The 55,755-nt window shown below is 70.3% G+C and carries 55 protein-coding genes and 1 pseudogene (1 of these 56 only partly in view); 30 read left to right on the plus strand and 26 right to left on the minus strand.

From position 1 onward, the window contains the following. A pseudogene (locus tag ACIP6N_RS25735) lies at window positions 1-258 on the plus strand (xylosidase); the annotation flags it as partial. A 99-nt stretch (window positions 259-357) separates the two neighbouring features. Here the strand turns inward: ACIP6N_RS25735 and ACIP6N_RS25740 are convergent. The 6 genes from ACIP6N_RS25740 to ACIP6N_RS25765 all read right to left on the minus strand — a co-directional run bounded on the left by ACIP6N_RS25740 (window position 358) and on the right by ACIP6N_RS25765 (window position 10,190). Further along, a complete protein-coding gene (locus ACIP6N_RS25740) occupies window positions 358-2,685 on the minus strand; it encodes an ROK family protein (RefSeq protein ID WP_401819284.1) in 2,328 nt (775 codons plus the stop codon). Beyond that, window positions 2,678-6,019, minus strand: a complete 3,342-nt coding sequence (locus ACIP6N_RS25745) for an alpha-mannosidase (protein ID WP_401819286.1) — start codon at window positions 6,017-6,019, stop codon at window positions 2,678-2,680. The genes ACIP6N_RS25740 and ACIP6N_RS25745 overlap by 8 nt, the downstream gene beginning before the upstream one ends. A gap of 266 nt (window positions 6,020-6,285) precedes the next feature. After that, on the minus strand, window positions 6,286-7,365 hold the full coding sequence (locus ACIP6N_RS25750) for a Gfo/Idh/MocA family protein (RefSeq protein ID WP_401819288.1): 1,080 nt from the start codon (window positions 7,363-7,365) through the stop codon (window positions 6,286-6,288). Beyond that, window positions 7,350-7,949 carry a ThuA domain-containing protein gene (locus tag ACIP6N_RS25755; protein WP_401819290.1) on the minus strand — a complete coding sequence of 200 codons (600 nt, stop codon included), beginning with the start codon at window positions 7,947-7,949 and terminating at the stop codon, window positions 7,350-7,352. The genes ACIP6N_RS25750 and ACIP6N_RS25755 overlap by 16 nt, the downstream gene beginning before the upstream one ends. A gap of 56 nt (window positions 7,950-8,005) precedes the next feature. After that, complete coding sequence (locus ACIP6N_RS25760; RefSeq protein WP_401819292.1) at window positions 8,006-9,292, minus strand: enolase C-terminal domain-like protein; 1,287 nt, start codon at window positions 9,290-9,292, stop codon at window positions 8,006-8,008. A gap of 112 nt (window positions 9,293-9,404) precedes the next feature. After that, window positions 9,405-10,190, minus strand: coding sequence for an IclR family transcriptional regulator (locus ACIP6N_RS25765; protein ID WP_401819294.1), 786 nt, complete (start codon window positions 10,188-10,190; stop codon window positions 9,405-9,407). Between the two features lie 157 nt (window positions 10,191-10,347). Between ACIP6N_RS25765 and ACIP6N_RS25770 the strand changes: the two genes are divergently transcribed. From ACIP6N_RS25770 to ACIP6N_RS25790, 5 genes are all read left to right on the plus strand, one after another. Continuing rightward, window positions 10,348-11,739 carry an ABC transporter substrate-binding protein gene (locus ACIP6N_RS25770; protein WP_401819296.1) on the plus strand — a complete coding sequence of 464 codons (1,392 nt, stop codon included), beginning with the start codon at window positions 10,348-10,350 and terminating at the stop codon, window positions 11,737-11,739. Then, window positions 11,736-12,731: a carbohydrate ABC transporter permease gene (locus ACIP6N_RS25775; protein ID WP_401819299.1), complete on the plus strand. Its 996-nt coding sequence runs from the start codon at window positions 11,736-11,738 to the stop codon at window positions 12,729-12,731. The genes ACIP6N_RS25770 and ACIP6N_RS25775 overlap by 4 nt, the downstream gene beginning before the upstream one ends. Beyond that, a complete protein-coding gene (locus tag ACIP6N_RS25780; RefSeq protein ID WP_401819301.1) occupies window positions 12,728-13,606 on the plus strand; it encodes a carbohydrate ABC transporter permease in 879 nt (292 codons plus the stop codon). Before ACIP6N_RS25775 ends, ACIP6N_RS25780 begins: the two co-directional genes overlap by 4 nt. Continuing rightward, window positions 13,606-14,484, plus strand: coding sequence for an NAD-dependent epimerase/dehydratase family protein (locus tag ACIP6N_RS25785; RefSeq protein WP_401819303.1), 879 nt, complete (start codon window positions 13,606-13,608; stop codon window positions 14,482-14,484). Before ACIP6N_RS25780 ends, ACIP6N_RS25785 begins: the two co-directional genes overlap by 1 nt. A gap of 61 nt (window positions 14,485-14,545) precedes the next feature. Then, a complete protein-coding gene (locus tag ACIP6N_RS25790) occupies window positions 14,546-15,100 on the plus strand; it encodes a GNAT family N-acetyltransferase (RefSeq protein ID WP_401819304.1) in 555 nt (184 codons plus the stop codon). A 229-nt stretch (window positions 15,101-15,329) separates the two neighbouring features. On the opposite strand, the gene ACIP6N_RS25795 is transcribed toward ACIP6N_RS25790, so the two are convergent. Beyond that, window positions 15,330-15,980: a glycerophosphodiester phosphodiesterase gene (locus tag ACIP6N_RS25795; RefSeq protein WP_401819306.1), complete on the minus strand. Its 651-nt coding sequence runs from the start codon at window positions 15,978-15,980 to the stop codon at window positions 15,330-15,332. 285 nt (window positions 15,981-16,265) lie between these two features. Here ACIP6N_RS25795 and ACIP6N_RS25800 point away from each other — a divergent pair, with 285 nt between their 5' ends. From ACIP6N_RS25800 to ACIP6N_RS25815, 4 genes are all read left to right on the plus strand, one after another. Next, window positions 16,266-17,681: a DUF6421 family protein gene (locus tag ACIP6N_RS25800; RefSeq protein WP_401819308.1), complete on the plus strand. Its 1,416-nt coding sequence runs from the start codon at window positions 16,266-16,268 to the stop codon at window positions 17,679-17,681. 26 nt (window positions 17,682-17,707) lie between these two features. Continuing rightward, window positions 17,708-18,466: an SDR family oxidoreductase gene (locus ACIP6N_RS25805; RefSeq protein ID WP_401819309.1), complete on the plus strand. Its 759-nt coding sequence runs from the start codon at window positions 17,708-17,710 to the stop codon at window positions 18,464-18,466. Further along, a complete protein-coding gene (locus ACIP6N_RS25810; RefSeq protein ID WP_401819310.1) occupies window positions 18,445-19,533 on the plus strand; it encodes a threonine aldolase family protein in 1,089 nt (362 codons plus the stop codon). Before ACIP6N_RS25805 ends, ACIP6N_RS25810 begins: the two co-directional genes overlap by 22 nt. Window positions 19,534-19,594: 61 nt before the next feature. Next, window positions 19,595-20,188, plus strand: coding sequence for a transglutaminase family protein (locus tag ACIP6N_RS25815; RefSeq protein ID WP_401819313.1), 594 nt, complete (start codon window positions 19,595-19,597; stop codon window positions 20,186-20,188). Between the two features lie 49 nt (window positions 20,189-20,237). Here the strand turns inward: ACIP6N_RS25815 and ACIP6N_RS25820 are convergent, their stop codons facing one another. Both ACIP6N_RS25820 and ACIP6N_RS25825 read right to left on the minus strand, forming a co-directional pair. Continuing rightward, entirely contained in the window at window positions 20,238-20,960 is a 723-nt protein-coding gene (locus tag ACIP6N_RS25820) for a lysophospholipid acyltransferase family protein (protein WP_401819314.1), read from the minus strand. Window positions 20,961-21,102: 142 nt separating this feature from the next. After that, complete coding sequence (locus tag ACIP6N_RS25825; protein WP_401819316.1) at window positions 21,103-21,519, minus strand: DUF4395 domain-containing protein; 417 nt, start codon at window positions 21,517-21,519, stop codon at window positions 21,103-21,105. Window positions 21,520-21,612: 93 nt separating this feature from the next. Here ACIP6N_RS25825 and ACIP6N_RS25830 point away from each other — a divergent pair, with 93 nt between their 5' ends. The 5 genes from ACIP6N_RS25830 to ACIP6N_RS25850 all read left to right on the plus strand — a co-directional run bounded on the left by ACIP6N_RS25830 (window position 21,613) and on the right by ACIP6N_RS25850 (window position 26,253). Beyond that, window positions 21,613-22,014: a thioredoxin family protein gene (locus tag ACIP6N_RS25830; protein WP_401819579.1), complete on the plus strand. Its 402-nt coding sequence runs from the start codon at window positions 21,613-21,615 to the stop codon at window positions 22,012-22,014. Window positions 22,015-22,286: 272 nt separating this feature from the next. Then, window positions 22,287-22,829, plus strand: coding sequence for a flavin reductase family protein (locus ACIP6N_RS25835; protein ID WP_401819317.1), 543 nt, complete (start codon window positions 22,287-22,289; stop codon window positions 22,827-22,829). 199 nt (window positions 22,830-23,028) lie between these two features. After that, window positions 23,029-23,814 carry an electron transfer flavoprotein subunit beta/FixA family protein gene (locus tag ACIP6N_RS25840; RefSeq protein WP_401819319.1) on the plus strand — a complete coding sequence of 262 codons (786 nt, stop codon included), beginning with the start codon at window positions 23,029-23,031 and terminating at the stop codon, window positions 23,812-23,814. A gap of 55 nt (window positions 23,815-23,869) precedes the next feature. Then, entirely contained in the window at window positions 23,870-24,832 is a 963-nt protein-coding gene (locus ACIP6N_RS25845; protein ID WP_401819321.1) for an electron transfer flavoprotein subunit alpha/FixB family protein, read from the plus strand. Window positions 24,833-24,954: 122 nt separating this feature from the next. Continuing rightward, window positions 24,955-26,253: a DUF6986 family protein gene (locus ACIP6N_RS25850; RefSeq protein ID WP_401819323.1), complete on the plus strand. Its 1,299-nt coding sequence runs from the start codon at window positions 24,955-24,957 to the stop codon at window positions 26,251-26,253. 73 nt (window positions 26,254-26,326) lie between these two features. Here the strand turns inward: ACIP6N_RS25850 and ACIP6N_RS25855 are convergent, their stop codons facing one another. Next, window positions 26,327-27,370, minus strand: a complete 1,044-nt coding sequence (locus ACIP6N_RS25855) for a LacI family DNA-binding transcriptional regulator (RefSeq protein ID WP_401819324.1) — start codon at window positions 27,368-27,370, stop codon at window positions 26,327-26,329. Window positions 27,371-27,548: 178 nt separating this feature from the next. On the opposite strand from ACIP6N_RS25855, the gene ACIP6N_RS25860 reads away from it, so the two are divergent. After that, the gene (locus ACIP6N_RS25860) at window positions 27,549-28,502 is read left to right on the plus strand and encodes an ROK family protein (protein ID WP_401819326.1); all 954 of its coding nucleotides are present in this window, start codon (window positions 27,549-27,551) and stop codon (window positions 28,500-28,502) included. A gap of 290 nt (window positions 28,503-28,792) precedes the next feature. Further along, a complete protein-coding gene (locus ACIP6N_RS25865; RefSeq protein WP_401819328.1) occupies window positions 28,793-28,939 on the plus strand; it encodes a hypothetical protein in 147 nt (48 codons plus the stop codon). A gap of 64 nt (window positions 28,940-29,003) precedes the next feature. On the opposite strand, the gene ACIP6N_RS25870 is transcribed toward ACIP6N_RS25865, so the two are convergent. Beyond that, the gene (locus tag ACIP6N_RS25870) at window positions 29,004-29,375 is read right to left on the minus strand and encodes a hypothetical protein (protein ID WP_401819331.1); all 372 of its coding nucleotides are present in this window, start codon (window positions 29,373-29,375) and stop codon (window positions 29,004-29,006) included. Continuing rightward, on the minus strand, window positions 29,372-29,536 hold the full coding sequence (locus ACIP6N_RS25875) for a hypothetical protein (protein ID WP_401819586.1): 165 nt from the start codon (window positions 29,534-29,536) through the stop codon (window positions 29,372-29,374). Before ACIP6N_RS25875 ends, ACIP6N_RS25870 begins: the two co-directional genes overlap by 4 nt. 184 nt (window positions 29,537-29,720) lie before the next feature. Here ACIP6N_RS25875 and ACIP6N_RS25880 point away from each other — a divergent pair, with 184 nt between their 5' ends. Continuing rightward, on the plus strand, window positions 29,721-30,758 hold the full coding sequence (locus tag ACIP6N_RS25880) for an NUDIX domain-containing protein (RefSeq protein WP_401819334.1): 1,038 nt from the start codon (window positions 29,721-29,723) through the stop codon (window positions 30,756-30,758). Between the two features lie 161 nt (window positions 30,759-30,919). Here the strand turns inward: ACIP6N_RS25880 and ACIP6N_RS25885 are convergent, their stop codons facing one another. Next, window positions 30,920-32,284 (minus strand): dipeptidase, encoded by a 1,365-nt coding sequence (locus tag ACIP6N_RS25885; protein WP_401819335.1) that lies wholly within the window; start codon window positions 32,282-32,284, stop codon window positions 30,920-30,922. Between the two features lie 160 nt (window positions 32,285-32,444). On the opposite strand from ACIP6N_RS25885, the gene ACIP6N_RS25890 reads away from it, so the two are divergent. Next, window positions 32,445-33,767: a geranylgeranyl reductase family protein gene (locus ACIP6N_RS25890; protein WP_401819338.1), complete on the plus strand. Its 1,323-nt coding sequence runs from the start codon at window positions 32,445-32,447 to the stop codon at window positions 33,765-33,767. A 150-nt stretch (window positions 33,768-33,917) separates the two neighbouring features. Here ACIP6N_RS25890 and ACIP6N_RS25895 read toward each other — a convergent pair whose 3' ends face one another. After that, window positions 33,918-34,367, minus strand: coding sequence for a nitroreductase/quinone reductase family protein (locus ACIP6N_RS25895; RefSeq protein ID WP_401819340.1), 450 nt, complete (start codon window positions 34,365-34,367; stop codon window positions 33,918-33,920). A gap of 136 nt (window positions 34,368-34,503) precedes the next feature. On the opposite strand from ACIP6N_RS25895, the gene ACIP6N_RS25900 reads away from it, so the two are divergent. Continuing rightward, window positions 34,504-35,199 carry a TetR/AcrR family transcriptional regulator gene (locus ACIP6N_RS25900; protein WP_401819342.1) on the plus strand — a complete coding sequence of 232 codons (696 nt, stop codon included), beginning with the start codon at window positions 34,504-34,506 and terminating at the stop codon, window positions 35,197-35,199. 148 nt (window positions 35,200-35,347) lie between these two features. Here ACIP6N_RS25900 and ACIP6N_RS25905 read toward each other — a convergent pair whose 3' ends face one another. Both ACIP6N_RS25905 and ACIP6N_RS25910 read right to left on the minus strand, forming a co-directional pair. After that, the gene (locus ACIP6N_RS25905; RefSeq protein ID WP_401819343.1) at window positions 35,348-35,635 is read right to left on the minus strand and encodes a DUF6332 family protein; all 288 of its coding nucleotides are present in this window, start codon (window positions 35,633-35,635) and stop codon (window positions 35,348-35,350) included. Window positions 35,636-35,698: 63 nt separating this feature from the next. Continuing rightward, complete coding sequence (locus tag ACIP6N_RS25910) at window positions 35,699-36,046, minus strand: SCO4225 family membrane protein (RefSeq protein WP_401819346.1); 348 nt, start codon at window positions 36,044-36,046, stop codon at window positions 35,699-35,701. Window positions 36,047-36,332: 286 nt separating this feature from the next. Between ACIP6N_RS25910 and ACIP6N_RS25915 the strand changes: the two genes are divergently transcribed. Then, window positions 36,333-37,550, plus strand: a complete 1,218-nt coding sequence (locus ACIP6N_RS25915) for an ROK family protein (protein WP_401819347.1) — start codon at window positions 36,333-36,335, stop codon at window positions 37,548-37,550. A 104-nt stretch (window positions 37,551-37,654) separates the two neighbouring features. Here the strand turns inward: ACIP6N_RS25915 and ACIP6N_RS25920 are convergent, their stop codons facing one another. Next, window positions 37,655-38,182: an ATP-binding protein gene (locus tag ACIP6N_RS25920; RefSeq protein ID WP_401819349.1), complete on the minus strand. Its 528-nt coding sequence runs from the start codon at window positions 38,180-38,182 to the stop codon at window positions 37,655-37,657. Window positions 38,183-38,360: 178 nt separating this feature from the next. Beyond that, window positions 38,361-38,708, minus strand: coding sequence for a hypothetical protein (locus ACIP6N_RS25925; RefSeq protein ID WP_401819350.1), 348 nt, complete (start codon window positions 38,706-38,708; stop codon window positions 38,361-38,363). 186 nt (window positions 38,709-38,894) lie between these two features. On the opposite strand from ACIP6N_RS25925, the gene ACIP6N_RS25930 reads away from it, so the two are divergent. Beyond that, window positions 38,895-40,049, plus strand: a complete 1,155-nt coding sequence (locus tag ACIP6N_RS25930; protein ID WP_401819352.1) for a PLP-dependent cysteine synthase family protein — start codon at window positions 38,895-38,897, stop codon at window positions 40,047-40,049. A 44-nt stretch (window positions 40,050-40,093) separates the two neighbouring features. Here the strand turns inward: ACIP6N_RS25930 and ACIP6N_RS25935 are convergent, their stop codons facing one another. Both ACIP6N_RS25935 and ACIP6N_RS25940 read right to left on the minus strand, forming a co-directional pair. Next, the gene (locus tag ACIP6N_RS25935) at window positions 40,094-40,558 is read right to left on the minus strand and encodes an SRPBCC family protein (RefSeq protein ID WP_401819355.1); all 465 of its coding nucleotides are present in this window, start codon (window positions 40,556-40,558) and stop codon (window positions 40,094-40,096) included. 116 nt (window positions 40,559-40,674) lie between these two features. After that, the gene (locus tag ACIP6N_RS25940) at window positions 40,675-41,124 is read right to left on the minus strand and encodes an SRPBCC family protein (protein WP_401819357.1); all 450 of its coding nucleotides are present in this window, start codon (window positions 41,122-41,124) and stop codon (window positions 40,675-40,677) included. Window positions 41,125-41,445: 321 nt separating this feature from the next. Here ACIP6N_RS25940 and ACIP6N_RS25945 point away from each other — a divergent pair, with 321 nt between their 5' ends. From ACIP6N_RS25945 to ACIP6N_RS25955, 3 genes are all read left to right on the plus strand, one after another. Next, the gene (locus tag ACIP6N_RS25945) at window positions 41,446-41,799 is read left to right on the plus strand and encodes a beta/gamma crystallin domain-containing protein (RefSeq protein ID WP_401819358.1); all 354 of its coding nucleotides are present in this window, start codon (window positions 41,446-41,448) and stop codon (window positions 41,797-41,799) included. Window positions 41,800-42,432: 633 nt separating this feature from the next. Further along, window positions 42,433-42,840, plus strand: coding sequence for a YciI family protein (locus ACIP6N_RS25950; RefSeq protein ID WP_401819359.1), 408 nt, complete (start codon window positions 42,433-42,435; stop codon window positions 42,838-42,840). A gap of 7 nt (window positions 42,841-42,847) precedes the next feature. Continuing rightward, window positions 42,848-44,035 carry an RNA polymerase sigma factor gene (locus ACIP6N_RS25955; protein WP_401819361.1) on the plus strand — a complete coding sequence of 396 codons (1,188 nt, stop codon included), beginning with the start codon at window positions 42,848-42,850 and terminating at the stop codon, window positions 44,033-44,035. Between the two features lie 4 nt (window positions 44,036-44,039). On the opposite strand, the gene ACIP6N_RS25960 is transcribed toward ACIP6N_RS25955, so the two are convergent. After that, window positions 44,040-44,465 carry a hypothetical protein gene (locus ACIP6N_RS25960; protein ID WP_401819362.1) on the minus strand — a complete coding sequence of 142 codons (426 nt, stop codon included), beginning with the start codon at window positions 44,463-44,465 and terminating at the stop codon, window positions 44,040-44,042. 412 nt (window positions 44,466-44,877) lie between these two features. On the opposite strand from ACIP6N_RS25960, the gene ACIP6N_RS25965 reads away from it, so the two are divergent. From ACIP6N_RS25965 to ACIP6N_RS25975, 3 genes are all read left to right on the plus strand, one after another. Further along, on the plus strand, window positions 44,878-46,749 hold the full coding sequence (locus tag ACIP6N_RS25965) for an ABC transporter ATP-binding protein (protein ID WP_401819580.1): 1,872 nt from the start codon (window positions 44,878-44,880) through the stop codon (window positions 46,747-46,749). A gap of 123 nt (window positions 46,750-46,872) precedes the next feature. Beyond that, window positions 46,873-47,970 carry an NUDIX hydrolase gene (locus ACIP6N_RS25970; protein WP_401819364.1) on the plus strand — a complete coding sequence of 366 codons (1,098 nt, stop codon included), beginning with the start codon at window positions 46,873-46,875 and terminating at the stop codon, window positions 47,968-47,970. Next, the gene (locus ACIP6N_RS25975) at window positions 47,916-48,287 is read left to right on the plus strand and encodes an NUDIX domain-containing protein (RefSeq protein WP_401819365.1); all 372 of its coding nucleotides are present in this window, start codon (window positions 47,916-47,918) and stop codon (window positions 48,285-48,287) included. Before ACIP6N_RS25970 ends, ACIP6N_RS25975 begins: the two co-directional genes overlap by 55 nt. Before the next feature lie 57 nt (window positions 48,288-48,344). Here ACIP6N_RS25975 and ACIP6N_RS25980 read toward each other — a convergent pair whose 3' ends face one another. From ACIP6N_RS25980 to ACIP6N_RS26000, 5 genes are all read right to left on the minus strand, one after another. After that, a complete protein-coding gene (locus tag ACIP6N_RS25980; RefSeq protein ID WP_401819367.1) occupies window positions 48,345-49,136 on the minus strand; it encodes a MerR family transcriptional regulator in 792 nt (263 codons plus the stop codon). Window positions 49,137-49,151: 15 nt separating this feature from the next. Beyond that, entirely contained in the window at window positions 49,152-49,913 is a 762-nt protein-coding gene (locus ACIP6N_RS25985; protein ID WP_401819369.1) for an ABC transporter permease, read from the minus strand. Window positions 49,914-49,923: 10 nt separating this feature from the next. After that, window positions 49,924-50,715 carry an ABC transporter ATP-binding protein gene (locus ACIP6N_RS25990; protein WP_401819370.1) on the minus strand — a complete coding sequence of 264 codons (792 nt, stop codon included), beginning with the start codon at window positions 50,713-50,715 and terminating at the stop codon, window positions 49,924-49,926. Window positions 50,716-50,986: 271 nt separating this feature from the next. Continuing rightward, window positions 50,987-51,364 (minus strand): VOC family protein, encoded by a 378-nt coding sequence (locus ACIP6N_RS25995; RefSeq protein WP_401819372.1) that lies wholly within the window; start codon window positions 51,362-51,364, stop codon window positions 50,987-50,989. A gap of 79 nt (window positions 51,365-51,443) precedes the next feature. Then, complete coding sequence (locus tag ACIP6N_RS26000) at window positions 51,444-52,115, minus strand: helix-turn-helix transcriptional regulator (RefSeq protein ID WP_401819373.1); 672 nt, start codon at window positions 52,113-52,115, stop codon at window positions 51,444-51,446. 166 nt (window positions 52,116-52,281) lie between these two features. On the opposite strand from ACIP6N_RS26000, the gene ACIP6N_RS26005 reads away from it, so the two are divergent. Together ACIP6N_RS26005 and ACIP6N_RS26010 are read left to right on the plus strand one after the other, a co-directional pair. Beyond that, entirely contained in the window at window positions 52,282-55,518 is a 3,237-nt protein-coding gene (locus tag ACIP6N_RS26005) for a bifunctional cytochrome P450/NADPH--P450 reductase (protein ID WP_401819375.1), read from the plus strand. 217 nt (window positions 55,519-55,735) lie between these two features. Beyond that, window positions 55,736-55,755, plus strand: the 5' portion of a protein-coding gene (locus ACIP6N_RS26010) for a luciferase family protein (RefSeq protein WP_401819377.1). The gene runs 364 nt beyond the window's last position; only the first 20 of its 384 coding nucleotides appear in the window; the start codon lies at window positions 55,736-55,738; the stop codon falls past the right edge of the window.

Raw genomic sequence — 55,755 nt, forward strand, 5'->3', positions numbered from 1 at the left:
CAGTTCTACAACCTGGTCGGGATCAACGTCCAGGGCTTCTACATCTCCATGTTCGACGAGTTCAACGAAGGCAACCAGATCGCCAAAACCGCCGAGACGGGCGCCGATGTGCCGTCGGGATCCGGGATCTGGGCGCTGGACGAGGACGGCACCTCCTGCTCGTCCGACTACTACCTGCGGCTGACCGCGGACGGCGGACGCATGCTCAAGGGCCAACTCCCCCTGACGCCGAACAGGCCGACCCAGCCGAGGGTCTGACCCAGCCAAGGACCTGACCCGGCCGAGAGTCTGACGCGGCCGGGAGCCTGACCACGAAGGACCGGCAGCGGCACACGGATCGGGCGCGGGCCGCCGGGCTCAGTCCCGGCGGCCCGCGCCGCCGCGTCCCCGCAACCGCGGGGTGAACGTCGCGTGGAAGATCGTGGACGCGGCTCCCACCGCCGCCGCCTGCGCGCTCAGCACGGACGGCTCGACCTCGACCCGCCGCAGCCGTCTCGCCGTCGGGAACTCGTTGACGGTACGGGCGATCTCGTCCACGTAGAAGCCGGCGACGTCCTCGGTGAAGAACGGTCCGCCGAGCACGATCAGGTCGATGTCCAGCAGGTCGATGAGCCCCAGCGCCCCCCGCCCGACGGCCTGTGCGACCTCCCGTACGGCGGCGGCCGCCGCGGGATCACCCGCCGCCGCGGCCTCGCCCACCGCCAGATACGCGGCGGTGCTCCCCGACGCGGCGGCCGGCGTCAGCCGCATCCCGCCCCGTACGGCGAGGTCGGGCACGGACACCGGCGGATTGCACTCGGGCAGGATCTCGGGACGGCCGTCCTTGTCCACCCGTCCCAGCGCGATCGCGCACAACTGCCCGAACTCCCCGGCGTTGGCGCTGATCCCCCGGTAGAGGTCACCGTTGAGGTAGAGGCCCGTACCGACCCCCGTACCGAGATAGAGGTACGCGAAATCCCGGGCCCTGCGCTCCCGGCCGATCCACCGCTCCCCGGCGGCCGCGGCGGTGGAGTCCTTCTCCATGATGACGGGGCACGGGAAGTGGTCCTTGAGCAGATACAACAGTGGGAGATCGCCCCACGCCGACATCAGCGGCGGACCGAGCACGGTGCCGGAAGCGATGTCGACGGGGCCGGGGACGGCCACGCCGATGCCGAGGAAGCCGTCCTCGCGCACCGCCCCGCGTGCCTCGGCCAGCGTCTCGCGGCCCAGCGAGGCCACCCGTTCCACGAACTCCGCCGGATTGATGTCCGCCGTGACGGGCCGGGTGCGGGTGCGGACGATCGCCCCGTCGAGATCGATGACGACCGCCGTGAGCACTTCCGGGTCGATATGGATGCCGAGCGCGTGCGCGGCCGTACCCGACAGCCGTACGGGGGTGCGCGGCTTGCCCGAGGTTGCGCGGCGCTGGGCGTCCTCGATGAGGATCCCCCGGTCGAGCAGCGAGCGCGCGATGCGGGACACCGACTGCTGGGTGAGCCCGGTGCGGTGGGCGATCTCGCCGCGGGTGATGGTGCCGGACAGCCGTACCGTCTCGATGACCACGCACTCGTTGAAAGAGCCGAGATCGATCTGATTGACGCCGCTCCAGGCCTGGTGCCGCACCGCACCGGCCGCGGGACGGTCCGCGCCCAGATGACCGGCGACGTTCTCGCGCAGCCAGCGCACAGCGGTGCGGGGGCCTTCCTGCGGGCCCGCCGCGTACCGGTCGAGCTCGGCGGCCAGATCGAGATAGACGCGGCGCGAGGACTCGGGATGGCTGGTGGAATCGAGCGCGATCATCGCCCGCAGGAAACTGCGCCATGTCGACCTGACCGGGATGTGGTGGTGCGTCACCCTTCTCGCGTCGGGACGGGCGGCGCCGGGGGAGTGGGGAGAGCGGGGAACGCCGTCCGCGTCGAAGGACGCGGGTACGACGGCGGTGTCCCAGAGCGTGATCGCGTGGAGGTCCAGATCCGGATGGCCCCGGCTGGCCTCCGCCAGATACCCGGCGATGCCGGCTGTCTCGTTGCCCGTCTCCTCCTCGCCCGGCCCTTTCCCGGCCGCCCGCTCCAGGTCCCCGGTACGCCACGCGGGCGCCGCCGTCAGGGCCGCGTCCATGGCCCGGTCGAGTCCGGCGAGCAGGTCGGGCCCGATCACCGTCCCCGCCGTGGCCTGCGGTCGCGCCCGCTGCCGGGTGCCCGCCAGGAGCACGGCGCGCAGCGGGTCGACGTACAGGCCCATCACCCAGACGTCGGCGCCGGGCAGCGGCGGTCTGGTCGGTACGGAAGGCGCGGAGGCCTCGTCGGGGGTGAGCCGCCAACGCCGCCGGATCCCGGCGACCGTGGCGTGCGAGAGCCCCAACTCCCTTGCCACCGCACGGGAAGCGCCGCTGCCGCCCGGGGCGAGCAACGTACGCGTGACGACCTCCGCCTCGTCCACGGTGGCCGGCCTGCCGGTGCGCGGGCGGTGCCCGAGGCCGTCGAGGCCCCCGCTCGTCCAGCGCTGGCGCCAGCTGCCGACGGTCTGTCGGGACACCCCGAGCCGACGGGAGATCTCGGCGTCGCGCAGTCCGTCCGCCGCGAGCAGGACGACGTTCGCCCGGGTGGCGAGCTGGCCGCCCTCCTCGGCCCAGCGGCGCAGGACGGTCCGGTGCTCCGGCGGCAGCGAGCCGCTCGGGCCCACGTTCGTACGGGCGTCAGGCACGGGGGCCTCCGGTCCGCTCCGCGCGGCCGGTCCGGTCCGCGCCGCCGGTGTGATCGGCGTGGTCTGTGCCGCCGGTGTGATCGGTCCTGTCGGTGTGATCAGTGCTGTCGGTGTGATCGGTGTGGTCCGCGCGGGACATGTGCTTGCCGCCGTCCGCTCCGGGGAGCCCGCGGGCCAGCCGCAGGGTGAGGATCTGGAACGGCCGCAGCGTCAGCGCGACCGCGTCCCCTTCGTACGGACGGACGGCGAGGGTGTCCTCCAGGAGGTCCGTCTCGTACACGCCCGTGACCGGGAACCCGGCGGTGAGCCTCGTGCGCGCCCGCCCGCCGCGTGACTCGTAGAGCCGTACCACCACGTCCCCCGAGCGGTCGTCCGCGAGCTTCACGGCCTCCACGACGACATCCGGATGACCGACCGAGACCAGCGGCCGTACGTCCGGTCCGGCGGGTCCCGGTCGCAGCGGCAGGTTGAGCGCGTATCCCTCGGCGATCGCGTCGCCGATCTCCGCCCCGGGCCGCAGGGTGTGCCGGAACCGCTGCGGGCCGCGGTCGGCATGCGGGTCGGGGCTGTGGGCGGCGCGCAGCAGGGAGAGCCGTACGGTCGTGGTGGTCCCGGCGTCCTCGCGGGTGTGCCGCGCCACGTCGTAGCCGTACGTGGAGTCCCCTGCCAGCGCGACCCCCCAGCCGTGCTCGCCGACATGGATCCAGCGGTGCGCCCAGACCTCGCAACCGGCCCCGTCCCGGTCGGTGTTCTCGTGCGTGGAACGTTGGACATGGCCGAACTGGATCTCGCCACTGCTGTGTTCGGCGTGCACGTCCAGCGGCCAGGCGGCCTTGAGCAGGGTGTCCTGCTCGCGCCAGTCGACATCGGTGTCCACAGTCAGGACCTGGCTTCCCGAAGTCAGCGAGAGCCGCTGGGCGATCGTGGACCTGCCGGTGGAGCGCTCCACCAGGACGGAGGCCAACAGTGGGCCCCGCTCGGTGACTTCGACGCGGGAGGCCCGGCCGAGGTCCCGGTGGACGGCGCGGTGACGGACGTCCAGATCGCGGGCGCTTCGGCTCGGCGGGTCGTCGCGGTGCAACTGGAGCAGATTGCCCGCCGCGCCCGGCGCGATGGCGTCGCGGCCGGTGGCCAAGTCCACTGCGGAGCACACGAGTCCGGCCGCGTCGATACGGATCCGCAGGAGCCCGTTGTCCAGGGTGTGGCCGCCGTCGGCCGCCGCGCTCACCGTCACCGGGGCGTCGTCGCCGAGTGGCAGCCGGGCGGGCCCCGCGCCCAGTGCGGGCGCCTGCGCGAGGACGGCGGTCCTGCCGTCGGCCAGCGACTGACCCTCGGCCGCGGTGGAACCGTCGCCGTCGAGTACCACCACCTCACGGCGCCGACGCGGCCCTGCGTTGAAGACGGACACACGGGAGCGGGAGACACCGTTGGACGAGCCGGATCCGGATCCGGAGGCGCTTGTGGCGCGGTGGATCAGCTTCTCCAGCCGCCGGTGGATCTCGCGGTACGACTGCTCGGCCTCCTCGTGCACCCAGGAGATCGAGGCACCCGCCAGTACGGTGTGGCACTGATGGAGCAGGACCTTCTTCCACAGCGTGTCGAGTTCGTCGTACGGATACGGGACGTTGTCGCGTACGGCGGCTGTGGCCGACCACAACTCGGCCTCGCGGAGCAGCGATTCACTCCGCCGGTTGCCCCGCTTGGTGCGCGCCTGGCTGGTGTACGTGCCCCTGTCGTTCTCCGGACACAGCTCGCCGCGCCACACGGGAGCGCCCTGGCATTCGGCGCGGGCGTCTCGGAAGAAGTGGGAGGGCTGCTGGATTTCGACCCGGGGAGAGCCTTCGAGGTCGGCGAGCCTCCGGGCCCGTTCCAGCATCTCGCGCGTGGGGCCGCCGCCTTCGGCGTGACCGAAGGGCGTCAGCGAACGTGCGGCGCCGTCCGGGTCGCCGAACTCCCTCACAGAGTAGGGCACTTCACGGCCGATCAACGCCGATCCCTGGTCGGGGCCGGGCGGGACATGGCTGAAGAGGCGGCTGCCGTCGATGCCCTCCCACCAGAAGGTGTCGTGAGGCGGTGAGTCGGTGTCACCGCGCGTGAACGAGGAGGCGAGGAACCAGTTGGCTCCGGCGAGCGCGGCCAACTGGGGGAAAGCGGCGCTCATTCCGGAGCCGGCCGGCAGCCAGACACCGTCGGTGTCGGCTCCCAGCTCCTCACGGTGGAAACGGCGCCCGTACACGAGCTGTCTGGCCAGCGCCTCGCCACCGGGCAGATTGCCGTCGGGCTCCCCCCACGTCCCGCCGCCCGGAACCCAGTTGCCGTCGGTGACCGCCTTTCGCACCCGCTCGAAGACATGCGGGTACTGCTCCTTCATCCAGGCGTACTTCTGCGCGGACGACGCGGCGAAGGCCAGTTCCGGATACTCCTCGGCGAGCGCGGTCACGCTGCTGAAGGAGCGCGCTTCCTTGCGTACCGTCTCGCGCATCGGCCACAGCCATGCCGAGCCGGGCGGAGTGTGTCCGACAGCGGTGACGGTGTGCGCCGGCTCGTGCGCGCGACGGGCCAGCACCGGGGCGAGGATGTCGCGGGCGTACGCGGCCGTCCCGGCGATATCCCGGGGGTCGACGGCGTCGACGGCGCGCTCCAGGGACCGCAGTATCTCGTGTGTGCGCGGCTGTCCGGCGGGCAGCGCGCGTGCCAGAGCGTCGAGGACATCGATGTCATGGATGAGCTGCCAGACGTTCTCGTCGCGCACCACGAGGTCGGCGCGGAGCAGCCGGTAGAGCGGGGCGTCACCGGAGGTCACCGGGTCGCCGTAGTGTGCGCCGGAGCCCGCTGCGGCATCGACGGGCGGGTTGGCCGCGGCCTCGACGAGAAGCCGGACGGCCTCGCCGCCGTGTGCCGAAGTCGCCACGGGAAAAGTCCTGTTGGCCGGATGCAGACCGTGCAGCGGAGTGCCGTGCACATCGTGGACAAGCCCTTCGGGGCCGCCGCGGTAGCCGGCGCCGCCGTGCCGGGACCCTCCGTACCCCGCCCCGGCAGCGGGACCGGGCCCGAACCCGAGGTCGAACAGCGCCTGGACCCGCCTGCCCGCCCAGCGCTCCGGGATCTCGGCATGGACCTGGAACCAGGTGGTGGACCACGGGCCGCCCCAGGCGTCGCCGACCACGAAGGGCCGGTATGCGGCGCGCAGGGCCACCTCGACGGGGACCGGCTCACCGGGAATGTGCCAGGCGCCGACCTCCATGGGAAGCCGGGCCGCATACAGCGCGGGACGCAACCGGGCGGTGAGGAAATGGGCGGTCCGCGCCTCTGAGGACTTCCTGCGGTCATGCATGGGGGCGCCCTTCCTGTCCAGGCAGTAACCGCCATGTAAAACCAAGAGTGTTATCAAGTCAACGCCTTTGTGGATTCCTTCTTCTTCCTGGTGAAAGCGGCAGGTCAATGAATTGTCAGGTAAATAATTTACCGGGAAGTGAAATGTCTGGAAATTAAGTCGCCTGACGTTCCGACAGAAAAGAACGGCGGGGAGGGAGCGCCCTCTCCGCCGTTCTTCTCACCCGCGCGTTTCTTCGCGCACGTGCCTCACCGCCCGTACACGGGTCAGTGCTTCACCGGCTCCGGCCGCTCGCAGGTGGAGTGCGTATTGAGCGACCTGCCCTCCGCCGCGGAGTCCAGCAGCGTCAGCATCACGTCGAGGACATGGCGGGCGACCTCGGCCGAGGCCCGGTGCGGCCGGCCGGCCTCGATGGCGTCCGCCATGTCGGCGAGACCGGCGCCGCGCCCGGCGTCCACGTAACCGGCGGACACCGGAAGGGTCTCCCACTCGCCGCCGGCCCGGAACAGATCGACGGTTCCGTCGAAGTTGTTGGGGTCGGGGACCGAGAGGGATCCCGCGGTGCCGTACACCTCGATGCGCGGCAGCCGTGCGGCCTGGATGTCGAAACTCATGACCAGCGTGCTGAGTACACCGTTCGCGTGCTCGAGTACGCCCGTGACATGGGTCGGTACGTCGACCGTGAACCGTTCGCCGGCCCGCGGCCCGCTGCCGATCTCCCGCTCGGCCCGCGGCCGGGACGAGGCGCCGGTGACCTTGACGACCGGGCCCAGCAGATGGATGAGCGCGGAGAGGTAGTACGGGCCCATGTCGAGCAGCGGCCCGCCGCCGGGGCGGTAGTAGAACTCCGGGTCCGGGTGCCACCGTTCGTGTCCCGCCGTGGTCATGAACGCGGTCGCGGCGACCGGGGTGCCGATCAGACCGTCGTCGACCGCCTTGCGCGCGGTCTGCACGCCGGTGCCGAGGACGGTGTCGGGCGCGCAGCCGATCCGCAGCCCGTCCGCCTCCGCCGTGGACAGCAGGACGTCCGCGTCCGCGCGGTCGGCGGTCAGCGGCTTCTCCCCGTACACGTGCTTGCCCGCCGCGAGCGCGGCCCGGGCTACCTCGGCGTGCACGGCGGGGATGGTCAGGTTCAGTACGGCGTCGACATCGGGACGCGCGACCAACTCGGCCACCGAGCCGACGACTTCGGCGCCGGGCACCCGGTCGGCCGCCGCCTTGGCGCGGTCGGCGTCGAGGTCCGTGACGGCCGTGAGCCGTACGTTCTCCAGCTTCTCGAAGGTGTTCAGGTAGGCGCCGCTGATCTTGCCCGCGCCCACCATGCCGATCCTCAGCGGCTCGCCCACAGCAGTCCCCTCTCAGTGAGTGCCCGCACCTCGGGCACGTCGAAATCGTCCGGCTTGTGGCCGATGGCGGAGACGAAGACGCGTCCGGCTCCGGCGGTCCTGGTCCAGACGGCCGGGACGGTGACCGGCCGCTCCCGCTCCTCGTCCGCCTCGAACACGACGGTCGCCAGGACGTCGTTGTACGCGTCCGTGGCCATCCAGTACTTCTCCGTGTGGACACGGAAGTTGTCGAGCCCCGCGATGATCGGGTGGTCCGCGCGCTCCCCGACCAGAGTGACCTCGTGGTCGGAGAAGCCGTGCGGGTGCATCAGGAACTGTCCGCCGGTGAGCAGCGTGTAGTTCACATCGCCGCGGAAGGCGTCGACGATCCCGCCGTGCCAGCCGGCCAGACCGGTGCCGGCCCGGACGGCTGCCGCGAGTCCCGCGCTCTGCTCCTTGGTGATCTCGCCCATGGTCCAGCACTGCAGCACCAGGTCGGTGGAGGCGAGCAGTTCGGCGTCGGTGTACACGTCGAGCGTGTCGGAGATCTGGACGTCGTATCCGTGGTCGCGCAGGAAGGGCAGGAAGAGGTCCGTGGTCTTCACGGGCTCATGTCCTGCCCAGCCGCCACGGACGACAAGTGCCTTTCGGGCATCGGATGTCACGGTCGTTGCACACTCCCATCGGTGTTGCGAAGCAGGGCCCAGCGGTCGTGCTCCAGTGGCTCGGGCACGGGGTGGCGGCGGGCGGCGGCTTCGTCGAAGTCGACGCCGTGGCCGGGGGTTTCATGAGGCCGCAGGCCGCCGTCGACGGCCTCGATCGTGCCGGGGAAGACCTCGTGGACCGGCGCCTTGAAGACCGCGGCCTCCTGGACGCCGAAGGCGTGGCTGCTGATGTCCATGGCGAGGGTGGCGGCCTGGGCGACGGGACTGACGTCCGCGGGGCCGTGCGGTGCGAGCCGTACGCCGCGCAGTTCGCAGTAGACCGCCAGCTTGCGCGCCGGGGTGAGACCGCCCAGGGTGGGCACGCGGATCCTGGCGAAGTCGATGGAGGGACCGTCGAGCAGCGGCAGGAACTGGCCGACGTCGCTGAAGAGTTCACCGACGGCGAGTGGCACGGACGAGTTCGCGCGCAGCGCCGCGAAATGGGACGCGTCCTCCGGGGCGAGCAGGTCCTCCACGAAGTACAGACCCGCGTTCTCGATCCGGCGCAGGAAGTCGCGCGCCTGGCGCGGGTCCAGCCTTTCGTGCACGTCGTGCAGCAACTCCACGCCGTCGCCCACCCGTTCGCGCACCTCAGTGAGGATGCCCGGGACGGTTCTCAGATACGCGGCCGAGTCCCACGGCACCGAACGGTTCCGGAGCGCGCGGGCGTCGGCCGCGCCGTCCGCCTTCGTGCCGTACGTGTCGGAGCCCGGCACCGCGACCTGCACGCGGACATGCCGGTAGCCGTGTTCCCTGGCCTCCGTCACCTTGTCCGCGATCTCCGCGGCGTCGGTCCCGTCGACATGGGTGTAGGCGTCGGCGTGGGTACGGACCCGACCGCCGAACAGCGAGTACAGCGGGGCCCCGAGCCGTTTGGCCTTGAGGTCCCACAGAGCCACGTCGATCCCGCCCAGCGCGTTGCCGGTGAGGGAACCGCCCCGCCAGTAGGCGCTGTTGAGCATCAGACGGTGGATGTCGTCGATGTCGTCGGGGTCGCGCCCGACCAGCATCGGCGCGAGATAGTCGTCGACGACCGAGCGTACGGCCAGGGTGCGCTGCGGATCGCTCGCGCAGCCGAGGCCGTACAGTCCCGGTTCATTGGTCTCGACACGGACGACGAGATGAGGGCAACCGTGCGGTGCCGTCAGGAACGTACGTACGGCGGTAATGCGGATCTTGGCGCCGCGCTCCTCGACCCAGGGTGCTGGGGCGAGAACATCGGAGCGGGCAGCAGGCTGAGCCATGCGAACTCCAGCATACAGATAGCAGAATGATGTACTGCTATCTGAACGTATGGAGTGAAGATCAATTTGTCAATGACTCGACCAAATACCGGCCGGGCATCGGCTGTTGGCCTCAGTGCTGACCGAGGCGCTTGAGGAGAGTCCGCAGTGAGTGCGCGGCTTCGGTGACCGCCCCGGCGATTTCCTCGGCGCGCGCGTCGTCCATCCGGCTCTTGGGCGCGGAGCAACTGAGCGCGTCCCCGCCGCCGTGGCCGGAGCCGAGCGCCACGGCCACGCACCGGATGTCCACGGAATTCTCCCCGTCATCCATCGCCCACCCCCGCAGCCGGGCCCGCGCCAGCTGGCCGAGCAGCTGGTCCGGATCCGTCACGGTGTCCGGAGTCAGCCGCTCCAGGGGCCAGTTGAGCCGCATCCGCACCTCCGTCGCGTCGTACTGGGAGAGCATGGCCTTGCCCAGCGCGGTGGCGTGCGCGGGCAGCCGCCGGCCCACCGCCGAGTACATCCGCAGGGCGTGCCGCGACTCGCGTTTGGCGAGGTAGACGACGTCCGTACCGTCGAGCCTGCCCAAATGCACCGACTCGCCCGTCTCCTCCGCGAGCGCGTCGAGCACCGGCCCCGCGAGGCTCGCGACATCGTCGCCCTCCAGGTAGGCGGTGCCCGTCAACAGGGCTTTGAGACCGAGGCTGTAGCGGGTGCCTGAAGGGTCCAGGTCCACCCAGCGCCGCGCCTCCATCGTCCTGAGGATGGCGTGGAGGCTGCTCTTGGGCACGGACATGGCGGAGGCCATCTCGGCGAGCGAGAGTCTGGCGCCCTCCGTGCCGAGCAGTTCGAGTACTTCGAGCACCCGAGCGGCGGACTTCACTTCTTCGGGCTTGCGCCCGCGTGCTGTTGCAGCCACCGATTCCACGGAACCTCCGCTTCCCGCACCGGCGCCCCTCGGCAATCCGGTCAGCACGATTCTCGACGTGCGTCTTGACGCTATATCACCACGACCATAAGTTCGGTCACTCCAACGTCATTCGGCCTTCTGAACGGTTGAGACTTAGGTAGGGGCCATGCGTATACCTTTTTCGCTCCATGCTCGGCGTACGGCGGTCGCCGCGGTCACCGCGCTTTCACTCACCGGCCTGTCCGCCTGCGGCGGTTCGTCCGGCTCGGGCAGCGACTCGACGTCGCTGGAGATGTGGACCTTCAAGCAGTCCCATGTGGCGGCCCTGCGCACCGCGGCCGCCGCGTTCAAGAAGCAGACAGGTATCTCGGTCACGATCGAGGCGTACACGCCGGACGACGCCTACACCACCAAGGTGCAGAGCGCGGCCAAGACTGGTGACCTGCCGGACGTCCTCGAAGTGCACTCCGACGGCGAGGACCGGGTCTTCGGCGCCGCCGGGATCGTGAACGACCTCGCGGCCGACTTCACGGGCGACTGGGCCGAGCGCATCCAGCCCCAGGTCCACGACTCGGGCCTGGTCACCGACGCGCGGTACGAGGCCGCTCAGCCGGAGAGCGCCAGGGACCACGGCATCGAGAAGGGGGCCCGCTACAGCGTGCCGCTCACCGTGGGCACCTTCGGCATCGTCTTCGCCAACAAGAAGATGCTGGCCGACGCGGGCATCACCAAGGCTCCCGCCGACTGGGAGGAGTTCCTGGCCGACCTGAAGAAGACCCGGGCCAAGAACGCCAGGACCGGCGGTGTCTCGCTGGGCCTCAAGGTCCAGGCCACCGGACTGACCTGGGTCCTCCAGCCGCTCGCCTTCAGCCAGTTGGGCAAGGCCGGGTACGAGTCCCTGTTCAAGAAGGACCGGAGCGCGGACTTCGGCTCACCCAACGGGGTCAAGGTCCTGTCCCTGTACGACCAGATGACCCCGTACTGGATGCCGGGCACCCAGTCGCTCACCATCGACGAGGGCGACCAGGCCTTCGCCCAGGGCAAGTCGGCCTTCGACATCGGCGGCACCTTCACGCTCGCCTTCCTCAAGCAGAACGGCATGAACCCCGACGACGTGCTCGCCTTCGGACTCCCGTCCCCCAAGGACGGCGCCGTACCCGACCGCGCCCTCGGCCCCCTCGCGCTGACCAGCCTGAGCATCCCGGCCACCAGCAAGCAGCCGGACAACGCGAAGAAGTGGATGGAGTTCCTGTCGCAGGAGAAGGTCGCGGCGCAGTTCGCCAAGGACTCCTCCGACCTGCCGGCCACCGAACTCGGCGCGGGCTCCGCCGACGTACTCGGCCCGACACTCGCCGCCCTCGTCGACAGCTTCAAGGGCGAGCCCGCCCACACGTACGAGCCGAGCCCCGCGGTCGAGTTCCGCGCGCCCGGCTACGAACAGGACGACGCGGGCGCGATCCTCGCCGACCTGACCCCGCTGGGCCGGCAGTCGGTCCAGGAGACGGCCGCCAAGCTCCGCGCGCTCAACGACTCCTACTGGGCGGCGGCGAAGCAGTGACCACGGCACCTCGACAGACCGTGCCGGGAACGGCCGGGAGCACACCGCTCCCGGCCGGGCACCCCGGCGCCGCGGACCGCGCGACACGCAAGCGCGCGCGGGTGTACGAAGCGCTCACCGGATACGCGTTCGTCGGCCCGGCCGTCGTGCTCTTCTGCGTGATGGGCCTCTACACCGTCGGATACGGTTTCACGCTCAGCTTCGCCACCTGGAACGGATTCACCCCGGACTGGACCTGGGTCGGCCTCGACAACTACGCCGACCTGCTCTGGCGCAGCCCCGTCTACGCGCCCCGCGTACGGCACGCCGCGCTCAACACCCTCTGGGTCATGATCGCCGTACCGGCCCTGACCGTCGTGACGGCCTTTCCGCTGGCCGTCCTCCTCAACCAGGTCAAGCGGCTCCAGTCGGTGCTGCGCTCGGTGTACTTCCTGCCCTACGTCACCAGTGGTATCGCGGTCTTCTTCGCCTGGCAGTACATCCTCCAGCCGGACGGCGCGATCAACTTCCTGCTCGAAGGACTGGGGCTCGGCTCCCTCGCGCAGCCCCAGGGCTGGCTGGGCAACCCGACCACCGCGCTGCCCGTCCTGATCCTGGTGACGGTGTGGAGCGCCGTCCCGGTCTCCATGCTGCTCTATCTGACGGGGCTCCAGGGAATCGACGGAAGTGTCCTGGAAGCCGCGAAGCTGGACGGCGCCGGGTGGTGGCGCACCAACGCCTCCGTGGTGTGGCCGCTGGTGCGGCCCATCACCGCCATCGTCGTCCTGCTCAACCTGCGCGAGGCGCTTCAGGGCTTCCAGACCTTCCTGGTGATGACGAACGGAGGCCCCGGAGACCACACGAACGTGCTCGGCCTGGAGGCCTACCGCCTCGCCTTCCTCAAGAACCTCTCGCCCACCCTGGGCCTCGCGAGCGCGCTCGGCTGGATCCTCTTCGCCGTCGCCCTGGTCCTCGCCCTGATCAATCTGCGAGCCCTGCGGAGCAAGACATGACCTCGATTTCCCTCAAGGCGCGCCCGGCGGCGCCGGACACGGGCCGGGCCCGTACCGGCAAGATCGTCGCCCGTACCGTCGTCGGCGTACTGCTCGGTCTCTACGGCCTCGTGAGCGTCTACCCGTTCCTGTGGATGGTGTCGGCGGCCTTCAAGGACCAGATCGAAGTCGTGAGCGGCGGACATCTGATCCCCCGGCACCCCACCCTCGACACCTTCGTCGACACGTGGAACAAACTGCACTTCTTCGACTTCTTCCTGAACAGCCTGCTGGTTACGCTCTACACCGTGGTGCTGACCCTGGTCATCTACGCGGCGGCGGGATACGCCTTCGCCGTGCTGCGCTTTCCGGGGCGCGGCGCCCTGCAGAAGCTCTTCGTCTCCCTGCTGTTCGTCCCCGGCATCACGGTCATGCTCCCGATCGTGCTGCTGGAGAACAAGATGGGGATCCTCGGCTCGCACTTCGGCCTCGTGCTGCCGTTCGTCAACGGCGGCGCCCCGCTGTCGATCCTCCTGATGACCGGCGCCTTCCTGGCGGTCCCGGCCGAACTGCGCGACTCCGCCCGCGTCGACGGCGCGAGCGAGCTGCGTATCTTCACCCATGTCCATCTCCCGCTCGCCAGGCCCGCGCTGATCACGGTGGCGCTCCTGACGGCGATCCCGACCTGGAACGAGTTCCTGCTCACCCGGGTCTCGCTCAACGACCAGTCCACGTTCACCCTTCCGCTGGGTCTGCAGACCCTGTCGTCGGAGAACGTGCCGCACTACAACAATCTGATGGCAGGCGCACTGATCGTGGTCATCCCGGTGATCATCCTTTTCCTCAGTCTCCAGCGGTACTTCGTCAACGGTCTGGTCGGGGCGGTGAAGGGCTGATGCGCGTCCTGGTCACCGGCGCCGCCGGCCACATCGGCGGGTACGTGATCGATGAACTCCTCGCCCACGGGCACCGGATCATCGCCACCGACCTCGTGCCCGTCGACGACCCGCGGGTCGAACGCGTCCACACGGGCGATCTCCAGGACCGCGCGCTGGTGCGCGAGGCCATGGAAGGAGCCGAGGCCGTCGTCCACCTGGGGGCGATCCCGCACCCCAACAGCGAAGACGACAGCGCGCTGTTCGCCACCAACTGCCTCACCGCGCACCGGGTGCTCGACGAGGCGGGGCGCCACGGGGTCCGGCGGGTGGTCGCCGCGTCCAGCCTCTCGGCCATCGGCCTCGCCTGGTCGCCGGTCCCGCAGTCGCCCCGGTACGTGCCCCTGGACGAGGAGCACCCGTTCCTCGTCCAGGACCCCTACGGTCTCTCGAAGATCGTCCTGGAGGAGGCGGCCCGCGCCACCCACCGCCGCTACGGCACCGACATCGTCTGCATGCGCTTCCCCTTCACCGGGACCGGCGAGCGCCTGAAGCTCCAGCTGGAGAACGTACGGGCCGACCCGGAGTCCAACCGGGGCGACCTGTGGGGCTGGCTGGACACCCGGGACGCGGCGGAGGCCGTGCGCCGCGCACTCGTGGCGGAGCTGCGGGGATGCCACGTCCTCAACGTCGTCGCACCGGACACCGCGTCTCCCCTGCCCACGGCGTCGCTCCTGGAGCAGTACCACCCGGGGGTACCCGCTTTCGCGGAACTCCCGGGCCACACCGCGCTGTTCGACGGCGGCGCCTGCGCCAGGCTGCTGGACTTCGTACCCAGACACACCTGGCGCGAGAGCCCGCCGGTGCTCGCCGAAGCCCCCTCTCAGGAGGACGGCTGATGGCCGCGCGTTAGCCTCGGTGCAGCAGCCGCAGTCACCGACACGAGGGAGACCCCGCACCATGGACACCGCCCCGCGCACCACCGGCGAACTGACCTACCGGGACGCCACGCCGGCCGACGCGGAGGCGCTGGTCGCCCTCATAGAGTCCGCGTACCGCGGCGACAGCAGCCGTACGGGGTGGACCACGGAGGCGGACATCCTGGCCGGGCAGCGGACCGACCGGCAGGGCGTGCTGGAAGTGATCGAGTCGCCGCTCAGCCGGCTGCTGATCACCGAGCGGGACGGCGGGATCGTCGCCTGCTGTCAGCTCGAACACCGCGACGAGGCCGCCTACTTCGGCATGTTCGCCGTCAGGCCGGGCATGCAGGGCGCGGGGCTCGGGCGGCGGGTCATCGAGGAGGCGGAGCGCCTTGCCCAGCAGTCCTGGGGCGTGCGGGAGATGCACATGACCGTGATCACCGCGCGTGAGGAACTGATCGCGTGGTACGAGCGGCGCGGCTACCGCCGTACGGGAAAGCTGTTCCCCTTCCCGTACGGCGACGAGCGCTTCGGCCTCCCGCAGCGGGACGACCTGCGCTTCGAGCTGCTGGTCAAGCCCCTCCAGGGCCGCTGACCCCTCGCGCGCCTCTGAACAGGCGGTCTCCCGGATGGGTTCCTGGCGAGGAGTCTCCCGGGAGCCGCCAGTCCTGCCGCGGTCTGCGGTCCGGGAGTCTTCCCGCGGCCTCGGGTCCGGGAGTCTTGCCGCGGCGCCGGGGCCGGGAGTCTCTCCGCGGTCTCGGAGTCGTCAGTCTTCCCGCGCCCTCCGGTCCCGGAGTCTTGCCGTGCCCTCCGGTCCCGGCCCCTCAGGCCGTGGACCGGGCGAGGTTCCGTACCTCCGGGAGGTCGGTGGTCACCGCCTCCAGCTGGAACGCCCTGGCCAGCCGCAGCTGCTCCGGTGTGTTCACCACCCAGCCGATGACACCGAGCCCCGCCCCGTGAGCCTTTTCCACGACCTCCAGGCTCAGCCTGCGGATGCTCAGCGCCAGCCTGGCGGCGCCCGCCGCCTTCCCGCGTTCCACCACGTCCGCGCCCCAGCGGCTGGCGATCAGCACGGTGCGTACGCCGGGGACCAGGGCGGCGATCTCGGCGACCGCCTCGTCGTGGAACGACGACACCTCGACGCGCTCCACCAGGTCACGCTCGCGCATCACCTCGGCGAGCGCGCGCGCCGCGGCCACGTCCTTGATCTCCGCCTGGATGGGTGAACGTACGGCGTCGAGTACCTCCTCGAAGACCGGAACCCGCTCGCCCTGCCCGGCGTCCAGCTCCCGCAGCTCGGCGAGCGTCCGGTCGGCGATCGCGCCCGACCCGTCGGTCGTACGGTCCACCGAGGTGTCGTGCATCACGACGAGGGCGCCGTCCTTGCTCAGATGCAGATCGAGCTCGATGGCGTCCATCCCCTCCTGCTCGGCGCGCAGGAACGAGCGCAGGGTGTTCTCCGGCTCGACACCCATCACTCCACGGTGACCGATGGTGAGGAAAGTCAAGACAATCTCGCTTCCGTCGACGGCGGTTGTGGCGCACGGCGTCTGACCCGGCGCCAGATCGCAGCCTAGTGTCCCGGCCCACGAGGGGAGTTCGCGGCACGCAGACAGGTGAACGACAGGAAAAAACGCGGCGATCAAGCGATTCTACAGGACGATTTATCCTGCTCCCCTTGTACAGGAGAAGCGGAGGCCTATACCCTTAATTAGGTGTACCGACGTATCGGCGCCGGATACTCCCGTGGAGGAAGTGACATGACGGAAATTCTTGCGCAGGAAGCCGCCGCAGGCGACATATCTCGTGGCGCGCGCGTGGTCGACCACCCCGCCTGGCCGCAGCTCAAGAATGCCGTCGAGGAGATCCGTCCCTGGCAGTCCAAGGACGGCTCCATCGACTTCGAGGCCGAGGGCGCTCCGTCACTCCAGGTAGTCGTCCGGATGCTCGACCAGGTGATCGCGGCGCTGGAGAAGCTGTCCCCGCTGCTGCCGCACGACGCCGACTACCACACGGCGCTCGTGGCGGACCTGCGCAGATGGGCCGACGGCTCCTTCGGAGTGCCCGACTTCCTGGACTCGCTGCTCGCCTTCCAGCCGGCGGCGAACCGCGTCGACGGCCTCCAGCACCTCGCCGTCTTCCCCATGTACACGCAGAACGGCAACCCGGACCGCAACCTCGAAGCGGTCGTGCTGCGCATGGTCTGGCCCGAGTGGCTCGCCGAGCTGGAGCGCACGCGCTACGACAACCCGCTGTTCTGCGGCATCACCTTCGAGGACTTCACAGCCGGGTACGACACCAACTCCGCGGTGTTCTTCCCGGAGACGATCGCCGTGCGCGAGGCGCCCGAGCGGTTCAGCTGGGGCGGCATCTTCTGCGACCGCGAGGCCGCGCGCTTCCGCGTCGTCACCGAGGCCGCCGTGGACCTGCTCAGCGTCGGACTGCCCGACGACGTCCGCGAGATGATCGCCGACCAGAGCCGGGGCCAGCAGGCCTTCGTCCTCTGGGACATGATCCATGACCGCACGCACAGCCACGGCGACCTGCCGTTCGACCCCTTCATGATCAAGCAGCGCCAGCCGTTCTGGATGTACGGCCTCGAGGAGCTGCGCTGCGACCTCACCGCGTTCCGTGAGGCCGTGAAGCTGGAGGCGGACGGCGTCACACAGGGCCGGGACGTGCAGTACGCGATCCTCTTCGACCGGATGTTCCGCTTCCCGGTCACCGGCGAGCGGGTGCGCAACTACGACGGCCTCGGCGGCCAGCTGCTCTTCGCGTACCTCCACAAGCACGACGTGGTGCGCTGGACGGACAACACCCTGCGCATCGACTGGGAGCGGGCCCCCGAGGTCACCAACCAGCTCTGCGGCGAGATCGAGGACCTGTACCGGGCCGGCATCGACCGCCCCAAGCTCGTCCACTGGTTCGCCGCGTACGACCTGGTCTCGACGTACCTCGCGCCGCACCCGGGATCCCGCTGGGCCAAGGGCCCCGACGCGCTGGACCTCTCGCTGCCGCCGCGCAAACTCGTCGACGACGTGCTTCCCGACGAGTTTCCGCTCAGCATGTTCTATGAGGCACTGTCCAAGAAGCTGAAGAAGGTGATCGCCTCCACGAAGGGGATCACCGCCGCCGGGCCCGTCACCGGCGCCGGTCCCGAGCCCGTGGCCGCGTGAACTCTCATCAGCAGGAGGCGACGACCATGAACGGTGACGACACGGGCAGCGCGCTCGACGGCGCGGTGGTCGCCGTGGCCGGTGCGGCCGGGCCCGCGGGCCGCGCGACCCTCCTCAGGCTCGCGGAGGCGGGTGCGACCGTCGTCGCCGCCGACGCGGACGTCACGCGCCTCACCGAGGCCGTGGACGCGGCGAGATACGCGCACGGCGGAGCCACGGTCACCGGCGACACCGTCGATCTGCTCGACCGCGAAGCCACCCGCGCGTGGGCCGAGAAGGCCGAGAAGGACTTCGGCCGCATCGACGGTCTGGTGCATCTCGTGGGCGGCTGGCGCGGCAGCGCCTCGTTCCCCGAGACCGACCTGGCCGACTGGGACCTGCTGGAGAAGCTGCTGATCCGCACGGTCCAGCACACCTCCCTCGCCTTCCACGACGGCCTGCTGCGCAGTGACAGGGGCCGCTACGTGCTGATCAGCGCGGCGGGCGCGGGGCAGCCCACCGCGGGCAACGCCGCGTACGCCGCCTCCAAGGCCGCGGCGGAAGCCTGGACCCTTGCTCTGGGCGACTCCTTCCGCAAGGCGGGGGGCGACGAAGGGCCCGGTACGGCGGCTACGATCCTGGTGATCAAGGCACTGGTGCACGACGCGATGCGCGCCGAGCGCCCGAATGCGAAGTTCGCGGGCTTCACGGACGCCAAGGACCTGGCCGAGGCCATCGCCGGGGTCTGGGACCGGCCCGCCCCGGAAGTGAATGGAACCCGCCTGTGGCTCACCCCCCAGCCGTGAGGCCCGCGGCGACGGACGCCCGCCGTCACCACGACCCCGACGTACGCGGCTTCGCCAGTGACAACTACGCCGGGGCCCACCCCGAGATCCTTGCCGCGCTGGCCCTCGCCAACGGCGGCCACCAGATCGCCTACGGCGAGGACGACTACACGGACCACCTCCAGCGGGTCATGCACAGCCACTTCGGTCCGACCGCTGTGGCCTTCCCGGTCTTCAACGGCACCGGCGCGAACGTCGTCTCGCTCCAGGCGCTCACCGACCGCTGGGGCGGGGTCGTGTGCGCCGAGTCCGCGCACATCAACACCGACGAGTGCGGCGCCCCCGAGAAGGTCGCGGGCCTCAAGCTGATGACCGTACCGACGCCCGACGGGAAGCTCACGCCCGAGCTGATCGACCGGCAGGCGTACGGCTGGGACGACGAGCACCGGAGCAGGCCGCAGGTCGTCTCGATCACCCAGAACACCGAGCTTGGCACGGTCTACACCCCCGACGAGATCCGGGCCATCTGCGACCACGCCCACGAGCGCGGAATGAAGGTCCACCTGGACGGCGCCCGGATAGCCAACGCCGCCGCGTCGCTCGACGTCCCGATGCGGACGTTCACCAACGCCGCCGGTGTCGACATCCTGTCCTTCGGCGGCACGAAGAACGGCATGCTCTTCGGCGAGGCCGTCGTCGTCCTGGACCCGGACGCGGCGCACGCGATGAAGTACCTGCGCAAGCTGTCCATGCAGCTCGCGTCCAAGATGCGGTTCGTGTCCGTACAGCTGGAGGCGCTGCTGGCGGGCGATCTGTGGCTGCGCAGCGCGCGTCACAGCAACGCGATGGCGCAGCGGCTCGCGGAGGGCGTGCGCACGGTCGACGGCGTGGAGTTCCTGTACCCCGTCCAGGCCAACGCGGTCTTCGCGCGCCTGCCGTACGACGTGGTGGTACGCCTCCAGCGGCGCTTCCGCTTCTACGACTGGGGCGGGCGGCCGGGGGACGTGCGCTGGATGTGCTCCTTCGACACGACCGAGGACGACATCGACACCTTCCTGCTGGCCCTCAAGGAAGAGATGGCCGCATAGGTATACGGTCGGCCTGAAAAACAGTGGACGTGGTCGTGCCGCGAACCTAAGGTCCCGGTTCATGCTGCTGATCCAGCACGACCCGTACCTCTCGGCCTACCTGGCGTCCGACGAGGCAGTCGACCACGACCACCCACGGGTACGGGAGACGGCTGCCCGCCTGGGCGCGGCCGGTGTGGACGCCTACGTGTACGCCGAGGCGGCGTACACGTACGTCCGCGACACCATCGCGCACTCGGGCGACGCGGACGATCCACGCGTCACCTGGCGTGCCTCCGACGTCCTCGAACAGCGCACCGGCATCTGTTACGCCAAGGCCCACGCGCTGACCTCGCTGCTGCGGGCGGCGTCCATCCCGGCCGCCCTCTGCTACCAGCGCCTCACGGATGACGACGGAACGAACCCGGCCGTCCACGGCTTGGTCGCTCTCAGACTGCCGGGCCAGGAGCGCTGGGCCCGGCAGGATCCACGCGGCAACAAACCGGGTGTCGACGCGCGGTTCTCCCTGGACGACGAGCGGCCGGCCTGGGTTCCCCGCCCGGAGCGCGGCGAGGTGGACTACCCGGACCTGTACGCAGCGCCGCACCCGTCGGTCCTTAACGCCCTGCGCACGGCCCGCGACCGGGCCGGACTCCGCCTTCCGACGGCGCTGTGAGAAAGGCCCGGCGGCCGTATGAACGGCCGCCGGGCCCCAGAGGTACGTTTCAGCTCGCGCCGCGGACCTCCGCCGCCGTGGGCGCTGTCCCGCCGAGGTGGGCGGGTACCCACCAGGTGTCGTTCGCGTCCTTCGGGCGCACCGGATAGGCGCGCTGCGCCGCCTCCAGCAGTTCCTGCACCCGCTCTCGCAGCCGCCGCGTGATGGCGCCCGCGTACTGGTCGGAAGGCGCCTCGACCTGCTCGCCGACCCGGATCGTCACCGGGATGTGGCTGCGCTTGAAGTTGCGCGGCCGACCCTTCGTCCACAGTCGCTGGGTGCCCCACAGGGCCATCGGAATCAGCGGTACGCCCGCGTCCTGGGCCAGCCGGGCCGCGCCCGACTTGAAGCTCTTGAGCGTGAACGACTGCGAGATGGTCGCCTCGGGGAAGACCCCGACGATCTCGCCGGCGCGCAGCGACTCCAGCGCGTGCGCGTACGCCTTCTCGCCCTGCTCCCGGTCGACCGGGATGTGTTTCATGCCGCGCATCAGCGGACCGGAGACCTTGTGCCGGAAGACCGATTCCTTCGCCATGAAGCGCACCAGGCGCTTCTGGGGGAGCGCGGTGACTCCCGAGAAGATGAAATCGAGGTAGCTGATGTGGTTGCTGACGAGGACGGCGCCGCCGCTGCGCGGGATGTTCTCGGTTCCCTGCGTGTCGATCCTCAGGTCAAGCGCCTTGAACATCGTGCGGGCGAAGCCGATGACCGGCCGGTAGACAAGCTCTGCCATCAGGTGAGGGCCCTTCTGTTCCGGGGAGGGTTCTCCCGACGGAAGTTACGCAGCCGTAGGTTTTCGGCATTGCGCAAAGGGTGCCCCATGCGCGGCGCCGTGACCAGTCCTCAACCCTCCGCAGGGCGAGATTCTTGTCACGTCACCGCAGGCCGACCGTGGTCCGCCGGAACAGGAGGTATGCCTCGCAGCCCAGGCAGTAGCCGAAAACCGCGTTGAGGAACGCCGCTGCCAGCGCACATCCTGTCGCCGTGAGAGCCAGCCACTGCGGCCCCCAGAAGTAGCCCACCAGGCCCAGCAGCGCGAACCCGAGTCCCACGGCCTGCGCGAACCGCGGCGGCGTGGGCGACTCGAACTCCACGGGCGGTCCCAGCCGTGGACATATCACCCTGCGGAACAGCCGGCCGTACGGCGAACGGCCGGTGCCCGCGAATGCCCCCAGTGCGAAGCACAGTGCCTGCCAGGCCAGCAGGGTGCCGCTGCCCGTGAGCAGGACGGCGGCCAGTACGACGCTGGTGAGGGCCGCTCCGAAACGCGGTCCCCTGATGTCGATGTCCATGACGCCAGCATCTCTTCCCCGTGCGGCGGCGGGGAGCAGGAATATTTTGCAGTCGTGTGAACGCTGCACACGGCTGTGACGACAACCGGACTGATGGTGTGCGCGGCGGTGCTCGCGGCGGCGAGTCTCTTCGGGCTGTCGCACCGTCGCCGCGACGGGAGGCTGAAAGTGCGTGGGCAAGAGGACGAGAGGCGGCTCGGTGCCGCCGAGTTGGGGACGGAGCTGGGCGAGCGTGCCACGCTCGTGCAATTCTCCAGCGCGTTCTGCCAGCCCTGCCGGGCGACCAGGCGGACCCTCGCCGAGGTGGCGGGCATGGTCGAAGGCGTCTCGCACGTGGAGCTGGACGCCGAAGAACGTCTCGACCTCGTACGGGAGTTGAACATTCTCAAGACACCCACGGTCCTCGTGCTCGACTCCGCGGGCCGGGTCGTCCGCAGAGCGGCGGGCGCGCCCCGCAAGGTGGATGTGATCGCCGCGCTGGGCGAGGCGGTGTGAGGTGCGCCCTTGACCGCGGCCGACACGGCTCGTCACGCTGAACGGATGCTCACAGAACTCCTTCCCGACGGCCCGGACCAGGCGAATCCGGCCCGTGACGCGAGCGCGCGCTGTCCGGGTTCCTAGGACTCCCGTTCGGATCATGCGGGGCTCGCGTGCCCCGGCCCCGCATCTCGCGGCGACCCCGGCCGCTCCTCCCGGCAATGTTTCCCGCGTCACGGCACTGCCAGCCACGCGCCCGTTCGTACTTCTCGCGGAAGGATTCCCCCCACATGACGGCGACGCCCGGCCTCGGCACCCCCCGGCTTGCCTCTCCCCACCTCCTCCGTTCGGTCTTCCGGCAGCACGCCGCCGGCGTCGCGGTCATCACGGCCCAGGGTGAGAACCCGGTCGGCTTCACGGCCACTTCTCTCAACTCGGTCGCCGCGGAGCCCCCGTTGATCTCCTTCGGCGTCGGTACGTCGTCCTCCAGCTGGCCCGTGATCGCCGAGACCGGCCACGTCGGCGTGCACATACTCGGCGAGCACCAGGCGGAGCTGGCCGCCACGTTCGCGCGCAGCGGCGCCGACCGGTTCGCGCCGCCCACCGCCTGGCGCGCGGGACCCGAGGGCGTGCCCGTGCTCGACGGCGTACTCGCCTGGCTGGTCTGCCGGATCGTGGCCCGAGTGCCGGCCGCCGACCACCGCATCGTCGTGGCGCAGGTCGTCGCGGGCGACGATCTCGGTCACGAAGGCCCGGGAGGCCACGAAGGCCCCGGAGGCACCGGCCGACCCCTCCTCTACCACCAGGGACGCTTCAACGCGCTGCGCGACTGAGAGATCCCCGTCCGCCGCTTTTTTCCGGCGTTGGTAACGTCACAGTTATAAGCGCTTGCTCAGGGGTAAGCGCTTGGTTGTACTGGTGAGTAATATTTACTCCGGTGCACCGGTCTCCCGACCGGAAACCGCCCCACAAGGCGCCTATGCTGCCAGCTACAAGGCAGCCCGGAAAAGACGATGCAGTAGGAGAGCCGGCGTGAGCTTGAGGATCGTTGTCTGTGTGAAGTACGTGCCCGACGCCACTGGTGACCGGCACTTCGCCGAGGACTTGACCGTCGACAGGGACGACGTCGACGGTCTGCTCTCGGAACTCGACGAGTACGCGGTGGAGCAGGCGCTCCAGATCTCCGAAGAGGCCGACGACGCGGAGATCACCGTGCTCACCGTCGGGCCCGAGGACGCCAAGGACGCGCTGCGCAAGGCGCTGTCCATGGGCGCCGACAAGGCCGTCCACGTCGAGGACGACGCGCTGCACGGCACCGATGTCCTCGGTACGTCGCTGGTGCTCGCCAAGGCCATCGAGAAGACCGGCTACGACCTGGTCGTCTGCGGTATGGCCTCCACCGACGGCACCATGGGTGTCCTGCCCGCACTCCTGGCCGAGCGCCTGGGCGTGCCGCAGGTGACGCTGGTGTCCGAGGTCTCCGTCGAGGACGGGACCGTGAAGGGCCGCCGCGACGGCGACGCCGCGAGCGAGCAGCTGGAGGCTTCCCTGCCGGCCGTCGTCTCGGTGACGGACCAGTCCGGCGAGGCGCGTTACCCCTCCTTCAAGGGCATCATGGCCGCCAAGAAGAAGCCGGTGGAGGCCCTGGACCTGGCAGACCTGGAGATCGACGCGGACGAGGTCGGCCTCGCGGGCTCCTGGACGGCGGTGGACTCCGCGACGCAGCGCCCGGCCCGTACGGCCGGCACGATCGTCAAGGACGAGGGCGAGGGCGGCAAGCAGCTCGCGGAGTTCCTGGCGGGCCAGAAGTTCATCTGAGCTTCGGTCACCCCCTCAACCGCCCCAGACACCTCGCATTCGCAGGAGAGCACCCATGGCTGAAGTTCTCGTCTATGTCGACCACGTGGACGGCGCCGTCCGCAAGCCCACCCTGGAGCTGCTGACGCTGGCCCGCCGCGTCGGCGACCCCGTCGCCGTCGCGCTCGGCGCGGGCGCGGAGGCCACCGCCGCCACGCTCGCCGAACACGGCGCGGTGAAGGTCCTCACCGCCGACGCCCCCGAGTTCGCCGACTACCTCGTCGTGCCGAAGGTCGACGCGCTCCAGGCCGCGTACGACGCCGTCTCGCCCGCCGCCGTGCTGCTGCCCTCCTCGGCGGAGGCCAAGGAGATCGCGGCCCGGCTCGCCGTGCGCATCGGCTCCGGCATCATCACCGACGCCACCGACCTGGAGGCCGGTGACGAGGGCCCGGTCGCCACGCAGGCGGTCTTCGCCGCCGCGTTCACCACCAAGTCGCGCGTCTCCAAGGGCACTCCGGTCATCACCGTCAAGCCCAACTCCGCCCCGGTGGAGCCCGCCCCCGCCGCCGGCACCGTCGAGGCGCTGGCCGTGACCTTCGGCGCAACGGCCACCGGCACGAAGATCGTCTCGCGCACCCCGCGCGAGTCCAGCGGCCGCCCCGAGCTGACCGAGGCCGCGATCGTGGTCTCCGGCGGACGCGGCGTCAACGGCGCCGAGAACTTCGCCGTCATCGAAGCGCTGGCCGACTCGCTCGGCGCGGCCGTCGGCGCCTCGCGCGCGGCCGTCGACGCCGGCTGGTACCCGCACTCCAACCAGGTCGGCCAGACCGGCAAGTCGGTCTCCCCGCAGCTGTACATCGCCTCCGGGATCTCCGGCGCGATCCAGCACCGCGCCGGTATGCAGACCTCGAAGACCATCGTGGCCGTCAACAAGGACGCCGAGGCCCCGATCTTCGACCTGGTGGACTACGGCGTGGTCGGCGACCTCTTCGCCGTTGTCCCGCAGCTGACCGAAGAGGTCAACACCCGCAAGGGCTGAGCTGCTTGAACCACGCCCGGCGCGGGGCCGCGCGGTGATCCCACCGCGTGGCCCCGCGCCGCTGGTCTCGTTCACGCGGTCAGGTCCGCCCGGCGGACATCAGGACATGGAAGGTGGGGGACATGGGCCGGCAGGAGAAGGTCGCCACAAGCTTCGCGGACACGGTCGCGGAGTCCATCGGAGCCCGGCTCGCGCCGGTCGACGCGGAACTCGCCCGACGCTATCCGGGCGATCCCGGCACCCGGCAGCCCGTCCACACCGTCTACGTTCCCGGAGACGCCTTCGCCGCCGGCACCATCCGCTCGTGGGGCGACCAGGCGCTCGCGGCCCTCGACGAACACGCCCCGGACGCCGCCTCGCTGGGCCGGGTCCTCGGGCTCTCCGGCGCGCTCGCGGAATCCGTCCACGACCGGGTACGGGCCAAGCTGGCGCGCGAACCCGTCGAAGACCTGCGGATCGACTTCGAGGACGGCTACGGACCGCGCCCGGACGCCGAGGAGGACGAGGCCGCCGCCCGTGCTGCCCGGCTCGTCCACACCGCCTGCGGAGACGGCACGGCGGCGCCGTACATGGGCATCCGGATGAAGTGCCTGGAAGCGTCGGTGCGCGACCGCGCCATCCGCACCCTCGACGTCTTCCTCAGCGGCCTGATGGACGCGGGCGGCCTGCCGGAAGGCCTCGTCCTGACCCTGCCCAAGGTCACCTACCCCGAACAGGTCGCCGCGATGGCGCGGCTCCTGGAGGAGTTCGAAGGGGCGCGCGGCCTCCGGCCGGGACGGATCGGCTTCGAGATCCAGATCGAGACCAGCCAGGCCATCCTGGCCGCCGACGGCACCGCCACCGTCGCCCGCATGATCGACGCGGCCGGCGGACGGGCCACCGGGCTGCATTACGGCACCTTCGACTACAGCGCGTGCGTCGGTGTCAGCGCCGCACACCAGTCGAGCGACCATCCGGCCGCCGACCACGCGAAGGCGGTCATGCAGGTCGCCGCCGCGGGTACGGGCGTCCGGATCAGCGACGGCTCGACCAACGTCCTGCCCGTCGGTCCGACCGCGCGGGTCCACGAGGCGTGGAAGCTGCACTACGGCCTCACCCGGCGGGCGCTGGCCCGCGCGTACTACCAGGGCTGGGACATGCACCCGGGGCATCTCCCCACCCGGTACGCGGCCGTCTTCGCCTTCTACCGCGAGGGCATGGAGGAGGCGGCCGCCCGGCTGGCCGCGTACGTGGCGAAGGCGGGCGGCGACATCATGGACGAGCCGGCCACCGCCAGGGCGCTCAGCGGGCATCTGCTGCGCGGGCTCGACTGCGGCGCGCTCGACGACGACGAGGTCGCCGGGCTGACCGGACTGACCCGCGCCGAACTGGAGGGCCTGGCGATCCCGCGCCGCGCGGGTCTCACCGTGGCCGGCCAGTGACCGCCTCCCGCCCGTGAAGGCGCCGTTCGCGCCGGGGAAGGGGCTTCACGCCGTCAGGGCCGGGTGTCCCGCGTCATTCCCAGGCGGGCGGGCGGATCTCGCCGGAGCCGCGCGGAATGAGCCGCGTCGGCAGTACCACCCGGGACGGCGCGTCCGCGGCTCCGTCGAGCCGGCTGAACAGCCGCTCTGCGGCGGTACGGCCCAGCGTGGTGGCGTCCTGTGCGACAACCGTGAGACCGGGCTTCAGCAGGTCGGCGAGTTCGAGGTCGTCGAAGCCGATCAGGGCCACCGGGGGCTCGTGCGCCGCCAGCATCCGTACGACCGTGACCGTCACGCGGTTGTTGCCGGCGAAGATGGCGGTGACCGGATCGGGGGCGCCGAGCATGGCGACGACGGCTTCCTCCACGCGCTGCGCCTCGGTCGTCCCGAGGGAGACCCAGTCGTCGTGAATGTCCAGGCCGGCGTCCGCCATGGCGGTGCGGAAGCCGCGCAGCCGCTCGCTCGCGGTGTGGATCATGGGATGGTCGCCGATGAAGCCGATTCTGCGGTGGCCGTGCGCGATCAGATGCGCGGTGCCCGAGCGGGCGCCGCCGTAACTGTCCGACAGCACCGCGTCGGCGTTGATCCGGCCGGCCGGACGGTCCACGAAGACCGTCGCGACGCCCGCCGCGATCTCCGGCTCCAGATAGCGGTGGTCGTGCCCCGCCGGAATCACGATCAGGCCGTCCACCCGGCGCGCGCAGAGCGCGAGTACCAACTCCTGCTCGCGGCTGGGGTCTTCGGCGCTCGATCCGTTGATGAGCAGCGCTCCGTGGGCTCGCGCCACCTCTTCGACGGCGCGGGCGAGCGGACCGTAGAACGGGTCCGCGAGGTCTTCGAGGACGAGCCCGACACTGGCCGTGCTGCCCTTGCGCAGCACACGTGCGGAATCGTTGCGCCGAAAGCCGAGGGCGTCGATCGCCTCCTGCACCCGCCGCTCGGTGTCGGGAGTGACACCCGGCTCGCCGTTGACGACACGGGAGACCGTCTTGAGCCCCACACCCGCGCGCGCGGCGACGTCTTTCATCGTGGGCCGGTTGCCGTATCGGGGTTGGGAGCGGCGAGCGGTATCGGCCACAGTGCGATGTCCTGTCGTCGTGCGGATTGCTGTCTTTTCCCAGCCTGAAACTGTGGCGTTGAGCATAGGCCCTGGACAACGTTGTCAGCTAAATGGAGACTGTCCATGAACACGTATGTCCATTCCCCTTCCCGTGTACACACGGGAACGACTCGTCCTCCCGGGAGATCCGACACCGATGCATACCGACCCCGTCGCCGCACTCGATATCGGCGGCACCAAGATCGCCGGCGCGTTGGTGGACGGCGGCGGCAGGATTCTCGTCCGGGCGCAGCGTCCGACGCCCGCCCGTGAGGACGGCGAATCGGTGATGCGCGCCGTGGAGGAGGTCCTTGCCGAGGTGAGCGCCTCGCCGCTCTGGGAGCGGGTGCCGGCCATCGGCATCGGCAGCGCGGGACCCGTCGACGCCTCCGCCGGTACGGTCAGCCCGGTCAACGTGCCCGGCTGGCGCGGGTTTCCGCTGGTGGAGCGGGTAGGGCAGGTCACCGGCCTTCCGGTGACGCTCGTCGGCGACGGCGTCGCGATGACCGCGGCGGAGCACTGGCAGGGCGCGGCCCGCGGCTACGACAACGCGCTGTGCATGGTGGTCTCCACCGGCGTCGGCGGCGGGCTCGTTCTCGGCGGCAAACTTCATCCGGGGCCGTCGGGCAACGCCGGCCACATCGGCCACATCAGTGTCGATCTGGACGGGGACCTCTGCCCGTGCGGGGCCCGCGGCTGCGTGGAGCGGATCGCCAGCGGCCCGAACATCGCCCGCCGGGCGCTGGAGGACGGCTGGCAGCCGGGCCCCGACGGTGACGCCACCGCCGCGGCGGTGTCCGCCGCCGCCCGCGAGGGGCACCCCGTGGCGATCGCTTCCTTCGAGCGCGCCGCGCAGGCCCTGGCCGCCGGGATCGCCGCGACCGCCACCCTGGTGGAGATCGACATCGCGGTCATCGGCGGGGGAGTGGCCAACGCGGGCGAGGTGCTGTTCGCCCCGCTGCGCCGTGCCCTGCGGGACTACGCCACGCTCTCCTTCGTCCAGCAGCTCACCGTGGCCCCGGCGCTGACCGGCACGGACGCGGGTCTGGTGGGTGCGGCGGCTGCCGCGACGCTCGGCCGCCACGACGAGCCGGCGACCGCCGTCGGCTGAGCGGGACCACGGAGGGACGAGGCGCGGGCCTGCCGGGCCGGCGCCTTCTACGCGTCTGTCGCGCCCGCTCCTCACCAACGGGGACGACGTCAGCGACACAGCCTGGGCCGGTTTCGGGCAACCCCCGTAATCTCTTCACCAATTACCCGGAGTTCCGATCGGCGGCGCGGGACAATCCGCTGTGCCCGGAGGTTCTCTGACTGATCGCCGCGCCCTTCGGTATTTTTCGTCGTCCTCATCGACAGGGGCATGCGATTCAGCCGCTTCTACCGGTCGACGGTCTGTATAGGGTGGTTCTTTGGCCGCCCCTTGTGGGCTTCATCGACCAGTTGATCTTCTCCCGCGAGCAGGGTGCGCTCCGCGCGATCCTCGGCGGCATGGGAATTCCCACCGACCGGCTCGGCGATCCGGACCTCAATACCGAGTGGCGCTGCTGACCAGGGCGTGGAAGGCCTGGGGGCAGACCGGTCGGGCGCACGGCACCCGGACGGCACCCGGTTGTCAGTGCGTGGTCTGGCAGGCACGCCGCTCGCTTCCCTGGAACTTCACACACAGTTCGGTGTCACTGCCGGTGTCGCCGGTCGGCCATGTGTGGCTCAGCGCCTTGCCCACGCGGGTGGCCCGCGCCGTATCGACCAGGCGTCCGTCGCGGTACAGCGACACGGCGCGCGAGGTGAGGTCGCCCGGCGGATTCGTCCACAGGGCGGTGACCGCGTTCCTGTCGCCCCGGCCGTCCAGCCTGATACAGATCTGCGGTCCCGAGAAGTCGTGGGTGCACGCGCTGCTGTCCGCGGCCGCGGGCGCGGCGGACAGCGCGAGGGCGATCCCCGCGAGCGCGAGCGAGAGGGCCGGCGCGGCCCGAGGCGGCCTCACGGGGCCGGTTCCGCGGCCTGCTGTGGTACGACCACCAGGAAGAGGTCCGCGTCGAGATCCATCACGACCTCGGCGGGCGTTCCCTCCTTCCGCCGGTCCCGCGCGAACTCCTCCGCGGGCCAACTGCCCCGCGGCCCACCCGCGGGAAACTTCTCCAGCACCGTCCGGCACATTGCGTACCCCCTTGTCACATCAGTGTTCAACGATGTGTGGTGGCCATCTGTTACGGCCCGGCACGGACATTGGTTCGTACCGATCGGGCCTTGAGTTCTGGCCAAGGGTTTCCAGGGCGGGGTGTTGCGGGCAGTCCACCTGGGGGCTCGGGCCTATGGAAGAGGGGGAACCGTGATCGTCTGGATCAACGGTGCGTTCGGTGCGGGCAAAACCAGTACCGCGCGCGAACTGGTCGACCTGATCCCGGACAGCACCGTGTACGACCCCGGCCTGATCGGCGGGGAACTGGCACGGCTGCTGCCGCAGAAACGGCTCGCCGAGGTGAGCGACTACCAGGACCTGCCGATCTGGCGGCGTCTGGTGGTGGACACGGCGGCGGCGCTGCTGGCCGAGGTGGGCGGCGTGCTCGTCGTCCCGATGACGCTGCTGCGCCAGGACTACCGCGACGAGATCTTCGGCGGGCTCGCCTCCCGCCGCATCCCGGTCCGGCATGTCCTCCTGACTGCGGATGAAACGATCCTGCGTAGCCGTATCGCCGCCCGTGACGACGCCGACGACGATCCGGGCACGGGCGAGCGCAACCGGCAGTGGGCGTACGAGCACATCGAGTCCTACCGCACGGCGCTCAGCTGGCTCACCGGCGATGCCCACACCGTCGACACCAGCGCGCTGACGGCGCGCCAGACCGCCGAGTCGGTCGCCGAGGCGGTACGCACCGGCGTGGCCGACGCCTGCGACATCGTGCAGACGCCCGAGCCGACGTCCGAGACGGTCGCCGCCGGGGTGCTGCTCTTCGACGAACAGGACAGAGTGCTGCTCGTCGACCCCACGTACAAACCCGGCTGGGAGTTCCCGGGCGGCGTCGTGGAGGCCGGAGAGCCGCCCGCGCGTGCCGGGATACGTGAGGTCGCCGAGGAGATAGGCATTCAGCTCACCGGCGTGCCACGGCTTCTCGTCATCGACTGGGAACAGCCGGTGCCCCCCGGATACGGCGGCCTGCGCCTTCTCTTCGACGGCGGCCTGCTGTCCGCCGAACTGGCCGCGGAACTGCTCCTGCCGGGAACCGAACTGCGTGGCTGGCGCTTTGTCGAGGAGGCGGAGGCGGCCGAACTGCTGCCGCCGGTGCGCTACGAGCGGCTGCGCTGGGCGCTGCGTGCCAGGGAGAGCGGAACGGTACTCAACATGGAGAACGGCGTTCCGCTCGTCTGACGCGCCCGCTCAGCCGGTTCGGTGTGTCAGGAGGCCGGCTCGGTGTGCCGGGCCCGTTCGGTGTGCCGGGCCCGGCACACCGAACGGCCTCCGTAGGGAAGGTGGCTGTCCGCGATCCCGCGCTTCGCCGGCGTCGCGGACAGCTTTTGTCAGGTGAGAGATCAACTCTGCTTCGAGCGAGCGTAGTTGATCAGGAAGTGGGCTTCGGCCACGGAGAGCCGGGCCAGTTCGTCGGGCGAGACACTCTCGTTCACCGCGTGGATCTGCGCCTCGGGCTCGCTCAGCCCGATGAGCAGGATCTCCGCCTGCGGATAGAGGGCCGCCAGCGTGTTGCAGAGCGGGATCGAGCCTCCCTGTCCGGCTGTCTGCATCTCCTGGCCGGGGTACGCCACACTCATCGCCTCGGCCATCGCCGTGTACGCGGGGCTCGACGTGTCGGCGCGGAACGGCTGGCCCTGGCCGATCTGTTCGACCGCGACCCGAGCCCCCCACGGCGTGTGCTTCTCGACGTGTTCGGTCAGCAGCCGGGTCGCCTCACCGGCGTCCTGGCCCGGTGCCACCCGCAGGCTGACCAGGGCCCGCGCGCTCGCCTGGACGGACGGGGTGGCGCCCACCACCGAGGGGGCGTCGATGCCCAGCACGGTGATCGCGGGGCGGGCCCAGATCCGGTCGGCGACCGAACCCCCGCCGATCAGGCCGACGCCGTCGAGCACCTTGGCGTCCTTGCGGAAGTCGGCCTCCGTGTAATCGATGCCGTCCCACGTGGCGTCCGCGGCCAGACCGTCCACGGTGGTGGAGCCGTCCTCCGCGCGCAGTGAGTCGAGGACCCTGATGAGGGCCGCGAGCGCGTCGGGGGCCGCGCCGCCGAACTGCCCCGAGTGCAGGTTGCCTTGGAGCGTATCGATCTGGACACGGAGCAGTGTCATTCCGCGCAGTGTGGCCGTGACGGTCGGCAGGCCGAGACGGAAGTTTCCGGCGTCCCCGATGACGACGGAGTCGGCCGCCAGCAGCTCGGGACGGGCCTCGGCGTACCGCTCGAGGCCGCCCGTCCCCTGTTCTTCGGAACCCTCGGCGATCACCTTGACGGTGACCGGCACACCGCCGTTCGCCTTGAGGGCGCGCAGCGCGAGCAGGTGCATCAGGAACCCGCCCTTGCAGTCGGCGGCGCCGCGTCCGTACCAGCGTCCCTCACGGTCCGTCAGCTCGAACGGCGGCGACAGCCAGGCGGCCTCGTCCAGCGGCGGCTGCACGTCGTAGTGGGCGTACAGCAGCACCGTCGGCGCGCCCTCGGGGCCCGGCAGCAGGCCGTAGACGGACTGCGTGCCGTCGGGGGTGTCGAGGACGGCGACGTCCTGGAACCCTTCCGTGCGCAGCGCGTCGGCGACCCACGCGGCCGCGGCCTCGCACTCGCTCTTCGGGAACTGCGCTGGATCCGCAACCGAACGGAAGGCCACCAGCTCCGCCAGCTCCGCCCGGGCACGGGGCATCAGGGAAGTGACGGTCTCTGCGATCGGATTCGCGGTCATGGGCACGCTCCTTGCGGGTAGGACGTTAAGCGGGCAGGGCGGGTTGTGGACGTAACACGAAGGTGGTGTTGATCCTCCCACAACGGGTTGACGCGGCCCGCGCCGTAGGATGCCGTTCGACAGCACGGGTCACCGGTCGAATCAGGAGCAGAAGCACATCGTGAGCAGCGAGAACGCAGACGCCGGAAGCGAGCACGACGAGCCGGTGTGGGATGTCGTCGTGGTCGGAGCAGGGCCGGCGGGAGCGTCCGCGGCATATGCCGCGGCGGTCGCGGGCCGTCAGGTGCTGCTGCTGGAGAAGGCGGAGTTGCCCCGCTACAAGACCTGCGGCGGGGGCATTATCGGGCCCTCGCGGGACTCGTTGCCCCCGGGCTTCGAGCTTCCGCTCAAGGACCGGGTGCACGCGGTGACGTTCTCACTGAACGGGAAACTCGCCCGCACCCGCCGCTCGAAGCGCATGATATTCGGACTCATCAACCGCCCGGAGTTCGACGCGAGTCTGGTCGAGCACGCGGAGAAGGCCGGAGCCTCGGTCCGTACCGGAGTGACGGTCTCCCGGGTCGAGCAGCACGGTCCCGCCGTCCCCGACCGCCGCACGGTCGCCGTCGTGCTCTCGGACGGCGAGACGATCCTCGCGCGGGCCGTGGTCGGAGCCGACGGGAGCGCGAGCCGGATAGGCGCACATGTCGGTGTGAAACTCGACCAGGTGGATCTGGGCCTGGAGGCCGAGATCCCCGTACCGGCGACGGTGGCCGAGGACTGGGCGGGGCGGGTGCTCATCGACTGGGGCCCGCTGCCCGGGAGTTACGGCTGGGTCTTCCCCAAGGGCGACACCCTGACGGTCGGGGTGATCTCGGCGCGCGGCGAGGGCGCGGCGACCAAGCGCTATCTGGAGGACTTCGTCGCCAGGCTCGGCCTCGCCGGGTTCGAACCCTCCGTCTCCTCCGGGCACCTGACCCGGTGCCGCAGCGACGACTCACCGCTGTCGCGCGGCCGGGTGCTGGTGTGCGGGGACGCGGCGGGCCTGCTGGAGCCGTGGACCAGGGAAGGGATCTCCTTCGCCCTGCGGTCCGGACGGCTGGCGGGGGAGTGGGCGGTCCGGATCTCGGAGTCGCACGACGCCGTGGACGCCCGCCGTCAGGCGCTGAACTACGCGTTCGCCATCAAGGCGGGGCTCGGCGTGGAGATGGCGGTGGGCCGCAGGATGCTTGGTGTCTTCGAGCGCCGTCCCGGCCTGCTGCACGCGGCGATCACCGGTCTGCGTCCGGCGTGGAACGCGTTCGCGGACATCGCCCGCGGTTCGACCACACTGGCCGGTCTCGTACGGACACACCCGCTGGCCAGGCGGGCGCTCGATGTACTCGACCGCAAGCAGGCGGCCGCCGCGGCGGCGGGCGCGCAGGAGGACGGCGCCGCGGAGCCGGGCGAGGCGGCGGCCGGCCCGGCGGGCAGCGGGTCCCGGAAGGCCGGCGCCGCGGAATGAGCGGGAGAACGGCGAAGGAGTGACGGAGCGGGGCGTCCGGACGCGGTGAGGCGACCGGACGGGTGACGCGCGGGGCGCTGCCGTGACCGTGGATCCGTGGCCGGGATCCGGTCACGGTCGCGTCGACGTCACGGCCAGCGTCGACCACGATCACGCCGACGTCGTGATCACGAAGACGGGGTGGTCGGGGGCCGCCGCGGCGATCTCCTCGTCGGAGGACTTCGCGGTGACGCCCTGGAAGTACTGGTTGACCTCCCAGCCCCAGTTCTCCAGGTAGGTGCGCAGGACGGGGAGCTTCTCGCTGTCGGGGAGCTGCCGGGCGGTGAAGGTCTTCACCTTGCGGCCGACCCGCAGTTCACCGCCGCCCGCGCTCTCCATGTTGCGCACCCACTGCGAGTGGCCGCGGGCGGAGACCAGGTACTGGCTGCCCTGGTAGGTGTGCGGGTTGACGGGGATGCGCTGCATCCGGCCGCTCTTGCGGCCGCGTACGGAGAGTTCGGCGGTCCCCAGCATGCTGACGCCGTGCCGGGCGAGCCAGCCGATGACGTTGTTCATCCGGGCGGCGACCGGACCGGCCTTGAGGTAGTACGGCTTCGACATGGCCGAGCCTTCCTGAGTGTGTCCCGTGAGAGAGCACTGCTCTCGCTTGAGATCAGTGTGCACTGAATTAGTGATCCATGGCAAGAGCAGTGCTCTCTATTCGGATCGCCGATCCGTGCGTGGCACACTGATCCGCATGACGACCATCCGTGGAGCCAGGGACCGGGCCCGTATCGAAGTCACGGCGGCGATCAAGGACGAGGCCCGCAGACAGCTCGCCGCCGAAGGCGCGGCCAAGCTTTCGCTCCGCGCCGTCGCCCGTGAGCTGGGCATGGTCTCATCCGCCCTCTACCGCTACTTCCCCAGCCGGGATGATCTGCTGACCGAGCTGATCGTCGACGCCTACGACGCGGTCGGCGCCGCCGGGGAACGGGCCCTCGCCGCCGCCGACCCCGCCGACCACCTCGCCCGCTGGACCGCCATCTGTACCGGCGTACGGAGCTGGGCGCTCGCCCGCCCGCACGAATACGCGCTGATCTACGGCTCGCCCGTGCCCGGCTACTCGGCGCCCCGCCGGACGGTCGGCCCCGCCTCCCGCGTCGGCGTCGCGCTGATCTCCGTCGCACGCGACGCCTTCGACGCCGGGGGGATCGCCCTGCCGCCGCTCTCCGAGGACTTGCGTCCGGAGGCCGAGCGGTTGGGGGCGGAGTTCGCTCCCGGCCTTCCGCCCGAGGTGGTGGCCGCCCTGGTCGCGGCCTGGGCCCAGCTCTTCGGCCTTGTCTCCTTCGAGCTTTTCGGCCAGTTCAACTCCATGGTGGAGGAACGGGAAAAGCTGTTCGTCCACGCGGCCGGGCGTCTGGGCCGCGAAGTCGGTCTGCTGCCGGGCCGGTAGACGCGCGTGCAGCGGACCGGGCCGGCGGCCGGGGCTGGTGGGAGAGGCGATGGGCTAAGCGATGGACCGGGCCTCCGTGCGTCGGGTTCGGCCTTCCGCCCCCGCGCTTCCCCCGTACCAGTGGCGGCAGTGCGGTACCCGGCCCGGTCTACGCGCCGGGATGCGTACGGTGGCGGGACGGGCCCGGTCGTACGGGCCCTGACCGCTGCCGGGGAAAGCGCCACAGCACACGTACCACGCGCGCGACGAAGGCCAGCCCGGCGAGAATGCCGGCCGCGCGGAACACACCGTGTTCCGCCGCACGCGGCAGCTCCAGGAACAGAGCCGGAGCCGCCGACAGCAGGAACGCGGCCGCCGCGACAAAGACGGCGGTCAGAACGGCGAAGCCGATCTCGACCGTGATGGCGTCCCGCTCGGCGGTGCTCCGTATCCCCATGGGGCGATTTTCTCCGCATACGTGCCTTGCGGCAAGGGAGAGTTGGACAACCGCTGTCAGCGGTCAGGCTTCACGCGGGTGCGCGGGGCGCCCGCCGCCGCGCAGCAGCCGTACGAAGGCACCGAGCGCGGCCGACTGGATCAGCACCGAGAGCACGAGTCCGATGTAGAGGTACGCCGACGACCCGGCGATCGCGTCGCCCAGCAGCCCGCCACCGGCGAAGAAGAGGAAGACCGTCGGCGCGGCGAGGAAGAACAGCCACACCCCCGCGAACGAGGCGTCCTCGTGGTGCACGAAGAGCGTGTCCACGGCGACGAGCACCGCCGCCGCGACCACCAGACCAAGGTAGATCTGTGAGGCGCGGTTCCCGAAAGTCAGCCGTGCGAGTGCGGTCAGCCGTGCAGTGATCATGACGTTCTCTCTTCCCGTGACGTCCCTCCAGCGTGGGGCAGTCCGGACGGATGCGCCTGAGTACGCCTACTCAAACGCCTCGGCCGTCTCCGTCACCGGTCGCACCACCGTGCTCCGTGGCGCGTACCCGTCGTACGGGGCCGCAACCGCCGGTGGCGTCCGTGCGGCGCTCCCCCCGTGCTCGCCGGCGGTTCGCGTGAAGCGGCGCGAACCGGGCGCCGGGGCGGTGGGCCGCATTCCGCGCATGGCACCTGCGGCTCCCGCGGACCATGGGAGACTCGCCCCCATGAACGGCAAGGCGACCACTACCCGGACGAAGCTGGAGCGAGGCCGCAGCGCGCTCGGGCCGGCCCTGGAACTGGTGCACACCGGCCGCGCGCCCACCCGAGCCGTGCTCACAGCGGAACTGGGCGTCACCCGCGCCACGGCGGGAGCCGTCGCCGCGGAACTCGAAGCGCTGGGCCTCATCCGGGTCGACTCGCGCCCCGGCGCGGCCGCGGGCTCCCAGGGACGGCCCTCGCACCGCCTGGCCGTCGACCACAGCGGCCCCGTCGTGCTAGCCGCGCAGATCCACGTCGACGGCTACCGCGCCGCGCTCGTCGGCCTCGGCGGCCAGATCGTCGCCACCGCCCCCGGGCGCCGTACGGTCACGGCCGACCCCGCGCAGGTACTCGGCGATGTGGTCGAGGCCGGTGCGGAACTGCTGCGCGGGAGCGGGCGGCGCTGTGTGGGCGCCGGGCTCGCCGTTCCCTCGGCGGTCGCGGAACCGGAAGGCACCGCGCTCAACCCGCTGCACGTCGCCTGGCCGGCCGGCTCCAGGGTGCGGCAGATCTTCGCCGGGAAGGTACGCGCGGCGGGCATCGAAGGCCCCGTGTTCACGGCCAACGACGTCAACCTCGCCGCGCTCGCCGAACACCGGCACGGCGCGGGCCGCGGCGCCCAGCATCTGCTCTGTGTGGCCACGGGCCACCGCGGGGTGGGCGGCGCGCTCGTACTCGACGGCCGCCTGCACACCGGCAGTTCGGGCCTCGCGCTCGAAGTCGGTCACCTCACGGTCAACCCGCAGGGCCGGCCCTGCTACTGCGGCAGCAAAGGCTGCCTCGACGTCGAAGCCGACCCGCTCGCGTTCCTCACCGCCGCCGGACGTGTCCCCGGTCCCGCGGTGTCCCTGCTCCAGCAGTCCCGCGACCTGCTGCGTACGGAGTACGCCGACCGCGCGGTACGCGGGGCGGCGGAAGCACTGATCGACCGTCTGGGCCTCGGCCTCGCCGGGCTCGTCAACATCCTCAACCCCGACCGCATCATCCTCGGCGGACTCCACCGCGAACTGCTCGACGCGGACCCGGACCGCCTGCGCGCCGTCGTCGCCGACCGCAGCCTGTGGGGGCGCAGCGGCGGCGTACCCATTCTGGCCTGCACACTCGACCACAACAGCCTGGTGGGCGCGGCCGAGATGGCATGGCAGCCGGTACTCGACGACCCGCTCGGAGCGCTCACCCGCTGACGCGCCGACCCGCTGACACGGGTCAGCCCTGGGGCTCGTTCCTCACGCTCGTCCTGAACACGAGCGAGTGGAGGGGCCGGCGCCGGGGTGGTGCCCCCGTCCCGTCAGCCGACCACAGCCGACCGTGCGGGGGTCTGTCCGTCCTCGCAGGGGACGAGGCTGATCTCCGGTCCCGCGAAGGGGCCGTCGACCGTCGCGCCGTACCCCGCGTGGGCCGACAGGGTGATCGTGCCGTACGGGGCCGGCAGGGTGAACCAGATGCTCTTTCCCGCGGCGTCGTACCGGGGCCGTACGCCCCAGCTCTCGCTCACGGCCGCGATCAGGGCGAGGCCGCGGCCCCCTGTGTCGAGGGGGCCGGCCTGCGTGACCGTGGGAATCCGGGGGTCGTGGTCGCTGACCGAGACGGTGAGGCGGTCGAGCAGCAATTCGATGTCGACCGTGCACCGCTTGTCCGGTTGCGCGTGCTGGTGAACGTTGGTCAGCAGCTCGGTGACTCCGAGCGCCGCTTGGTCGATCAAAGGGTCGAGATGCCAGTAGCGCAATTGCGCGGAGATGATTCTGCGTACCTGGCCGATCCGCGACGGCAGGGCATGGAGCTCCACCGTGCAGTGCCTGCTTGGCTGACTGATCACGGCTGCGACTCCCCGAATGAGGTCCGGAAGAAGACGAGAGGATCGGATCCAGCGGTCGGCGTTGTTCCACCGGCCGCTGTTCGTGCCCGGCGGGGCTGGATCCCAGCGTCACCGCCGTTTCACCCTGAGTGATGTGATCAGAGTGAACCCGCGACTCCGGCTCCGCAACTCGCGGGACTCAGCTCTGCGGGGCGCCCGCCCTTCGTACCGCGTCCAGCAGGCGCCCGGCAAGCGCCGTGGCGTCGGGCCTGGAACCGTCGGAGGTGTGCCCGCCCGGCCGGTGACCGCGCTGACCCATGGTCAGCCGGTAGCGCGTCCCGTTCAGGGTCGCCACCATGCTGCCCCGGCCCGAGAACCAGGACCTGTCCGCCCGTACGGCTCGCACCGGCGCGCTGTCGATCACCCGGCCGTAACTGGTCAGCAGCGCCAGCCTGCCGTCCTGGATGAGGACCTGGCCCGCTTTGGTGAGCGAACGGGGCCAGCGCTCTATCCGGACCCCGCGCGCGTTGAACTCCGGCTCTGACATCCGGTCAGCCCCCTCCGTGCCGTTCTCTGATGGCAGTCTGCCCAAGTATCCGCGCATACGCCAGACCGCCTCTGCCGCGTGCCCCCAAAGGCGCCGTCATGGAGACCCAAAGGCAACGTTTGCGCAGGTGGTGGGGATACCGTTGCATGTGGGGTCCGGTGTCGACAGTGACAAGGAACGGCGCGTATGACACAGCGAGAGAGCACCGGGACGAGCGAGGCGGCGCCGCCCGGGGGCGGGGCCGCGGCCACGCTCGACGTGGACCGCAGCGATCCCGGATACCGGTCCTGGCTCAAGGAAGCCGTACGGAAAGTGCAGGCGGACGCCAACCGTTCGGCGGACACCCATCTGCTGCGCTTCCCGCTGCCCGAACAGTGGGGCATCGACCTGTACCTGAAGGACGAGTCGACCCACCCGACCGGCAGCCTCAAACACCGGCTCGCCCGTTCACTCTTCCTCTACGGCCTGTGCAACGGCTGGATCCGCCCCGGAAAGCCGGTCATCGAGGCGTCCAGCGGCTCGACCGCCGTCTCCGAGGCGTACTTCGCGAAGCTCATCGGCGTGCCCTTCATCGCCGTCATGCCTCGCACCACCAGCCCGGAGAAGTGCCGGCTGATCGAATTCCACGGCGGACAGTGCCACTTCGTGGACGACTCACGCAGGCTCTACGAGGAGTCCGCGGCCCTGGCCGCCAGGACCGGCGGCCACTACATGGACCAGTTCACCTACGCGGAGCGCGCCACCGACTGGCGCGGCAACAACAACATCGCCGAATCGATGTACCAGCAGCTGAAGCTGGAGCGCTATCCGGAGCCGGCGTGGATCGTCGCCACGGCCGGTACCGGCGGCACGTCGGCGACGATCGCGCGGTACGTCCACTACATGCAGTACGACACCCGGATCTGTGTCCCCGACCCGGAGAACTCCTGTTTCTTCGAGGGCTGGACCCGGGGCGACTCCCTGGCGAGCAGCGACCTCGGTTCGCGGATCGAGGGCATCGGCAGACCCCGGATGGAACCGAGCTTCGTGCCCGGCGTCATCGACCGCATGATGAAGGTGCCCGACGGCGCGAGCGTCGCCGCCGTGCGCGCCCTGGAGCGGGTCGTCGGACGCAAGGCCGGCGGCTCGACGGGCACCGGTCTGTGGAGCGCGCTGAAGATCGTCGGGGAGATGGTCGGGGAGGGGCGTACGGGGAGTGTGGTCACGCTGCTGTGCGATCCGGGCGACCGCTATCTCGACAAGTACTACTCGGACACCTGGCTCGCCGCGCAGGGCCTGGACATCGCGCCGTACGCGCGCACGCTGGAGCGCTTCCTGACCGACGGCGTCTGGCCCGACTGACCGGGGCCGCGGGAGATGGGCCGCAGGCTTGCGCGGCTTCGAGGCTATCGGGTGAGTCTGCGGTCCAGATCGCGCATCGCAGTACGGAAAGCCCGGTCGAGCACCGGCCGGGCCGGACGCAGAAAGGCGCGGTACGCCGCCGTGCCGTCCGTCGCGAACGTCCACCGTACGCGGGTGCCGCCTGCGGTCGGTTCGAGCCGCCACTCCTCCGCCAGGGCGCGCATGCCAGGGACGTTGGTCCGGTCGGCGCGGTACGCGTAGCGCGCGCCGGGCTCGGCGGCCAGCACCGTCTCCCAGAACAGGAACCCGCCCCTGAGGCGGATATGCCGCCCGTCGGGCGTGAGTACCGCCGTGGCCAGCGCCGTGAACCACTCCGGCCAGGCTTCCGTCTCGTCGGCGAGCGCGCGGTACACGGCCGCGGGCGGTGCGGCCATCCCCGCGGCGAACACCAGGCGCACGGCGGCGGATTCGACGAAGGCCAGTTCTACGGGACGGATTTGACGGCTCATGGAACATCACACCCCTGGGAGTCAGGCGTTTGATCCGGTCGGCACACTGTAGGGCCGCGCCGGCCGGATGTCCTTCCCGCCGACCGGTCCGGGTCCGGGTCAGGTCCGGCGACCGGTCAGCCGCGCAGCAGCCGGTCGACCGCCCGGCCGAACACCGCGTGCCCCGTGCCCGCGATCGCCGGTCCCAGCAGTGGGTCGAACCGTGCCGGCAGCCGGCCGATCCGCAAGTCCTCCGTCCAGCGCGCCCGCGACCTGCCGTCCTCCTCCTCGCGGACACCGATCTCGGCCCACCCCAGCAGCACTCGCCCGCGCTTCTCCAGCCGGCAGTGGCCAGGACGGCCCGGCGCGGGCGGATCCCAGACGACGACCTCCATGGGATCGTCGAACCCCGCGCGTCCCAGCGCGGTGCGGGCGACGAAGAGTGTGCCGACGCCGGTGGGCCCCGGTGTCAGGACCGAGATGGTCGTCAGCGGCACCTGGTCCGCGTGCGCGGGCCAGTCGGTGAGTCGCCGCCAGGTCACATCGGCGGGGAGCAGCACGGTGCGATCGATACGGAAAGCGGTCACGCGGAGATCCTCCAGGTCCTGTCCGGCCGGGTCGCATTGTCCGGAGTTATAAGCCGACGATGCGGATGATTTCATCAGTGTTCAAATTATTTTAAATCCTCTCCAGTCGGACGTGATCAAGACATTATGGAGCGAATTTCGGTCGTGGCGGCGAAGTGAATCGCCCCGTGGAGCGGTTGGTCTGGATCGTCGTGCGTGAGGCGCGAGACAAGACGGCGTGATGGCTCCTGCGGGGGTGATCGAGAGGCTTGTTCGGTGCGATGGCGCCCACGGTGGTCGTGAAATGAGCTACCCGTTCGACATTCGAATTAAGGAGAAATCGTGATTTCGAAAACGAAGAAGGCCGCGCGTTCATTCGCCGTGGCCTTCGCCGCAGCCGCCACGCTCACCATGGTCGTGCCTTCCGGCAACGCTTTCGCCATCGACCACGTCGCTTGCCGCGGCGGAGAGAACTTCCTGAAGATCTGGTCGCACAGTGGCGGGACGCAGAGCGTGGACTGCTACGCGAATGGCGGGAAGACCTCCTTCGGCGGGTGGTGGGTCGACAAGATTTCCACGGGGAACAACGACTTGATCTACTACGACGCCAACGGTGATTCGGTAAAAATCGAACGGTGGCATGAAATCTCCTTCCCGAACCGTCCGCCGAAGGTCAACGCCATCGAAATCCTGTGACGCGTTAACGGTCCGCTTGCCCGGGATGGCCATTTCCGCTGACTGATCATCCCGGGATACCGACGCTCCTCAGGGGGCGTCCGCAACCGGCTCACCGCTGCCGACCACGCCTTTCCTGGCGGGGTCGGCAGCTTGCGTCGGTGGTTCGTTCAGCGGAGTACACAGGCCTCGTCCGCGGGCAGTGGAGCTTGACGCTGCTTGTTTCGGGCCCGGTTGGGGGCGCGCGCCCCGCCTCGGTCTTCGCTGTGGTCGCGTCCTCGGCCATGCCCAGATCACCAGGTCGCGTCGCACCGCGAGGTCCGGCGAAGCCGCACCGCGCGGTCCAGCGCGTCCCGCCTGGAGTGCCTCGCGCCCGGAGCGTTCCGCGCCCGAGCACCGTCGACGCTCTCCGTCGTCACTGTGAAGCCGAGGCCCCGTCGTTCCCGCAGGGGCAAGGACTACGAGCGTGACGCGCCGCCTCAGCCCCGTCTCGCCCCGTGCCACGTCGTAGATCCGGACACCGCCGGACGGCTCGTCCGGACTGATCCACGCGACCCAAAAAAATCCGGCGGCGGTGTCGAGAACCCGTGGCCGGCTCCGTCCCCGCTATGAAAGCGACCACAATGGGTCGCATCAGCACCGAGGAGTACCACCATGGCCAAGTACTTGCTGCTCAAGCACTACCGCGGCGCCCCGGCCGCGGTCAACGACATCCCCATGGACCAGTGGACGCCCGACGAGATCTCGGCCCACATGCAGTACATGAACGACTTCGCGGCCCGGCTCCAGGAGAGCGGCGAGTTCGTCGACAGCCGGGCGCTCGCCCCCGACGGGATGTGGGTCCGGTTCGACGGTGAGGGGCGCCCGCCGGTCACCGACGGCCCGTTCGCCGAGACCAAGGACCTCATCGCCGGCTGGATGGCGATCGACGTCGACAGCGAGGAGCGCGCCATCGAGCTGGCCGGCGAGCTGTCGGCAGCCCCCGGAGCGGGTGGGAAGCCGATCCACGAGTGGCTTGAGGTGCGCCCGTTCCTGACCGCGCCGCCCACCATCACGGAGTGAACCCCGAGTGAACGAGGACCTGCTCCGGAGCCTCACACCGAGCGTGCTCGGGGTCCTCGTCCGCCGCGGAGCCGACTTCGCGGCGGCCGAGGACGCGGTGCAGGACGCGCTGGTCGAGGCGGTCCGCGTCTGGCCGACCGAGGTGCCGAGGGATCCCAAGGGCTGGCTGATCACCGTGGCCTGGCGCCGATTCCTCGACGCGACCCGGGCGGACACCGCCCGCCGCCGCCGTGAGGACCGTGTGGACGAGGAACCGGCGCCCGGGCCCGCCCCAGCGATGGACGACACACTCCAGCTCTACTTCCTGTGCGCCCACCCATCGCTGACACCGTCGTCCGCCGTCGCACTCACGCTGCGCGCCGTCGGCGGGCTGACCACCCGCCAGATCGCGCAGGCCTACCTGGTGCCCGAGGCGACCATGGCGCAGCGCATCAGCCGGGCCAAGCGCACCGTCTCCGGCGTGCGGTTCGACTGTCCCGGTGACGTCGCCACCGTGCTGCGCGTCCTCTACCTGGTCTTCAACGAGGGCTACTCCGGGGACGTCGACCTCGCGGCCGAGGCCATCCGGCTCACCCGGCAGCTCGCCGCCGCGATCGATCATCCCGAGGTGGCGGGGCTGCTCGCCCTCATGCTGCTCCACCACGCCCGGCGCTCCGCCAGGACCGCGCCCGACGGCAGCCTGGTGCCGCTCAACGAGCAGGACCGCGGCCGGTGGGACACGCGGGCGATCACCGAGGGGGTTGACCTCCTGCGGGCGGCGCTCGCCCGCGACCGACTGGGCGAGTTCCAGGCCCAGGCAGCCATCGCGGCGCTCCACGCCGACGCGCCGACGGCCGAGGAGACCGACTGGACGCAGATCGTGGAGTGGTACGACGAACTCGCGCGCCTGACCGACAGCCCGATCGTACGGCTCAACCGCGCGGTGGCCGTGGGCGAGGCCGACGGACCACGCGCCGGCCTGGCGGCACTCGCGGCGCTGGACGACTCCCCGGACGATGCCTCCCCAAGCGCCTCGCGCAGGAGATACCCGCTGCCCCGCCACACCGCTGTGGCGGCGTACCTCCACGAGCGCGACGGCGACCTGGCGACGGCGGCACGGCTGTACGCCGAGGCGGCCCACCAGGCACCCAACCTCGCCGAGCGCGACCACCTGACACGCCAGGCCGCCCGGCTCAACATCAACCGGACTCGCTGACTGGTCACGCGCCGGGTTTTCCCGCGACACTCGAAAGCGGCCATGCGGCGATCGCCTCCACCTCGGCAGGCGGGTCGAGACCAACCGATCGACATGTCGCCGGTGGGGGCTCTGCGGTGACGAACGCCGCCCCTTTCGACCTCTCCGCCGAGCAGCCGGATCTCGTGCCGTCATCCTTCAGCGCCTGAAGGGCTCGTGCCGCGCCACCAACAAGCACGCTCGCGTTCATCGCTCGGGGAGCCGTGAGAGCGCCGTGCGAAGCCGTGCGAAGCCGGCCGAGGAAGCTGAAGAACAGGCGCCCCACACCTTCCTCAGGTACGCGCATCCGCAGCGCCACCATCCTGCCCGCAATCCCCCGAAGGAGTGACACGACCTGATCGAACGAGTTTGAAACCGGCTCGCCGCAACCCGCATGCCCAATCGACTTCATCAGAACTCATGTTCACAAATACCTTGCGATCGGGCCGTGACGGGAGCGGGTCCGGGGCGTTTTTTAGAGCACCAGTGCCACTTCACTCAGATGGAGACGCCATGCATCCCGCTCCCACATCTACGCACCAGCCTCCAGGAATCGAACGGAACCTCAGCGCGATCACGCATCGCGTTGACGGCGCCGACGGCTCGACACAGCCCGATGAGGGGTGGGCGGCATGAGTGACAAGCCCACCGATGTATCAGCCGACCATGTCCCGGGACCGCGCACCGCCCCACCGGCGCATCCGTCCTCGACGAAGCCCGCCGGACCGATGAACCGACCGGGCGTCCTCCTTGAAGCCGAAGCCGAAGCCGGCGCCGCCGGATCCGAGTCCGGCGCCGCCGAGGCGACCGCGTCCGGGCCGCAGATGCGGTTCGTCGATCTGACGGGCAGCCGTGAGGCGGCCGGCCGGTCGATCCGGATGCGTGACATGGCCCGGCGCCTGCCGCAGTTGGTGCGCCGGTCGCTGGCGCTCGCCTGGCGGGTCGACCGGCGGGCGACCGTCGGCCTCCTGCTGTGCCAAGTGGTCGCCGGCGTGATGCAGGCCCTGGGCCTTGTCGCGATCAGTGGAACTCTGACCGCGCTGCTGACCAGTGGTGACGTCTACCAGCGACTCCTGCAGGCGTGGCCGTCCGTGGCCCTGCTGGCCGGTGCGTCCGGCGTACGCGCGCTTCTCGGAATCACCGTCAGCTGGCTTTCCTCCCGGCTGGGTCCGCTGATGTCGCGGGAGGCGGAGCAGATGCTGCTCACGGGCTGCGCGGAGGTCGAGCTGTCCGCGTACGACGAACCCGACTTCAACCGCGCCCGCGAAGCCGCCGACCGCGGAGCGCAGGTGACCGGGGATCTGATCGACGAAGGACAGGACCTGATCGCCTCTGCGGCCTCTTTCCTCGCCGGGGCGGTCGTACTGGCCGGGGTGAACTGGGTGCTCCTTCCACTCCTGGTTGCGGCCAGCCTTCCGCAGGCCCTGGCCCAGGTCAGCGCAGCCCGGGCGCGCTATCTGGCGAACCTCCGCAGCAACGGCGACAACCGGATGCTTTCCGTACTGCGGTGGCACATCTACACCAAGGACGCCGCCGATCAGATCCGCGCGGGCACCATGTCCGCCTTCCTGTCGGGCCGTTACCGGCAGACGGTCGCCCGGATCAACCGTGAGGACCGCGCCGCGGCCGACAAGGGAGCCCGCATGTCCCTGGTCGGCGCGGTGTGCGGAGGCCTCGGGTCGGCTGTCGTATGGGCGGCGGTGGTGTGGCTGCTGGCCACCGGCCGGATCAGCGTCGGACACGCGGGGACGGCGGTCTTCGCCCTCCAGACGGTGGGACAGTCGGTGCGCGGACTGGTGGCCGTCGGCGCGCGAGCCGTACGTACCGGCCTGTACATGGACGACTGGAGCGCCTTCCTGGACAAGGCAGGAGGTTTTCGGATGCGCCGGGGCGCACTCCGGCCCGAGCCGCCGAAGACGATCGAGATCAAGTCGGTCTCCCACCGCTACGGAGGGAAGGACCGGGACGCGCTGTCCGACGTATCGCTCACCCTGCGCCGCGGCGAGGTCACCGCTCTGGTCGGTTTCAACGGCTCGGGGAAGTCGACGCTGTCGAAGCTGGTGAGCGGCCTCTACCTGCCCACCGACGGACAGGTGCTGTGGGACGACACCCCCACCGGCGACGCCGACCCGCAGGCGCTGTGGCAGCAAGTCGCCCTGGTGCCGCAGGACTACGCGCACTGGCCCCTGACGGTCCGCGAGAACATCACCCTCGGCCAGCCCTCGTCGCGCGGTGACGCGGCGGTGCGCGAGGCGTGCGAGGCCGCCGGCGCCGACGAGGTCGTCGACAGACTCGGTGCGGGTCTCGACACCCTCCTCGCCCGGGAGTGGCTCAACGGGGAGGAGCTGAGCGGTGGCCAGTGGCAGCGCATCGCTCTCGGGAGAGCGTTCTTCCGCGAGGCGGGGCTGCTGGTCCTCGACGAACCGACCGCCAACCTGGACCCCCGCGCGGAGCACCGGATCTTCCAGCGGCTCCGCGGACTGGCACAGGACCGGGTGGTTCTGTTGGTGACCCACCGCATCACCAACGTCGCCGTGGCCGACCGGATCGTCGTCCTCGACGAAGGCAGGATCGTGCAGGAGGGCACGTACCAGGAACTGGCAGGACAAGAAGGCTTGTTCCAGCAGCTGCTGGCGTACCAGGTCACCTCCGACACGGCCCGGAGCGACGCCGAGAAACACGGGACACACGCATGAACCGCGCCCGCCCCGGTGTCCCCGGGAGGAAGCCCGGCCCGGGACACCGGGGCGGGCGCGGCCACGTACTCCTTCCACCGCCCGATGCCCCGCGCTCCCATTCACGACTCCCGAGGTGATGACGTGCCGCTGACCCGTTCCCACATCCGCGCCACCGCCGAGGCCTATCTCGCCCGGCACCCTCACGAGCGGAAGGCCCTGGCAGGACTGCGGTCGGTCCTCGACGGCACAGGAGATCCCGCCGACCGTGCGGCGCTGCCCGCGCACATCACCTGCGGCGCGGTCGTCATCGACCGCGACCGGCGCGTACTGCACATCCACCACAGAGCGTCGGGGCAGTTGCTCACGCCGGGCGGCCACATCGAAGCGGATGATCGCAGCCTCCTGTCCGCGGCCCTGCGGGAGCTGCACGAGGAGGCTGGGGTCCGCCCCGGGGACCTGTGCCTGACGTCGTGGTTCCTCGGGGCTCCGATCGACATCGACGTTCATGACATCGACGCCGATCCGGCCAAGGGCGAGCCCGCCCACCAGCACTACGACTTTCGCTTCGCGTTCTGCCTCGCAACCGGACAGCCGCCGCCTCTCGCGCTCCAGGACGAGGAGGTCTCCGGAGCCCGGTGGCTCCCGTTCGCCGACGTCAGGTCCCCGACGCTGCGCGCCAAGCTCCTGGACGCCGGACTCGATGGGCGCGACGGGCTCGACGGGCGGCCGGAGCCGGTGAACGCGTCCGCCCTGATCCACGACGGGGCCGGCCGGTACCTGCTCCATCTGCGCGACAACTTCCCCGACATCTGGGAGCCGGGAACCTTCGCGTTCCTCGGCGGCGGCCGCGAGATCGGCGACGCCTGCCTGGAAGCGACCCTTCGGCGGGAACTCGCCGAAGAAGTCCCCGGCCTGGAGCCCATGGACCTGTCCCCGTACGCGGTGGAGGAGGCCACGAGCGTCGAGGGCCTCGCGGTACCGGTCCAGGTCTACTCGGGCCTCTGGACGGGTGATCCCGCCACAGTGGACCTCCAAGAAGGCGTGCTTCTTGGGTGGTTCACCCCCGACATGCTGGACCGGCTGCGCCTGAGCCCCGGTGCCGGAGAGCTGATTCGCCGGCACGCGGCCGAGCACCCGGCGGCCGGCGGTGCTTCAGGCAGCGTGCGTCAGATGCGGGGGACACCTTGCATTTCCTGGCCGGGCACTGCGAGCGGGAGTCCGCGGTCACCTGCCTCGTGAGGGAGGCCAAGGAGGCAGCCGGCCTGATCATCGATCCCGGCGAGGTCGAACTTATTCACGTGGTCCATATCGCGGACTCGCCCGTGGCGCGGCCGCGAATCCGGCTCGTCTTCCGGGCACGCTCCTGGACGGGCTCGCCGCAGATCCTGGAGCCCGACCGGTACGTGGAGTGGCGGTGGTGGATGCCGCAGGACCTCCCGGCTGAGGTTGTGCCGTACACGCGTGTGGCGACGGACGGGGTCCTCGCAGGCCGTGCGTACGCGGAGACGGGGGCTTGGGTGAACGGTGATGTGTGCGGCAGGTCCTCGGTCGCGTGAAGGGATTTCTCCCGCCCCCGGCGCGCACAGAACGTGCGCTGGATTGCCGGCCTGCCGTCAAGATGGCGGTAGCTCAGTGTTGAGTCTGTCGGCAGGCACGCGCTCGATGCGGGTCCAGCCCCTCCAGCCCCGCTCCTCCAGGATCGCCAACAGCCGCGCGGCGGCCGGTGCGGACTGGATCATGGTTGAGTCCAGCAGGTCGACGAACTGGTCATCGAAGCCGTCAGCACCCACCTCGCCGGCCTCCACAGCGGAAATCATCAGACGCTCCAGGATGTCGGCGATCTCGGTTACTCGCGAGTCGTCGGCCGACCAGTCGAGTGCCCCGCTGAGAAGGCTGTAGAGCCTCACCATGTCGGGGTTGTCCAGCTCCTCGTGCTTCTTGGCGATTACGGCTTCGATTCGATGCGGCACTTGGGCGGCGATCATGATCCAGGCATCCCGCTCCATCTCGATATACCGCTCCTCGACGCCGAGACCGCGCAGCCGGTCGAGGTAGTCCACGACGCTCTGCGGGAGCGCCAGGTGCTCTCCGGCTGCGAGCCGGGCGAGCCGTCTGCGGGTGCCCCGCAACCGCCGGATCTCGGCTCGCAGGTCCTTGTCGATCTCCTGGACGCCATCGGCGAACTCCTCCGGACAGGCGTCGAGGAGTTCCTGTACCCGGGCCAGCGGCACGCCGGCATCTGCCAGGGTGTGGATCCGGATCAGTCGCACGACCGTGCCGGCGTCGTAGATCCGGTAACCGGAGCGGTCGCGTTCGGGCTCCGGCAGCAGCCCTATCTGGTGGTAGTGGCGTACCGCCCGTACCGTCACCCCTGCGTACGCCGCTAGCTGGCTGATGGTGAGCATGGGTCTCAGCCTGCCTCAGGCGATCTTCCGGCGATAGGCGGCCATCGCGAAGACGTACGCCACGACGAGGGCGCCGACGCACCAGGCGAGGGCGGTCCAGATGTCGTCGCCGACCGGCCGCTGGGAGAAGAGGTCGCGGATCGTGTTGACGATCGACGTCACCGGCTGGTGCTTGGCGAACCAGCGCACTGGGCCGGGCATGGTCTTTGTGGGTACGAACGCCGAGCTGATGAACGGCAGGAAGATGAGCGGGTAGGCGAACGCGCCCGCGCCTTCGACCGACGTCGCGGAGAGTCCGGGTACCACGGCGATCCAGGTCAGTGCCAGGGTGAACAGAAACAGGATGCCGGTGATCGCGAGCCAATCCAGCACTCCGGCCCCGGTGCGGAAGCCCATGAGCAACGCGACGCCCACGACGATCACGAGCGAGATCAGGTTGGCGACCAGAGAGGTGAAGACGTGTGCCCACAGCACGCCCGACCGCGCGATCGGCATGGACTGGAATCGCTCGAAGATCCCGCTCTTCACGTCGGTGAACAGCCGGTAGGCGGTGTAGGAGACCCCCGACGCGATGGTGATCAGCAGGATGCCGGGCAGCATGTAGTTCACGTACGAAACCGACCCGGTGTCGATCGCGCCGCCGAACACGTAGACGAACATCAGCATCATGGCGACCGGCGTGATGACGGTCGTGATGATGGTGTCCATGCTGCGTGTGACGTGGCGCAGGGTCCGTCCCGTGAGGACAGCAGTGTCGCTGAAGAAGTACGCGGTCATCCTCGTCCCCCTAGCCGTTCCTGCTGATGGCGTCGCTCTTGTCGCCGATGAGCGCGAGGAAGATTTCCTCCAGGGTCGGCTGCTTCTCGACGTACTCGACGGTGGCGGGCGGGTAGAGCTGCTTCAGCTCGGCGAGGGTGCCGTTCACGATGATCCGCCCCTGGTGGAGGATCGCGATCCGGTCGGCGAGTTGTTCTGCCTCGTCCAGGTACTGCGTGGTGAGCAGCACCGTTGTGCCGTACTCAGCGAGCTCCTTGACCGTATGCCACACCTCGATGCGCGTCTCGGGGTCCAGCCCGGCCGTCGGCTCGTCCAGGAAGATCACCGGCGGATTCCCGATCAGGCTCATCGCGATATCAAGCCTGCGGCGCATCCCACCCGAATACGTGGACACCTTCCGCGGCCCGGCGTCGGTCAGCGAGAAACGCCTCAGCAGGTCATCCGCGATGGCGCCCGGGTCCTTGAGGTGGCGCAGCCTGGCGACGAGTACGAGGTTCTCCCGACCGCTGAGGATCTCGTCGACGGCCGCGAACTGCCCGGTGAGGCTGATGGACTCCCGTACGTCCGCCGGTCGCGTGGCGACGTCGAAGCCATGGACGCCGGCTGTCCCCGCGTCGGCCTTCAGAAGCGTGGCGAGGATCCTCACGGTCGTGGTCTTGCCCGCCCCATTGGAACCGAGCAGGGCGAAGATGTTGCCCCGCGCCACGTCGAAGTCCACACCGCGTAGCACTTCGAGCTTCCCGTACGACTTCTCCAGACCCCGCACGCGAATCGCCGGACCGGCGATCGATTGGGCTGTCATGGCCATCTGCCTCCTTTGCGGAGCTGTTCCAGGCGACGGCGAGGAAGCTCCTGCCGGAAGGATGGAGGGTTAACCCAGCGTCAGGGTCAAGCCTGCTTCGACCGCGGCATCGAGATTGCCGGCGCTGATGCGGGTGGTCGACGTGTGATGGTTCGCTCAGCCGGCGAACAAGCAGACTCGACGAGGCGGAACCGGAAATGACAGACGGTTAGTTGATGTGGTGTCTCTTGGAGCCGGAACCTGAAGGCGTTTCCTGCCGCCGCGACTCCGTTCAGTCCCGAACGAGACAGAACGGGTGCCCTGCCGGGTCGGCGCAGATCCGCCAACTGCGTTTCTCGTCACCGGCGTCGAGCAGCGTGGCGCCCAGTTCGAGGGCCTTCTCCTGGGCCCGGTCAAGATCCGGGACGCCCAGGTCGAGGTGGAACTGCTGTGGCCGGGCAGGGTCTGCCCACTGGGGCGGCCGATGGTCTTCCACACGCTGGAAGGCGAGCACGAGCCCGGTGTCCGTGTGGAGGGTCGCCCAGTCATCGTCGAGCGACCACCGCGGGTTCGGCTGGTTCACCGCACCGCCGAGAAGCGACTGATAGAACCTGGCGAGCTCAAGGACGTCAGCACAATCCAGCACCACACACTGCAACTTGGCGATCACGAAAGGCAGCGTAAGCCAGCGACGCGCAGGGAAGGCGAACAAGGCGCCCCCGGGACCGGCTGTCGCCCCCGCGCGAGGGTCACGTCACCGTTGGGGGCCACGCGTTCGCGTCCAGGACGCCGAATGCGTACGCGCGTGCCACCAGCGCCGTACGGCCGGGGACGCCCCAGAGTCTGGCGAGGCGGCCGAAGTGGTAGTTGACGCCGTCCGCGGTCATGCCGACGGCGCGGGCGATCGCCTCGGTGGTCGCGCCGCCCGCCGCCAGCGCCAGCAGCCTGCCGTCGACCGGGCTCACCCTGTCCCGCTCGCCGGCCGGCCGCGCCGAAGGGCGTTCGCGCTCGCCCAGGACGCGCAACAGCACCAGCAGGCCGCGCGGCGCCTCGGCGGAGTCGCTCATCGGGTCGACCGTCAGCTCCCCGTAACGCTCCTCGCTCCCGTCGGCCGCCGGCCAGCTCACCGCGATCGGGTAGCGGGAACTGTGCCCGAGCCGCAGCGCCTCCTTCAGCTTCTCCAACTGGGGCTCCGAACTGGGCCGCAGCAGGCCGAGTACGTTCCGGCCGCGCAGCCGGCCCGGCGAGGTGCGCCATTCCTGGGCCATCGAGGTGTTCGCCAGCAGGATGGTGCCGTCGGTCCGGCATACGGTGCCGGGCACCGGGACCCGGTCGAAGAGGGCCATGGCGCGGTTGCGCCACACCACCGCGTCTCCGTGTGCGTCGTCCGGGAAATCCGGCAACGCCGGCAGCTCGCCCACCCACCCACCACTCCCACTCTCGCGGCTTCACATCGTCTACGCGGGATCCAGCATGAACCACTCCGGATCACTACAGGATCATGTAGTGCCACCGGAGGTCCCGCAGGGTGTGCAGGGAGAGGATTGAACGGCAAACGTACTTCCCTGAAAGGCAGTTCATCCCCCCATGGCCGACTCCACGACGCCTCCTTCCCAGCCCGGTGAGGGCACCACGTACGACGATGGCGTACCGCTCGTCGATTTGTCCGACCAGCCTCCGTCCCCCCGGCTCGTTCAGGCGGCGATGGACCTCCTGCGCGAGCACGGTCCTGTGGTCAGGCGGCGTCAGTACGGCCGCGACACGCTTTTCGTCAGCGACCTCGACCTGGTCACGGAACTCGCGGACGACCAGCGGTTCGCCAAGCACATCAACCCGGGGCTGGAGAACGTCCGCGCGATCACCGCCGACGGACTGTTCACCGCGTACAACGACGAACCCAACTGGGCCAAGGCGCACGACATCCTGATGCCGGCGTTCGCGCTCGGTTCGATGCGTACGTACCACCCGGCCATGCTGGAGGTCTCCCGGCGCCTGATCGCGACCTGGGACCGGCACGCCGAGGCAGGTACCCCGGTCGACGTCCCCGCCGACATGACCCGGATGACGCTGGACACCATCGGACTGAGCGGTTTCGGCTACGACTTCGGCTCCTTCGACAGCGAGGAGCCGCACCCGTTCGTCTCGTCTCTGGTACGTGCTCTGAACTGGAGCATGGTCAAGATCACCGACAAGCCGGGCGACGACCACACGGAGCGCGACCGCGCGTTCCGGGCCGACGCGGACTTCCTGGCGTCGGTCGTCGACGAGGTCATCTCGGCCCGGGTCTCCTCCGGTGACACCTCCACCGACGACCTGCTCGGCCTGATGCTCCAGGCGCGGCACCCCGCCGACGACGCCACCCTCGACACGGACAACATCCGCAACCAGGTGATCACCTTCCTGATCGCCGGACACGAGACGACCTCGGGCGCGCTGTCGTTCTCCCTGTACTACCTGCTGAAGCAGCCTTCCGTGCTGCGGCTGGTCCAGCGCGAGGCCGACGAACTGTGGGGCGACGTCGCGGATCCCGAGCCGACCTACGAGGACATCGGCAGGCTCACGTACACCCGCCAGGTGCTCAACGAGACGCTGCGGCTGTGGCCGACGGCCGCCACGTTCAGCCGCGCGCCGCGTGAGGACACGACACTGGGCGGCCGGATCAAGGTGAGCGCGGGCCAGGACGTGATGGTCCTGACCGCGATGCTGCACCGGCAGCCGGTGTGGGGCGACAACCCCGAATTGTTCGATCCGGCGCGGTTCACAGCGGAAGCGGCGGCGGCCCGCTCCCCGCACGCGTTCAAGCCGTTCGGCACGGGTGAACGCGCCTGCATCGGAAGGCAGTTCGCGCTGCACGAGGCGACGATGCTGCTGGCCATGCTGGCGCACCGCTTCCGGCTCATCGACCAGGACGACTACCAGCTCTCCGTCAAGGAGACCCTGACCCTCAAGCCGGAGGGCCTGACGCTCACCCCCCAGGCCCGCACCTCCGCCGACCGGGAGGCGAACGCCGCCGCGCTGTCCGCCTTCGGCTCCGCCGCCACTGACGGTGAGCCGGCCACGGCGGGTGAGGGTCTGCCGACCCGGGTCGTACGGTCGACCGGCGCGCTGTTCCTGCACGGCAGCAACTACGGCACGTGCCGGGGATTCGCCGCCCAACTGTCCGACGAGGCAGCCGAGATGGGCTGCGAGACGGCTGTCGCCCCGCTCGACGCGTACGCCGGCGGCCTGCCCACCGACAGGCCCGTCGTCATCACCACCGCCTCGTACAACGGCCAGCCCACCGACGACGCCATCGCCTTCGCCGCATGGCTCACGGACGCGGAGCCGGGCGCGGCGGACGGGGTCAGCTACGCCGTCCTCGGCGTCGGCGACCGCAACTGGGCAGCCACGTACCAGCACATGCCGACCTGGATCGACAACCGCCTCGCCGAACTCGGCGGCACCCGGCTGCTGGAGCGGGCGGAGGCCGACGCCTCCGGCGATCTCACGGGCGACGTCAAGCAGTTCACCTCCGCGCTGCGTACCAGTCTGCTCACCGAGTACGGCGACCCCCACTCGATCGGCGCCGCCGCCGTTCCGGACGACGGGCCCGCGTACGCCGTCACGGAGGTCAGCGACAGCGACCCGCTCGACACCCTGGCCGCCCACCACGAGATGATCCGTACGACCGTGGTCGACGCGTCGGACCTGACCAGCCCGGGCCACCCCAAGGTCAAGCGCTACCTCCGGCTCGCGCTGCCCGAGGGCGTCGACTACCGCACGGCCGATCACATAGCCGTTCTTCCCGTCAACAGCCCGGCGCTCGTCGCCCGCGCCGCAGGACTGCTGCACGCCGACCTCGACACCGTCCTCAACATCACCCCGACCAGGCCCAAGCGCGACGGCCTCGCCGTCGACCGGCCACTGACGGTACGGGAACTGCTCAGCAGGTACGTCGAGTTGCAGGACCGGCCGACCGCCGAGCAGTTCGCCACGCTGGCCGAGCTGAATCCCTGCCACCCCGAGAAGAGCGCACTGGCCGCACTCGCGCACGACGAGGAAGCCAGGCAGGGGGACTGGCGCACCCTGCTCGACGTGATCGAGGACTGCCCGGCGCTGCGCGAGACGCTGACCTGGCCCCGACTGCTGGAGCTGCTGCCGCCGATCAGGTCCCGCCTGTACTCGATCTCCTCCTCGCCGCGGATCGATCCCGGTCATGTGGAGCTGATGGTCGCCCTGCTGGACGCGCCCGCGCGCTGTGGCCGGGGTGACTTCCGGGGGGCCGGATCCGGTTACCTGAACGAGGTCGGCGAGGGTGACACCGTTCTGGTCCGTATTCAGCCGTGCCGTGAGGCGTTCCGCATCTCTCACGAGGACCGGGCCCCGGTCGTCATGATCTCGGCGGGCACCGGTCTCGCACCGTTCCGCGGAGTGGTCCAGGACCGAGTGGAACTCGCCTCGGAAGGAGCCGAGTTGGCGCCCGCGCTGCTCTACTTCGGTTGCAACGCGCCGGATGCCGACTATCTGCACGCGAAGGAATTCCAGGCCGCCGAGGAGGCCGGCGCCGTCTCCATGCGCCCGTCCTTCAGCCGCGCTCCCGTCGACGGCGCCCGGTACGTGCAGCACCGCGTCGCCGCCGAGGGCGACGAGGTGTGGAAGCTGCTCGAAGAGGGCGCGCGGGTCTACGTCTGCGGCGACGGCGCCCGGATGGCGCCCGACGTACGCGAGGCCTTCCGCACCCTGTACGTGGAGCACACACCCGGCGCGGACGACGCGGCGGCGCGGGACTGGCTCCAGTCGCTGGTCACCGGGGGCCGCTACGTGGAGGACGTATACGCGGGCTGAGCCACCGCTCCTGCCTCCGGCCGCCGCATCCCGGCGGCCGGAGGCAGGAGCGTGTCCGTGCCGAGACAGCCCCCGGCCCGGTGGTGACGGGCGACGGGCGCGACCCGGCGTCCGGCGGCGGCATTGGCTGGGGCGTGGCCGATAAGAGTGAGAAGTGCGCCGGATCCGTTATTCATTTTCTCTGTGCGGGGCGGTCGCCGTACGGCAGGCTGAAAGCATGAACGCTGCCAGGCATGC

Origin of the sequence: Streptomyces sp. NPDC088725, from assembly GCF_044751305.1 — a bacterium.
Classification (GTDB): domain Bacteria; phylum Actinomycetota; class Actinomycetes; order Streptomycetales; family Streptomycetaceae; genus Streptomyces.

Coding starts and splice junctions, on each gene's coding strand:
- ACIP6N_RS25745 (WP_401819286.1), bottom strand. CDS start 6,019: ATGCATGACCGCAGGAAGTCCTCAGAGGCGCGGACCGCCCATTTCCTC.
- ACIP6N_RS25760 (WP_401819292.1), bottom strand. CDS start 9,292: ATGGCTCAGCCTGCTGCCCGCTCCGATGTTCTCGCCCCAGCACCCTGG.
- ACIP6N_RS25770 (WP_401819296.1), top strand. CDS start 10,348: ATGCGTATACCTTTTTCGCTCCATGCTCGGCGTACGGCGGTCGCCGCG.
- ACIP6N_RS25780 (WP_401819301.1), top strand. CDS start 12,728: ATGACCTCGATTTCCCTCAAGGCGCGCCCGGCGGCGCCGGACACGGGC.
- ACIP6N_RS25785 (WP_401819303.1), top strand. CDS start 13,606: ATGCGCGTCCTGGTCACCGGCGCCGCCGGCCACATCGGCGGGTACGTG.
- ACIP6N_RS25790 (WP_401819304.1), top strand. CDS start 14,546: ATGGACACCGCCCCGCGCACCACCGGCGAACTGACCTACCGGGACGCC.
- ACIP6N_RS25795 (WP_401819306.1), bottom strand. CDS start 15,980: ATGGGTGTCGAGCCGGAGAACACCCTGCGCTCGTTCCTGCGCGCCGAG.
- ACIP6N_RS25800 (WP_401819308.1), top strand. CDS start 16,266: ATGACGGAAATTCTTGCGCAGGAAGCCGCCGCAGGCGACATATCTCGT.
- ACIP6N_RS25805 (WP_401819309.1), top strand. CDS start 17,708: ATGAACGGTGACGACACGGGCAGCGCGCTCGACGGCGCGGTGGTCGCC.
- ACIP6N_RS25815 (WP_401819313.1), top strand. CDS start 19,595: ATGCTGCTGATCCAGCACGACCCGTACCTCTCGGCCTACCTGGCGTCC.
- ACIP6N_RS25820 (WP_401819314.1), bottom strand. CDS start 20,960: ATGGCAGAGCTTGTCTACCGGCCGGTCATCGGCTTCGCCCGCACGATG.
- ACIP6N_RS25825 (WP_401819316.1), bottom strand. CDS start 21,519: ATGGACATCGACATCAGGGGACCGCGTTTCGGAGCGGCCCTCACCAGC.
- ACIP6N_RS25830 (WP_401819579.1), top strand. CDS start 21,613: ATGGTGTGCGCGGCGGTGCTCGCGGCGGCGAGTCTCTTCGGGCTGTCG.
- ACIP6N_RS25835 (WP_401819317.1), top strand. CDS start 22,287: ATGACGGCGACGCCCGGCCTCGGCACCCCCCGGCTTGCCTCTCCCCAC.
- ACIP6N_RS25845 (WP_401819321.1), top strand. CDS start 23,870: ATGGCTGAAGTTCTCGTCTATGTCGACCACGTGGACGGCGCCGTCCGC.
- ACIP6N_RS25850 (WP_401819323.1), top strand. CDS start 24,955: ATGGGCCGGCAGGAGAAGGTCGCCACAAGCTTCGCGGACACGGTCGCG.
- ACIP6N_RS25860 (WP_401819326.1), top strand. CDS start 27,549: ATGCATACCGACCCCGTCGCCGCACTCGATATCGGCGGCACCAAGATC.
- ACIP6N_RS25885 (WP_401819335.1), bottom strand. CDS start 32,284: ATGACCGCGAATCCGATCGCAGAGACCGTCACTTCCCTGATGCCCCGT.
- ACIP6N_RS25895 (WP_401819340.1), bottom strand. CDS start 34,367: ATGTCGAAGCCGTACTACCTCAAGGCCGGTCCGGTCGCCGCCCGGATG.
- ACIP6N_RS25900 (WP_401819342.1), top strand. CDS start 34,504: ATGACGACCATCCGTGGAGCCAGGGACCGGGCCCGTATCGAAGTCACG.
- ACIP6N_RS25905 (WP_401819343.1), bottom strand. CDS start 35,635: ATGGGGATACGGAGCACCGCCGAGCGGGACGCCATCACGGTCGAGATC.
- ACIP6N_RS25910 (WP_401819346.1), bottom strand. CDS start 36,046: ATGATCACTGCACGGCTGACCGCACTCGCACGGCTGACTTTCGGGAAC.
- ACIP6N_RS25915 (WP_401819347.1), top strand. CDS start 36,333: ATGAACGGCAAGGCGACCACTACCCGGACGAAGCTGGAGCGAGGCCGC.
- ACIP6N_RS25925 (WP_401819350.1), bottom strand. CDS start 38,708: ATGTCAGAGCCGGAGTTCAACGCGCGCGGGGTCCGGATAGAGCGCTGG.
- ACIP6N_RS25930 (WP_401819352.1), top strand. CDS start 38,895: ATGACACAGCGAGAGAGCACCGGGACGAGCGAGGCGGCGCCGCCCGGG.
- ACIP6N_RS25935 (WP_401819355.1), bottom strand. CDS start 40,558: ATGAGCCGTCAAATCCGTCCCGTAGAACTGGCCTTCGTCGAATCCGCC.
- ACIP6N_RS25950 (WP_401819359.1), top strand. CDS start 42,433: ATGGCCAAGTACTTGCTGCTCAAGCACTACCGCGGCGCCCCGGCCGCG.
- ACIP6N_RS25960 (WP_401819362.1), bottom strand. CDS start 44,465: ATGAAGTCGATTGGGCATGCGGGTTGCGGCGAGCCGGTTTCAAACTCG.
- ACIP6N_RS25965 (WP_401819580.1), top strand. CDS start 44,878: ATGCGGTTCGTCGATCTGACGGGCAGCCGTGAGGCGGCCGGCCGGTCG.
- ACIP6N_RS25980 (WP_401819367.1), bottom strand. CDS start 49,136: ATGCTCACCATCAGCCAGCTAGCGGCGTACGCAGGGGTGACGGTACGG.
- ACIP6N_RS25985 (WP_401819369.1), bottom strand. CDS start 49,913: ATGACCGCGTACTTCTTCAGCGACACTGCTGTCCTCACGGGACGGACC.
- ACIP6N_RS25990 (WP_401819370.1), bottom strand. CDS start 50,715: ATGACAGCCCAATCGATCGCCGGTCCGGCGATTCGCGTGCGGGGTCTG.
- ACIP6N_RS26005 (WP_401819375.1), top strand. CDS start 52,282: ATGGCCGACTCCACGACGCCTCCTTCCCAGCCCGGTGAGGGCACCACG.